Annotated in this window: 53 protein-coding genes (1 of these 53 only partly in view); 28 read left to right on the forward strand and 25 right to left on the reverse strand. The window is 71.5% G+C overall.

Features of this window, described 5'->3' with window-relative positions; translation table 11 throughout:
- The 4 genes from AWQ71_RS37045 to AWQ71_RS37060 all read right to left on the reverse strand — a co-directional run.
- Positions 1 to 201: hypothetical protein (locus AWQ71_RS37045; RefSeq protein WP_157570806.1), on the reverse strand; the 201-nt coding region annotated here is incomplete at its 3' end.
- A 248-nt stretch (positions 202 to 449) separates the two neighbouring features.
- The gene (locus AWQ71_RS37050) at positions 450 to 728 is read right to left on the reverse strand and encodes a hypothetical protein (protein ID WP_067143186.1); all 279 of its coding nucleotides are present in this window, start codon (positions 726 to 728) and stop codon (positions 450 to 452) included.
- A gap of 1,384 nt (positions 729 to 2,112) precedes the next feature.
- The gene (locus AWQ71_RS37055) at positions 2,113 to 4,398 is read right to left on the reverse strand and encodes a hypothetical protein (protein ID WP_067143189.1); all 2,286 of its coding nucleotides are present in this window, start codon (positions 4,396 to 4,398) and stop codon (positions 2,113 to 2,115) included.
- Positions 4,399 to 4,575: 177 nt separating this feature from the next.
- Positions 4,576 to 5,979, reverse strand: coding sequence for a cellulase family glycosylhydrolase (locus tag AWQ71_RS37060; RefSeq protein WP_067143193.1), 1,404 nt, complete (start codon positions 5,977 to 5,979; stop codon positions 4,576 to 4,578).
- A 52-nt stretch (positions 5,980 to 6,031) separates the two neighbouring features.
- On the opposite strand from AWQ71_RS37060, the gene AWQ71_RS37065 reads away from it, so the two are divergent.
- Positions 6,032 to 6,538, forward strand: coding sequence for a hypothetical protein (locus AWQ71_RS37065; RefSeq protein ID WP_157570807.1), 507 nt, complete (start codon positions 6,032 to 6,034; stop codon positions 6,536 to 6,538).
- A 90-nt stretch (positions 6,539 to 6,628) separates the two neighbouring features.
- Here AWQ71_RS37065 and AWQ71_RS37070 read toward each other — a convergent pair whose 3' ends face one another.
- A complete protein-coding gene (locus AWQ71_RS37070) occupies positions 6,629 to 7,288 on the reverse strand; it encodes a response regulator transcription factor (RefSeq protein ID WP_067143198.1) in 660 nt (219 codons plus the stop codon).
- Complete coding sequence (locus AWQ71_RS37075; RefSeq protein WP_067143202.1) at positions 7,273 to 8,532, reverse strand: sensor histidine kinase; 1,260 nt, start codon at positions 8,530 to 8,532, stop codon at positions 7,273 to 7,275. Before AWQ71_RS37075 ends, AWQ71_RS37070 begins: the two co-directional genes overlap by 16 nt.
- A 330-nt stretch (positions 8,533 to 8,862) precedes the next feature.
- Here AWQ71_RS37075 and AWQ71_RS37080 point away from each other — a divergent pair, with 330 nt between their 5' ends.
- Positions 8,863 to 9,387, forward strand: coding sequence for an RNA polymerase sigma factor (locus tag AWQ71_RS37080; protein WP_067143210.1), 525 nt, complete (start codon positions 8,863 to 8,865; stop codon positions 9,385 to 9,387).
- Entirely contained in the window at positions 9,384 to 9,866 is a 483-nt protein-coding gene (locus tag AWQ71_RS37085; RefSeq protein ID WP_067143213.1) for a hypothetical protein, read from the forward strand. Before AWQ71_RS37080 ends, AWQ71_RS37085 begins: the two co-directional genes overlap by 4 nt.
- 63 nt (positions 9,867 to 9,929) lie before the next feature.
- Here the strand turns inward: AWQ71_RS37085 and cuyB are convergent, their stop codons facing one another.
- Positions 9,930 to 10,622, reverse strand: a complete 693-nt coding sequence (gene cuyB, locus AWQ71_RS37090) for a cysteate racemase (RefSeq protein ID WP_067143216.1) — start codon at positions 10,620 to 10,622, stop codon at positions 9,930 to 9,932.
- 330 nt (positions 10,623 to 10,952) lie between these two features.
- On the opposite strand from cuyB, the gene AWQ71_RS37095 reads away from it, so the two are divergent.
- Complete coding sequence (locus AWQ71_RS37095; RefSeq protein WP_084259716.1) at positions 10,953 to 11,993, forward strand: Lrp/AsnC family transcriptional regulator; 1,041 nt, start codon at positions 10,953 to 10,955, stop codon at positions 11,991 to 11,993.
- On the opposite strand, the gene AWQ71_RS37100 is transcribed toward AWQ71_RS37095, so the two are convergent.
- Positions 11,994 to 12,434, reverse strand: coding sequence for a MarR family winged helix-turn-helix transcriptional regulator (locus AWQ71_RS37100; protein ID WP_067143218.1), 441 nt, complete (start codon positions 12,432 to 12,434; stop codon positions 11,994 to 11,996).
- A gap of 59 nt (positions 12,435 to 12,493) precedes the next feature.
- Here AWQ71_RS37100 and AWQ71_RS37105 point away from each other — a divergent pair, with 59 nt between their 5' ends.
- On the forward strand, positions 12,494 to 13,036 hold the full coding sequence (locus tag AWQ71_RS37105; RefSeq protein WP_218002124.1) for an isochorismatase family protein: 543 nt from the start codon (positions 12,494 to 12,496) through the stop codon (positions 13,034 to 13,036).
- 24 nt (positions 13,037 to 13,060) lie between these two features.
- Here the strand turns inward: AWQ71_RS37105 and AWQ71_RS37110 are convergent, their stop codons facing one another.
- Entirely contained in the window at positions 13,061 to 13,591 is a 531-nt protein-coding gene (locus AWQ71_RS37110) for a TetR/AcrR family transcriptional regulator (protein WP_067143221.1), read from the reverse strand.
- A gap of 96 nt (positions 13,592 to 13,687) precedes the next feature.
- On the opposite strand from AWQ71_RS37110, the gene AWQ71_RS37115 reads away from it, so the two are divergent.
- Entirely contained in the window at positions 13,688 to 14,395 is a 708-nt protein-coding gene (locus AWQ71_RS37115; protein ID WP_067143225.1) for an MBL fold metallo-hydrolase, read from the forward strand.
- A 38-nt stretch (positions 14,396 to 14,433) separates the two neighbouring features.
- Here AWQ71_RS37115 and AWQ71_RS37120 read toward each other — a convergent pair whose 3' ends face one another.
- Complete coding sequence (locus tag AWQ71_RS37120) at positions 14,434 to 15,657, reverse strand: amidase (protein WP_067143232.1); 1,224 nt, start codon at positions 15,655 to 15,657, stop codon at positions 14,434 to 14,436.
- 135 nt (positions 15,658 to 15,792) lie between these two features.
- Complete coding sequence (locus AWQ71_RS37125) at positions 15,793 to 16,668, reverse strand: LysR family transcriptional regulator (protein ID WP_067143235.1); 876 nt, start codon at positions 16,666 to 16,668, stop codon at positions 15,793 to 15,795.
- A 111-nt stretch (positions 16,669 to 16,779) separates the two neighbouring features.
- On the opposite strand from AWQ71_RS37125, the gene AWQ71_RS37130 reads away from it, so the two are divergent.
- From AWQ71_RS37130 to AWQ71_RS37145, 4 genes are all read left to right on the forward strand, one after another.
- Complete coding sequence (locus tag AWQ71_RS37130; protein ID WP_067143238.1) at positions 16,780 to 18,348, forward strand: amidohydrolase; 1,569 nt, start codon at positions 16,780 to 16,782, stop codon at positions 18,346 to 18,348.
- Positions 18,349 to 18,363: 15 nt separating this feature from the next.
- The gene (locus AWQ71_RS37135) at positions 18,364 to 19,317 is read left to right on the forward strand and encodes an ABC transporter substrate-binding protein (RefSeq protein WP_067143242.1); all 954 of its coding nucleotides are present in this window, start codon (positions 18,364 to 18,366) and stop codon (positions 19,315 to 19,317) included.
- A gap of 1 nt (position 19,318) precedes the next feature.
- Entirely contained in the window at positions 19,319 to 20,227 is a 909-nt protein-coding gene (locus AWQ71_RS37140) for an amino acid ABC transporter permease (RefSeq protein WP_067143245.1), read from the forward strand.
- An 83-nt stretch (positions 20,228 to 20,310) separates the two neighbouring features.
- Positions 20,311 to 21,060, forward strand: a complete 750-nt coding sequence (locus AWQ71_RS37145; protein ID WP_067143361.1) for an amino acid ABC transporter ATP-binding protein — start codon at positions 20,311 to 20,313, stop codon at positions 21,058 to 21,060.
- A gap of 121 nt (positions 21,061 to 21,181) precedes the next feature.
- Here AWQ71_RS37145 and AWQ71_RS37150 read toward each other — a convergent pair whose 3' ends face one another.
- A complete protein-coding gene (locus AWQ71_RS37150; RefSeq protein WP_067143247.1) occupies positions 21,182 to 21,577 on the reverse strand; it encodes a RidA family protein in 396 nt (131 codons plus the stop codon).
- A gap of 136 nt (positions 21,578 to 21,713) precedes the next feature.
- On the opposite strand from AWQ71_RS37150, the gene AWQ71_RS37155 reads away from it, so the two are divergent.
- The 6 genes from AWQ71_RS37155 to AWQ71_RS37180 all read left to right on the forward strand — a co-directional run bounded on the left by AWQ71_RS37155 (position 21,714) and on the right by AWQ71_RS37180 (position 27,712).
- Positions 21,714 to 22,688, forward strand: a complete 975-nt coding sequence (locus AWQ71_RS37155; protein ID WP_067143253.1) for a helix-turn-helix transcriptional regulator — start codon at positions 21,714 to 21,716, stop codon at positions 22,686 to 22,688.
- A gap of 158 nt (positions 22,689 to 22,846) precedes the next feature.
- Positions 22,847 to 23,725: a TIGR03619 family F420-dependent LLM class oxidoreductase gene (locus AWQ71_RS37160; protein WP_067143255.1), complete on the forward strand. Its 879-nt coding sequence runs from the start codon at positions 22,847 to 22,849 to the stop codon at positions 23,723 to 23,725.
- Positions 23,726 to 23,757: 32 nt separating this feature from the next.
- A complete protein-coding gene (locus AWQ71_RS37165) occupies positions 23,758 to 24,213 on the forward strand; it encodes a nuclear transport factor 2 family protein (RefSeq protein ID WP_067143258.1) in 456 nt (151 codons plus the stop codon).
- Between the two features lie 187 nt (positions 24,214 to 24,400).
- Positions 24,401 to 25,480: an NAD(P)H-dependent amine dehydrogenase family protein gene (locus AWQ71_RS37170; protein ID WP_067143261.1), complete on the forward strand. Its 1,080-nt coding sequence runs from the start codon at positions 24,401 to 24,403 to the stop codon at positions 25,478 to 25,480.
- On the forward strand, positions 25,477 to 25,980 hold the full coding sequence (locus AWQ71_RS37175; protein WP_067143262.1) for a carboxymuconolactone decarboxylase family protein: 504 nt from the start codon (positions 25,477 to 25,479) through the stop codon (positions 25,978 to 25,980). Before AWQ71_RS37170 ends, AWQ71_RS37175 begins: the two co-directional genes overlap by 4 nt.
- Before the next feature lie 91 nt (positions 25,981 to 26,071).
- Complete coding sequence (locus AWQ71_RS37180) at positions 26,072 to 27,712, forward strand: GMC oxidoreductase (RefSeq protein ID WP_067143265.1); 1,641 nt, start codon at positions 26,072 to 26,074, stop codon at positions 27,710 to 27,712.
- A 104-nt stretch (positions 27,713 to 27,816) separates the two neighbouring features.
- Here AWQ71_RS37180 and AWQ71_RS37185 read toward each other — a convergent pair whose 3' ends face one another.
- The 4 genes from AWQ71_RS37185 to AWQ71_RS37200 all read right to left on the reverse strand — a co-directional run bounded on the left by AWQ71_RS37185 (position 27,817) and on the right by AWQ71_RS37200 (position 31,937).
- A complete protein-coding gene (locus tag AWQ71_RS37185) occupies positions 27,817 to 29,307 on the reverse strand; it encodes a nitrilase-related carbon-nitrogen hydrolase (RefSeq protein WP_067143268.1) in 1,491 nt (496 codons plus the stop codon).
- A gap of 80 nt (positions 29,308 to 29,387) precedes the next feature.
- Entirely contained in the window at positions 29,388 to 30,053 is a 666-nt protein-coding gene (locus tag AWQ71_RS37190; protein WP_169806721.1) for a response regulator, read from the reverse strand.
- A complete protein-coding gene (locus tag AWQ71_RS37195; protein WP_067143271.1) occupies positions 30,053 to 31,222 on the reverse strand; it encodes a sensor histidine kinase in 1,170 nt (389 codons plus the stop codon). Before AWQ71_RS37195 ends, AWQ71_RS37190 begins: the two co-directional genes overlap by 1 nt.
- 121 nt (positions 31,223 to 31,343) lie before the next feature.
- Entirely contained in the window at positions 31,344 to 31,937 is a 594-nt protein-coding gene (locus AWQ71_RS37200; RefSeq protein ID WP_067143273.1) for a TetR/AcrR family transcriptional regulator, read from the reverse strand.
- A 152-nt stretch (positions 31,938 to 32,089) separates the two neighbouring features.
- Here AWQ71_RS37200 and AWQ71_RS37205 point away from each other — a divergent pair, with 152 nt between their 5' ends.
- The 4 genes from AWQ71_RS37205 to AWQ71_RS37220 all read left to right on the forward strand — a co-directional run bounded on the left by AWQ71_RS37205 (position 32,090) and on the right by AWQ71_RS37220 (position 36,946).
- Complete coding sequence (locus AWQ71_RS37205; RefSeq protein WP_067143275.1) at positions 32,090 to 33,745, forward strand: TlrC/CarA/OleB/SrmB family ABC-F type ribosomal protection protein; 1,656 nt, start codon at positions 32,090 to 32,092, stop codon at positions 33,743 to 33,745.
- 122 nt (positions 33,746 to 33,867) lie between these two features.
- Positions 33,868 to 34,752 carry a DUF2268 domain-containing putative Zn-dependent protease gene (locus AWQ71_RS37210; RefSeq protein WP_067143277.1) on the forward strand — a complete coding sequence of 295 codons (885 nt, stop codon included), beginning with the start codon at positions 33,868 to 33,870 and terminating at the stop codon, positions 34,750 to 34,752.
- Between the two features lie 10 nt (positions 34,753 to 34,762).
- The gene (locus AWQ71_RS37215; RefSeq protein WP_067143279.1) at positions 34,763 to 35,521 is read left to right on the forward strand and encodes a MerR family transcriptional regulator; all 759 of its coding nucleotides are present in this window, start codon (positions 34,763 to 34,765) and stop codon (positions 35,519 to 35,521) included.
- A gap of 255 nt (positions 35,522 to 35,776) precedes the next feature.
- Positions 35,777 to 36,946: an alpha/beta hydrolase gene (locus tag AWQ71_RS37220; protein WP_067143289.1), complete on the forward strand. Its 1,170-nt coding sequence runs from the start codon at positions 35,777 to 35,779 to the stop codon at positions 36,944 to 36,946.
- A 175-nt stretch (positions 36,947 to 37,121) separates the two neighbouring features.
- Here the strand turns inward: AWQ71_RS37220 and AWQ71_RS37225 are convergent, their stop codons facing one another.
- Together AWQ71_RS37225 and AWQ71_RS37230 are read right to left on the reverse strand one after the other, a co-directional pair.
- On the reverse strand, positions 37,122 to 37,694 hold the full coding sequence (locus AWQ71_RS37225) for a hypothetical protein (protein WP_067143292.1): 573 nt from the start codon (positions 37,692 to 37,694) through the stop codon (positions 37,122 to 37,124).
- A 166-nt stretch (positions 37,695 to 37,860) separates the two neighbouring features.
- A complete protein-coding gene (locus tag AWQ71_RS37230) occupies positions 37,861 to 39,171 on the reverse strand; it encodes an MFS transporter (RefSeq protein ID WP_067143295.1) in 1,311 nt (436 codons plus the stop codon).
- A 713-nt stretch (positions 39,172 to 39,884) separates the two neighbouring features.
- Between AWQ71_RS37230 and AWQ71_RS37235 the strand changes: the two genes are divergently transcribed.
- The gene (locus tag AWQ71_RS37235; RefSeq protein ID WP_067143298.1) at positions 39,885 to 40,409 is read left to right on the forward strand and encodes a GNAT family N-acetyltransferase; all 525 of its coding nucleotides are present in this window, start codon (positions 39,885 to 39,887) and stop codon (positions 40,407 to 40,409) included.
- 83 nt (positions 40,410 to 40,492) lie between these two features.
- On the opposite strand, the gene AWQ71_RS37240 is transcribed toward AWQ71_RS37235, so the two are convergent.
- Entirely contained in the window at positions 40,493 to 42,643 is a 2,151-nt protein-coding gene (locus tag AWQ71_RS37240; protein ID WP_084259721.1) for an amylo-alpha-1,6-glucosidase, read from the reverse strand.
- Between the two features lie 145 nt (positions 42,644 to 42,788).
- On the opposite strand from AWQ71_RS37240, the gene AWQ71_RS37245 reads away from it, so the two are divergent.
- From AWQ71_RS37245 to AWQ71_RS37260, 4 genes are all read left to right on the forward strand, one after another.
- A complete protein-coding gene (locus tag AWQ71_RS37245) occupies positions 42,789 to 43,838 on the forward strand; it encodes a LacI family DNA-binding transcriptional regulator (protein WP_067143300.1) in 1,050 nt (349 codons plus the stop codon).
- Positions 43,839 to 43,888: 50 nt separating this feature from the next.
- Positions 43,889 to 45,139 carry a sugar ABC transporter substrate-binding protein gene (locus tag AWQ71_RS37250; RefSeq protein WP_067143303.1) on the forward strand — a complete coding sequence of 417 codons (1,251 nt, stop codon included), beginning with the start codon at positions 43,889 to 43,891 and terminating at the stop codon, positions 45,137 to 45,139.
- A gap of 120 nt (positions 45,140 to 45,259) precedes the next feature.
- Positions 45,260 to 46,366 (forward strand): carbohydrate ABC transporter permease, encoded by a 1,107-nt coding sequence (locus AWQ71_RS37255; RefSeq protein WP_084259725.1) that lies wholly within the window; start codon positions 45,260 to 45,262, stop codon positions 46,364 to 46,366.
- Between the two features lies 1 nt (position 46,367).
- Positions 46,368 to 47,267, forward strand: a complete 900-nt coding sequence (locus tag AWQ71_RS37260) for a carbohydrate ABC transporter permease (protein WP_067143305.1) — start codon at positions 46,368 to 46,370, stop codon at positions 47,265 to 47,267.
- A 2-nt stretch (positions 47,268 to 47,269) separates the two neighbouring features.
- Here the strand turns inward: AWQ71_RS37260 and AWQ71_RS37265 are convergent, their stop codons facing one another.
- From AWQ71_RS37265 to AWQ71_RS37280, 4 genes are all read right to left on the reverse strand, one after another.
- Positions 47,270 to 48,232 (reverse strand): cytochrome d ubiquinol oxidase subunit II, encoded by a 963-nt coding sequence (locus tag AWQ71_RS37265; protein ID WP_067143309.1) that lies wholly within the window; start codon positions 48,230 to 48,232, stop codon positions 47,270 to 47,272.
- Between the two features lie 15 nt (positions 48,233 to 48,247).
- A complete protein-coding gene (locus AWQ71_RS37270) occupies positions 48,248 to 49,504 on the reverse strand; it encodes a cytochrome ubiquinol oxidase subunit I (protein ID WP_067143310.1) in 1,257 nt (418 codons plus the stop codon).
- A gap of 228 nt (positions 49,505 to 49,732) precedes the next feature.
- The gene (locus tag AWQ71_RS37275) at positions 49,733 to 50,398 is read right to left on the reverse strand and encodes a response regulator (protein ID WP_067143317.1); all 666 of its coding nucleotides are present in this window, start codon (positions 50,396 to 50,398) and stop codon (positions 49,733 to 49,735) included.
- Positions 50,395 to 51,555: a sensor histidine kinase gene (locus tag AWQ71_RS37280; RefSeq protein ID WP_245658911.1), complete on the reverse strand. Its 1,161-nt coding sequence runs from the start codon at positions 51,553 to 51,555 to the stop codon at positions 50,395 to 50,397. Before AWQ71_RS37280 ends, AWQ71_RS37275 begins: the two co-directional genes overlap by 4 nt.
- A 589-nt stretch (positions 51,556 to 52,144) precedes the next feature.
- Here AWQ71_RS37280 and AWQ71_RS37285 point away from each other — a divergent pair.
- The 3 genes from AWQ71_RS37285 (at position 52,145) to AWQ71_RS37295 (ending at position 55,239) form a co-directional block, all read left to right on the forward strand.
- A complete protein-coding gene (locus AWQ71_RS37285; RefSeq protein WP_067143319.1) occupies positions 52,145 to 53,059 on the forward strand; it encodes a hypothetical protein in 915 nt (304 codons plus the stop codon).
- Between the two features lie 144 nt (positions 53,060 to 53,203).
- On the forward strand, positions 53,204 to 53,929 hold the full coding sequence (locus AWQ71_RS37290; RefSeq protein WP_067143376.1) for an ABC transporter ATP-binding protein: 726 nt from the start codon (positions 53,204 to 53,206) through the stop codon (positions 53,927 to 53,929).
- Positions 53,926 to 55,239: an FtsX-like permease family protein gene (locus tag AWQ71_RS37295; protein ID WP_157570809.1), complete on the forward strand. Its 1,314-nt coding sequence runs from the start codon at positions 53,926 to 53,928 to the stop codon at positions 55,237 to 55,239. The genes AWQ71_RS37290 and AWQ71_RS37295 overlap by 4 nt, the downstream gene beginning before the upstream one ends.
- A 118-nt stretch (positions 55,240 to 55,357) precedes the next feature.
- On the opposite strand, the gene AWQ71_RS37300 is transcribed toward AWQ71_RS37295, so the two are convergent.
- Both AWQ71_RS37300 and AWQ71_RS37305 read right to left on the reverse strand, forming a co-directional pair.
- Positions 55,358 to 55,936 (reverse strand): hypothetical protein, encoded by a 579-nt coding sequence (locus AWQ71_RS37300; protein WP_157570810.1) that lies wholly within the window; start codon positions 55,934 to 55,936, stop codon positions 55,358 to 55,360.
- Positions 55,936 to 56,823, reverse strand: partial view of a hypothetical protein gene (locus AWQ71_RS37305; RefSeq protein WP_157570811.1) — the 3' portion only. The gene runs 1,260 nt beyond the window's last position; the window shows 888 of its 2,148 coding nt (coding positions 1,261–2,148); its start codon lies beyond the right edge, outside the window — the gene reads right to left on this strand; the stop codon is at positions 55,936 to 55,938. The genes AWQ71_RS37300 and AWQ71_RS37305 overlap by 1 nt, the downstream gene beginning before the upstream one ends.

The raw sequence follows: 56,823 nt of genomic DNA on the forward strand, positions 1-56,823 counted from the left end.
CAGGCGCGGAAGTTGCCGGGAGAGTGTGACGCGTTCTCCGGCGCGGGCGGTGCGGGACCCGGTGGCGGATGCCAGCCATGCTCCGATCGACCGCCGCCCGAACAGGTGGTGGCCTTTACCCGCTTCGGCTATCGGGAGGCGAGCGGCGATCGCGGCTTCGGCCAGATCGATCGCCCGGGCCAGGGCGACGATCTCCGCCATCGCCACCTCAACCTCGGCACCGGCCTCAACCCCGGCACCGGAACCGACCCCTGCACCAGTCTCGGTCCCAGCCCCTGCCCCAGCACCGGCGTTAACACCGGCCCCAGCGCCAGCCCCGGTCTCAGCCTCGACTCCAACCCCGGTCTCGGTTCGGCCCGGCACCTTCCCCGCAGCCGCGGCCAGCCGCTCGGCACGTGCGAGCAACTCGATGACATCGCGTCCAGCCAGGTTCAGGTCGGGCCACTCCGCTACCCGGCTATCACCACCAGCAGCATCCGGGCCTGTGGCGTTCTGGCCGTCACTGACAGCACTGCCTGCACCAGTGTCTCGGCGGTCGGTGGCAGCGTCCCGGCCAGCTGTGTCCTGGCCACCCTGACCAGCGCTCCGGCGGTCACGACCAGCGGCCGGGCCATCACCTTCGAAGCTCTGGCCAGCGCCCCGGTCATCAGTGCCCCGGCCATCGGCGGCGGCCCACCGGTCACCGCCACGCCGACCCACGTTCTGCTGCCGATCGTCCCGACCGGCACGCTGGGATCCGTTCGACGATGGCTCGTGGAGGGTGGAGTGGCGGCCTTGCCAGATCCCATCCCAGGCCGACAGGTCACCACGGTCAAACCCGGACTGCGGCTCGTCTCGACCGGAAAGAGCACCGCCATCGCTCCCGAGGCGCTGCGGCTTGCCCCCGCCGTCGGACTCTTCCCTTGGGGCGGCAGGCTTCGCGCGGGACCGGGTGGGTTCAGCGGGAGCGGGCGCGATCGGCGATCGCGCCGGACCCAAAGATTGGCCTCCGCCGTCAGGCTTCTGGTCTACTGACGCGTCCGGGAGGCCGAGCAGCCGACGGGCCCAGGAGTGCGTCGTCTCCGGCTCGCTTCCTCGCCCGCCTCGCCCGTCAGAGCGCGCCGTGGCGGCCGGCTGACCGCGTCGCACGGCTCGCCCCTCGAGGCGCGCCGGGTCGTGCGGGGCGGGAGGAGCGGCGCCTTCTCGGCCGCCGGAGCTGCGACCGTCATCGAGGAGCCCAACACTGCGAGCACGGTCGAGAAGCACCGCCCCATAAGAGTCACCGGAGAAACGGTCCGATCCGATGAACGGCGTATGCCGCCTGGACCCGCGCCGCCGGGGGGACGTGGAAGGCGCGTCGGATGAGCGGGACGGAGATGCGTCCTCCGGTCGGTGCGACAGCAGCACACCACCCGAAAGCATCATCTCTTCGCACCTCCCCTCCCGGTCTGACGGTCGACCCTCTGCGAGGATATCGCTCACGCGTTCGATAGGCAACTCTAAGTAGTCACGCTTGCACTATTTGTGAGCACTGCGGACGGCATTCCGATTGGTGGGCATTCGTGAGCCGCAAGATCACAGTGGATCGTCACCGGAGGCCGGCTTCCCTGTCGTCGACGCCATCACTGGCGTCCCGGAACCAGGCGACCTACAGCTACGGCCGGCAACGTTGATGCCGCCCAGTTTGCCCGGCTTGCGCCCACGCGCCAGCCCGCCGCCCGCGTGGCGCACTGGGCGGGGCGCTCGGGCGGGACGGACTGAGATCACCAAGCCCTGTTCATCCTGAGTAGCGGTCGCCTCCGATGGCGTGCCGGACGAGCATGGCCTGCGTGATCGCATCAGCGCGCCAGCGGACGGGGCGCCGTCCTGGCGGGCATGGCGCGCCACGACGCCCCGCGAACCGCGCACCACGCACCGCGCACCGGCAGCCGGAACGCGGCCTCCGCGCATCAGCACGGCCCACCGCCGCCCCACGAACGCACTGCGGCATGGCGCGCCACGAAGCGCCACGATCCGCGCATCGGCATGGCGTACCTCTCGCGCCACGAACCGCGCACCGGCACGGCCCACCGCGCGCCACCGAACCGACTCCGTTCCGCCGACACGCGACATCGAGCACTCCGGCGCGGCTGGTCAGGGTTTGCCGGGCTTCCGGTAGACGACGGGACGGTCTCCCCGACCCGGATACGACACGATGAGCAGCCGTTGCCGGACGGCCCCGCCGTCCTTCGACGTGTCCCATGAGTAGTGGACCCGGATGCGGTAGTGGCCCTTGCCCCGGACCGCGAGGTCGGGTAGCGAGTCGTCGCCCAACGGGTGGGCGAACCTGATCTCGCCGCTGACGCTGACGTAGCCGACCTCGACCACGCGCTGCCATCCCCTGGTCTCCACGGGCGGGCGCCGGTCGTACGTCTCGGTCGTGACGCAGAGCGGGACATCCTGGTGGACGGCGAGGTCGAGGAACCCCGGCCCGACGGCAAGCAGGTCGTCCGAGTAGGACGGATCGTTCGCCTCGAAGTCCTCCCCGGCGATGTCAGGTTCGTACGCCGCCAGGGCACCGTAGTCCACCATCATCACCGGGTCCCGCTGGACGACCCTGGCCACCGGTCTGATCCGGGGCCGGTGGCGGCGCCCGGTGGCGCAGACGCGCCGCCGCTCCTCCTCCCACTCCCGGAACTCACGCTCCTCCTGCTCGGCGTCCGCCGCGACGTCGGCGGCGGCGCTCGGGCAGATGTCCGCGAGGACATGGCTGAGATCCCTGACCTGGACGCCGTCCGTACGATGAACGCGGGCGAGCTCCGCCGGGTCGTTTCGAGTATGGACGGCACACAGCCGGCGGCCGTAGGAGACCAGGAACCGGTCCGGGAGGTCCGGCGCGACCTTCAGCATGCCGGAGGAGCCCCGCACGGAGGAGCCCCGCACCGCGCAGACGAAGGCCTTCTCACCGGTCGGGGCGGACCGCTCGGCACCGCTCTCCCACCGTCCCGCGCACTCCTGGGCGGCGGTGACCGGGCCGCTTCCGTGGTCGGCCGCCGGAAGGAAGCCCAGCAGGGCGGCCGCCGCTGCGCCCGTCGCCGCGATCCGGAACCGCGAGTGCGGCCGGCCGACGGAACCCGGCACCGCCACCACGAGCAGGAGAGCCGCCACGGCGAAGGCGCCGCCGCACCACAGCCGCAAGTCGCCGGAGGGATAGCCGCCCGGCATGGAATCTGCCAGTTCGGAGTCGCCCCAGACCTGGAGGCCAGACCCGAGGCCGTCGCCCGGGACGGCGGCGGTGAGCGCGATGACGACCTCGGCCGCGGCGGCGGCGAGCAGGACGAGCACCGTCGCCCGCACCAGGCCGAGCGTCCTCCGCAGGACCGAGGCGAGGACCAGCACGGACAGGACGCCCACCCCGGCGACGGCGTCGACCAGCGACACGAGCACGGCCGGCATGAGGTCGGGGAAGCCGTCCGGCGCGTAGGAGGTCCAGCCGAACGAGATCTCCGCCCCAGGCCACGGCGGCGCGCCACCGAGGAGGCCGACTGCCAGTGGGAGCAGGGGCAGCGCGACCGCCACCACGGCGAGTGTCCGCGAGCGGAGTGACGCCGGCCCCGGCCGGGCCGCCCGCGCATCGGGCTCCGCCTGAGGGCCGGCGAGCTCGTGGGCGGAACGCGCCTGCCACACCGCCGCCAGCAGGGCGGTCGCGGTGGCCAGGCCTGACATCACAGGCCCGACGCCGCCGTCCGCCCAGGCGAAGGCGAACCTGATGGAGAACGGGAACAGCAGGTACGGCACCGCCACGGAGCAGAACCCCGCCCACACGGTGGCCCGCCTCCACCTGCCGTCCGCCGCCTGGGCGATCAGAAGCAGCGCCGTACCCAGGATCCAGGGCAGCCCGTACAGCCGGGCGATGCCGAAGATCCGCTCGGCGACCGGGATGTCGAGAAGCTCGGCCACCTCCGCGCCGATCCGGCTCACCTCGCCCAGCGCCACGGCCGCAGCGGCGAAGGCCGCCGTCACCCGCGCGGTCCCGCGCATCACGACGAGGAACAGCACAACGAGGACGAGCCACCCAAGGACGGCGGCGGATTCGGCCCACCACGGGATGTCCACCGGTGCCAATTCGAGCAGGCCGAAGGCCACGTGGACGTACAGCGCCACCCGAAGCAGGCGCACGGCGCGGCCGGCCGCCGGAACCGGCCCGGCCTGGCGCCCACGCAGGATCTGCCATAGCGCCCACCCGTGGAACGCGGCGATCAGGACGAGGAGCGGCACCGGCCATCCGGCGGATGCCCCTCCCGCCTGCCCGAACGTGAGCAGCCGGGCGAGGAGACCGCCGTCACCGGTGACCAGCGCGATGACACCGAACAGGACGGCCGCGGCCGTGTAGGCGGCGGCGACCGAGGCGGCGAACCACCCGAAACGATAACGACGCACGTGCTGTTTCCCGGGGGGTGAAGGGCTGGAGACGCCCTGCGGAGGGTGCTCGACAAACTAGCCGCTCCCACCGACAAACTCCGTACGCGCGTACGACGCGCCGCTCGGCGGGGACCCGGCGGAGAGAGTGGCCCGCCGCGGCCGCCCCCCTGTCACCGACGTCCGTGGCCAGTACGACTAGGCGGGCGTGATCGTGAGGGTGACCCGGCCGGAGGTTTTGGTCCGGACGGTCAGGACCCGCCGCGCCGCGTCCCAGGTCGCCTCGCCTTCCGAGGCACGACCGCCGTCCGGGAAGCCGGCGGCGGGCAGGTAGATCTCCGTCGGGCCCGTCCCGTTGGCGTCGAAGGTCACCGTCAGCGAGCGCGCCTCGGAGCGGATGTCCACGGGGACGCCGCCGATCGCCCTCGGGTACGGCCTGGCATAGGCGGCGACCAGTGGGGTGGCCTTGCCCTTCTCGTCGTACGGCCCCCATGAGCCCGGGTCCCGGGACCAGTACGCCATGCCCGCGCCCATCCCCTCCCCGAGCCGTACGACCCGGTCCACGAGGTCGGCGGCGCCCGGCCTGGTCATGTCGAGGCCGAACTCGCCGAGCAGGACCGGGGCGCCGAGCCGGTCCGCGGTGCGCAGCACGTTGTCACGCCACCAGCCGATCGTGCGGTCGGTCCACTCCTTGGAGCCCGCCGTGTAGTCGTCGCCCAGGTCGAGCGGCAGCGGGTAGAGGTGCGGGGCGTAGGCGATGCGCGGCGCGCCGTCCCGGGGGTCGTCGAAGTGCGGGAGCGCCGAGGGCAGCCCCCAGTTCACGCCCACCGCCTGCGGCTCCAGGAAGATCCAGCCATCCGGATCCACGGACCGGATCTCCGCGATGGTCGCCCGGTAGAGCGCGGCGAGGGGTCCGGCCTCGAAGCGCGGGCCCTGAACGGAGCCGCCCCAGGGCTCGTTCATCAGGTCGTAGCCGAGGACCGCGGGGTCGTCCTTGAATCTGGCGGCGACCGCCTTCCACGCCTTGGCGTAGTGGTCCATCAGCTCCGGGTGTTCGCCGGTGGTGTCCCAGAAATGGTCGAAGGCCCGGATGACGCCCGGCTCCAGGTAGTACGTCTCCCAGGTGGGCTGGTCGGTGTCGACGGGAAGCCCGTCGAGGTGGGTCGCCCACGCGGGGGCGCCGTTGCCCGCGACGCCGGTCGGGGTGATGGCGTTGCCCCACAGGTCCTGGTGCATGTCGAGCATGACGTGGTAGCCGCGCTCGCCGTACCAGCGGACCCACTCCGCCACCTTGTCCAGATATTTCGTGTCATAGATGCCGGGCTGGGGCTCCACCGCACGCCACATGATGAGGAACCGGACGAAGTTTGTCCCCATATCGCGGTATTCGCGGTCGATGTCCGCCTTGGTGAGCTCGGGCAGGGTGTCCGGGGCGCCCTTGGTACTGCCCGCCGTGTTGAAGCCGCGCAGGATGAGCGTCCTGCCTTGCTCATCCGTGATGACGCGGCCGCCCGGCTCGGGGGCACCCCTGGTCGCCGCGGCCACTCCCCCGGCGAGTACGACCAGCGCGGCGAGGGACATGATCCACCGGGCTCTCTTCATCCGATCTCCGAGGGCTTCCGTGAGAAACGTGGACGCCGCTAGCATGCCGAACATGAGCATTGCTCGCAACAGTCTTCCGACGGCCGTCACGCTGGTACTCGTCATCGCGTCCGGCCTCTTCGGCGGCGCGCTGGTCACCCGGGTGGGCTATCTGGCGGTGCCCGCCGCGCTCGGCCTCCCCCTCGGGCCGCCCGGGCTGCGGCTCGTCCCGATCGGGGAGACGACCTGGACGGTGACGCTCGCCGACAGCGTGGCGGCTCTGGTGCTCGTCGCCGTGGTCGGGCTCGCGCGCGGCGGCTTCTGGCGCGCATGGGGCGCCTTCCTCGCGGGCGCCGTGCTCGCCGACCTGCTGCGGGCCGTCGTGCTCGCGCAGACGGCGTCCGCTGGCCTCGGCGCGTACGCCGGATATCTGGCGGGCGCGCTCGTGACCGGGCTGATATGGGGCGTCGCGCTCGGCTGGCTCCCCGGCCTGGCCGCCCTGCCACGCGGGAAGGAGCGCGCGCGGACCGCCCGGCACACCGCCCGGTCCTCTCGCGAGGCCGCCCAGGAAGGCGTTTGAGCGGCCCTCGTCACTCGGAGACGGTGCCGCGGGCGGCATCCGGCGATCACCACCGCGGCGCGCCGCCGCGAGCGCGACGGCCGCCCGCGTTCACGTCTTGTTCAGGGTCTTGTTCAGGTAGGTGAGGACGGCGAGGACACGGCGGTTGCTGCTCTCGTCATCGCTGATCCCGAGCTTGCCGAACATGGAGGTCGTGTACTTGCTGATGGCGCTCTCACTGAGGAAGAGCCGCTGGCCGATGGCCTGGTTGGACAGTCCTTCGGCCATGAGGCCGAGCACGGCGTGTTCGCGTTCGGTGAGCTGTTCAAGCCGTCGGCTGGAGGATCCACTGGACAGCAATTTGGTGATGACGGCCGGGTCCATGGCGGTCCCGCCGCCGGCGACGCGTTCCAGGGCATCGATGAACTGATCGGCGTCGAACACGCTGTCTTTGAGGAAGTACCCGACGCCGCCGGCGCCGTCGGCCAGGAGTTCGCGGGCATACAGCTGTTCGACGTGCTGGGAAAGGATCAGGACCGGCAGTCCGGGCAGTTCCCGGCGGGCGGCAAGGGCCGCCTGCAGGCCCTCATCCGACTGGGTCGGCGGCATGCGGACGTCGACGACGGACACGTCCGGCCGCCATGTCCGCAGCGCGTCGAGCGTCTCGGGTCCGGTGGTCGCCGTCGCCACCACCTGGTGTCCGTACGCCTCCAGGAGGCGGACCATCCCGTCGCGCAGGAGGTAGAGGTCTTCGGCTACAACGATTCGCATGGCAGCATCATCCTCACTCGGGTCGGGCCGCCCGCCGGGCTGGTGACCTCCACGGTGCCGTCGAAGACCGCGAGGCGGCGGCGTAGCCCATCGAGTCCACCCCCGGGTCGCACGTCGGCCCCGCCCCGGCCGTCGTCCTCCACATCGACGACGATGCCGGTGCCGTCCCGGGCGATGGAGATCCGCGCCCGGGACGCGTGGGCGTGCTTGACCGCGTTGGTCAGCAGTTCGGCGACTCCGAAGTACAGGGCGGCCTCGATCGGCGGGTCGAGGCGGAGCTGAACGTCGGCGCTGACCGCCGCTTCGAGCGGGCTGTCCAAGGCGAGGGCGCGGACGGCGTCGACGAGCCCTCGCTCGTTCAGCACCGGCGGGCTGATGCCCCTGACCAGGTCGCGAAGCTCGGTCAGCGACGTGGCGGCGCCGGCCCGCGCGTCCCGCAGCAGCGCCCTGGCCTGGTCGAGGTCGGTTTCCATCAGCTTCTCCGCGGTCGCCAAGGAGAGCCCGAGCGCGACCAGGCGTGCCTGCGCTCCGTCGTGCAGGTCCCGCTCGATCCGGCGGATCTCGGCGGCCTGCGCGACCGTGGCGTCCGCGCGCTGGGCCGTCAGCTCGGCCACCCGGTCCTGCAGTGCCATCGCGGGCGACGCGCGCAGGAAGCGAACGGCTACCGGCTCGATGGACCGCCAGGCGTACGGCGCGCCGGCGATGGCCACCACCGCGCCGAGCGCCCCGGCAAGGACCGCGGGGAACCCCGGGTGGCCGAACCCGAGGACCGCCGCCACGACTCCGGCCGGCGGGATCGCGCAGATCACTCCCATGGTGATCGGTGCGATCGCCGTGAACCGCAGGTCACGCCAGGTGGCGGGATCGCGCCACCGGGTCCGCCACTGCTGATCCATGCGGGCGTCCCGGCTGGTGCGCTCGTAGGAGTATCCGTTCCACCAGTACCCGGTCGCCATCTGCGTCACCGGCCCGGGCTGCCGATATCCGCCGGGGATGACGGTGCCCGTCCACTTCGCGACGAGGGAGCGGACCATTCGGCACACGGGGCGGGACAGGGCGAGCGTGCCGATACACGCCCACAGGAACGGCACTATCCCGGACCACGGGTCTCCATCCCACCACCAGATCCACAGCACCGCGGCAGCGGCCCACACGGCGGGGACCAGCATGCTGACGACCACCACGGCGCACGCTCGCACGAACCCCGCGCAAGCGCTCGCCGACCACGACACCAGCTGCCTCATGAACCGTCCTTCTCATTCCATGACCCCGACCGTGGCATCCGCGCGTCCTGAAATGCGGCGATCTGACCGATACGGCGTGGTGTCTACTGTGCACCGTGCCGGAGCATGATCCGCCCGAGTGGGCCCGGAAGTGGGTCTGGCCCCACCCAGCCGTACGTCCAGGCCGATCCGCGCCATCCACGCACTCCCTGACGTCGGCACCACGCCAGGCAACACGAGGGAAGATTCCCCAGGTCAGACCGATGCGGTGACCGTGCTTCGCACGCTGATTCGGGAACCGTGAACCCGCCCCGCCTCTCCCCCGACTGTCCTCATTGACGGGAGGACGACATGACCGATGAGCTGCTGGTGGTCCGCGCTCAATTGGGCGAGCGGGCGGCACTGGCCGAGTTGCTGGCTCGGTGGCGGGTGCCGGTGTGGACATACGTACGGCGCATGCTGGACGCCGAGCGGGCCGACGACGTGACCCAGGAGATCTGGCTGGCCGTGGTCCGCGGCCTTCCCCGGCTGCGAGAACCCGGCCGGTTCGCGCCGTGGCTGTTCACGATCGCCCGGCGGTCGGTGACCGATCGTCTGCGCGGCGAGTACGCCTGGGCCAAGGAAGCTCCCGTGGTGGACGACGTGGTCGCCGAAGATCCGGCAGAGGCCATGGTGGATCGCGCCGCGCTGGTGAGCTTCCTGGCGGACCTCCCGGTGCTGGAGCGGGAGATTCTCGTCCTGTTCTATCTGGAGGATCTGCCGGTGGAGGAATGTGCGGACATCTGCCGGATCCCGATCGGAACGGTTAAGTCGCGGCTCAACCGCGCCCGTCGTCTGCTGCGTGAGCACCTGGAAGAGAAGGGATACAGGCCATGACCGAAGAGCCGCGCCTTTCGGAGCAGGAGATCATCGAGCGGCTGGCGCCGACGCTGTCGCGCACAACGCGGATCAGGGCGGTGGCGGCGCTGCTGGCCGGGATGACCGGCACGGTGTTGGTGAGCACGTTGTGGTGGTCGGAGCCCGGCCCGCTGCCCGGCCACACTCACCTGGCGTTCGCGTTGTTCACCGTGTTCTGCCTGCTCTGGACCGGGTACGGCGGGTGGCTGCTGACCCGCAGGGCTCCGCTGTTCGCCACCGATCAAGTGATCGCCGCCTGGATCAGCCTGGCCGCCGCGCTCGCCACCACGGGCGTCGTCGCCGTGGTGGCCGTTCAGCGCGGCACCGGGACAGGGCCTGCCCTTGCGGTCGGGGGCCTGTTCATCGCGGGGACGCTGGCGCTGACCGTACGCGCCCACGCCCGGCGGGCCGCGCTGCTGCGCCGCATGCGCGAACTGACCGGCCGGGAGCACCGGTGAACGCGCGACGACGCCACGCCCCGGCCGCGACGCGCGAGCGCCGGGTCAGGTGATCGGAACGGGTCAGCCGAGCGCCAGCTCGGCGACCCGGCGGGCCAGCAGGCGGGCGGGATCGACGACCGGGACGGGGACGCGGGCGGCGTCCAGGGCCAGGACGATCTCGGTGCACGCGGCGACGACCCGCTCGGCGCCGCGATCCACGAGGGAGCGGGAGACCTCCTCAAGCGCCCGCCGGTGGTCCGGGCCGGCGGCGCCGCTCTTGACCGCGCCGATGGCCGCCATGACCCGCCGCTGGCCGGGCTCGTCCGGCTCGATCACCGCGACGCCGCGACGCCGCAGCGCCTCGGCGTACAGGCCGGCGCGCAGGGTGCCTGTTGTGGCGAGCACGCCCGCGGCGCGCACGCCGTCGGCGGCGAGGGCGTCGGCGGTGACCTCGATGATGCTGGCCAGCTCCAGCCCGGCCTCGTCGGCGAGGCGGGGGACGAACGCGTGGGCGGTGTTGCACGGCACCGCGAGCACCTGGCACCCGGCCTGCTTCAGGCCCTCGATGCCGCGTCGCAGGTACGGGGTCGGGTCCTCGCCGTCGCCGATCAGGCTCTTGGAGCGGTCGGGGACGCGGGGGTCTCCCCAGATGACGACGGGCACGTGCCCCTGGTCGCTGGTCGCCGGCGTCTCCTCCACGAGCTTGCCGTAGAAGTCGACCGTGGCCGCCGGTCCCATGCCGCCCAGGACGCCGACCAGACGGGGTCCGCTCACCGGCCGCCTCCGGCCAGGCCGCGGACCCGCCGGGTGCCGCCGAACCGAGTCATCGAGATTCGTCCTCTCCCTGGGGGATCACCGGTTCCCCGCGTGGTCCCGGAAGTTTCCGCACCGTGCCGGGGGCTCGCCGTGTGGTCCCTCGCGCCGTCGTGAGCCGTCGTGAAAGGTCCGCCCGGACCCGGAAGCCCCTCCGCGTGATGCCGTAAGTCACGTGCCGGAGGCACGACGGCGTACGGCGGGGCCGGGGCAGGCCGGACAGGCGCCCGCACAAGGATCACCGGATAAGGTGATTCCGGCCGCCAAACGCAGCAAAGCGTCACTGAAGGGATGATCGTGCAGGATTCCGGCATCAAGCCGCCGCGGCTGCTGTCGGAGGCCGACCTCGAACTCATCGACGCCCTCCAGATCAACCCCCGCGCGAGCTGGGTGGACGTCGGGGCGGCGATCGGCGCGGATCCGGTGACGGCGGCGCGGCGCTGGCAGCGGCTGAACACGTCCGGCGAGGCGTGGACGACCGTCGCCCTGGGACGGCGGCAGATGCACGCGATGAGCGTGGCGTTCCTGGAGATCGACTGCGCGGCCGGAGCGGCGGTCGAGGTGGCCGACCGGCTGTCCGCGGCCGGGCACCTCATCACCGTGCAGCACGTCGCCGCGGACCACGACCTGTTCGTGATCGCCGTGGCGGCCTCGATGCCCGCGCTGGCGGACTACCTGCTCGCGGACCTGCCGCGGGTGCCCGGGGTGGCGAAGGTGCGCACCCATGTGGCCACGCGGGTCTTCGACGCCTCGCGCCGCTGGCGGCTGCGCATGCTGTCCCCTGGCGCCGCGCGCGCCCTGGCCCGGCGGCACGCCGCGCCGGAGCCGACCGGGCGGATGGACGCGCTCGACCGCCGGCTGTTCGCCGCCCTGCTCGCCGACGGGCGCGCGGGATACTCCGAGCTGGCCCGCGCGGTCGGCGCGTCCGAGCGCACGGTGCAGCGCCGGTTGTCCCGCCTGGTCGGGTCCGGCGACGTCGACTTCCGCTGCGACCTCGCCCGCGCGCACGCGGGCTGGCACTCCTCGGCCGTGCTGTGGCTGCGGATGCCGGACGCCCTGCTGGAGGAGACGGGCCGGGCGCTGCTCGACTGGCCGGAGACCCGGACGTGCGCGGCGCTCGCCGGCGCCCGCAACATGCTCCTCACCGTGGGCCTGCACGCCGCGGGTGACCTGCACCCGCTGGTGGTACGGCTGGAGGAGCGCTTCCCCCACGTCGTCATCGCCGACCGCCAGATCGTCCTGCGGCAGGCCAAGCTCTACGGCCGGCGCCTCGACCGGTTCGGCCGCTGCACCGGCGTCGTCCCGGTGGACCCGTGGAGCCTGGAAGGCTAGCTAGTCGGCGGGCAGGCCGCTGCGTTCGGCCATCGTGCCGAGAACGCCGCGCAGCGCCTTCACCTCTTCGGGCTTGAGACCGTCGGTCAGCTCCGCGTCGAGTTCGGCCGCCGCGGCGGTGCACGCGGCCAGCAGCTCCCGGCCCTCCGCCGTGAGTGCGAGCGTCTGCCTGCGCCGGTCGGCGGGATCGCGTTCTCGCCGCACGGCGCCGAGCTCCTCGAGTCGGTCGGCGAGCGAGACCACGAGGCTGGGCGCCACGTTCATGAGTTTGGCGATGTCGAGCTGAGAGGTCGCCGTTCCGGCCTCCAGGATCGCCAGCAGCCCCACGTGTTTGGGCTTGAGGCCGTCGGCCGCCAGTCGCGCCGAGAAGCGCTCCGTCACCACGGCCCCCAGCGTGCCGAGCCGGAAGGCGAGCGTGGAAGTCAGCTTGACATCGTTCACACCCAGAATGCTACCGTCTCAATATCGTTCACGACTCGAATGATTGAGAGAGAGAACAAATGTTGAACCCCGCCTCCGTTCAGCTGGTGTTCGCCGACCTGCAGGACAGCATCGTCGAAGCCTCCGCCACCAACCCGGCCTCTTCCATCCGCCGCTCGGTCAAGGTCCTGAACGGACTCGTCGCGGCCCTCGACCTACCGTTCACCGTCTCGGCCGCGCCCCGCCCGGGCGGTCCCGGGACGATCGAGGAGGTGCCCGAGGGCGAGCCGTACGTGCGCACCGGCCCGTCCTGCTGGGACGACACCGCCTGGCGCGCGGCCGTCCTGTCCATGTCCCGCCCCACCCTGGTGATCTGTGGGGTCACCACGGAGATGGTGGTGCTTCGCACCGCCCTCGACGCGCTCGAGGGCGGCATGGCTGTCCAGGTCCTGGTGGACGCCTGCGGCGGCATCACCCGTCGCACCGAAGAGGCCGCCCTACGGCAGATCGAGGCGGCGGGCGGCGCGGTGACCTCCGTGGCGGGCTTCGCCACCGACATGGTGCGCGACTTCACCACGCCCACCGGCCGTCAGGTCATCGCCGCCCTGCACCAGTTGATCTGACTCGAGCACCCGGTTTCCGAAGCTCTAGTGATCACCCGCCAGTGCCCGGCGTATGCCGACCAGGCCGTACTCGAAGGCACGGTCGACATCGCCCCCGAGCCGGAAGGCGCCGGCGAGTTCCATCTTGATGAAGCCGGCGGCCCAAGCCGTCACCAGGCGGGCGGCTTCAAGCGCGTCTCGTTCGCCCACGAGTTGCCTTGAGGCGTGCAGCACCGGGGCGGCCACACGGGCGAGGGCCTCGGGCGGTGCGCCCGCGGAGAACATCAGCCGGAACCCCTCTGGCCAGGCCTGGGCGAACTGCCGGTAGCCGCGCGCCAACCCCTCGATCGACCCGTCGGTCGACTCCAGCCGGGCGACCAGGTCGTCGACGGTGGCCTCGGCGACGGCGGCCAGCAGGGCCGCGCGGTTGCCGACGTGCTTGTACAGGGACGGGGCGCGCACTCCCACCCGTTCGGCGACGTTCTGCATCGTCAGTCCCTGCTGGCCGCCCGCCTCCAGCAAATCGCGTCCCGCGGCGACGATCCTGCTGAACGAGGTCTTCTCAGGCGTCGGCATCGGTCGTCCTCCCGGAATGAAAGCTATTGACGTTAGCCATCGTAGCTAATTATGTTAGCTATCGACGGTCTCCGTCCAGCCCACGAAGGAAGCCCAATGAAACTCGCACCCCATCTGCACCGGCTCGGTAACGATCTCGTGGCGTGCTACCTCGTCGACACCGCCGAGGGCATCACGCTCATCGACGCGGGGCTGCCCGGCCACTGGCGGGATCTGCAGCGCGAACTCCACTCCCTGGGCAAGTCCGTCGACGACATCCGCGGACTCGTGCTGACCCACGGCGACTCCGACCACATCGGCTTCGCCGAACGCCTACGAAGCGCACACGGCGTACCGGTGTTCGTGCACGCCGCCGACGCCGTCCGCACCCGCACGGGAGAAAAGCCCAAGGTCGCGTTCGGCCCCATGCGTCTCGGCCCGACGCTCGGATTCTTCGGTTACTCCATCCGCAAGAACGGCCTGCGCACCCGCTATGTCGGCGAAGTAACCGAGATCGGTGACGGCGACGTCCTGGACCTGCCCGGGAATCCGGTGATCGTGGGCATGCCGGGGCACTCTCCGGGAAGCGTGGCGGTGCACGTCCCGCTCGCCGACGCCGTCTTCGTCGGCGACGCCCTGACCACGCGGCACGTCCTCACCGGGCGCGGAGGCCCGCAGCCCGCGCCCTTCACCGACGACCCGGCCGAAGCACTCTCCTCCCTCGACCGGATCGCCGGACTGTCGGCGTCCTGGGTGCTCCCCGGTCACGGCGCCCCCTGGCGGACCTCACCGGCCCAGGTGAGCGAGGCGGTCAGGAAGGGCTGAGACGCCCCTGAGCCAGGTACGGGCCTGACGGCCGGAGGTCAGCGGGGCTCGGGGATCCCGCCGCCGCACGCCTCCCGGCACAGGCCGGCCCGCAGGACGTCCGCCTCGCGGCGGCCCACCATCTGCAGGTCGCCGACGGCCAGCGCGGGCAGGCCGAGCGCGGACACGACCGACGTGAAGCGGCCGACCTCTCCGCGTACGGCGGCCTCGTCGCACCCAACCCGGGGCGCGGGTCCGCCGAGCGTCGGCGTGATCAGGAGGTCGACGCCGGACATCTCCTCCGCGAACCGGGCCCGGACGGCCGCGAGTTCCTCGACGGCCCGGCGGTACTCCCGGTGGCCGATCCCGCCGGCGGCGTCCAGCTTGCGCCGCACGCCCTCGCTGTAACTCGCCGCGGCCCTCGGGTACGTGGCCTCGTGGGTGCGCCGGGCCTGCGCGCCGACGATCGTCCAGTACGGGGTGAGAATGTCGTACGGCAGGGCGATCTCGCGGATCTCGGCGCCCAGCTCGGCGAACTCCTCGGCCTGCGCGCACCCCTCGGCGACCCCGACGACCCGTCCCGACAGGGAGGGCGGCGGCTCGACCGCCTCGCCGGTGAGCGCCCGCCACACCTGCGCGCAGTCGGCCACCGACGTGGCCATCGGCCCCACGACGTCGAACATCGGGGCGAGCGGCGCGACGCCTTCGGCGGATACGGCGCCGGCCCGCGGGCGCAGCCCCACCACGCCGCAGCAGGAGGCCGGGATCCGGACCGAGCCTCCGGTGTCGGTGCCGAGGCCGACCCGGGCGATGCCGGCGGCGAGCGCCGCCGCGGTGCCGCCGCTTGACCCGCCGGGCGACAGGTGCGGGTGCCGCGGGTTGCGCACGTCGCCCCAGTGCGGGTTCTCACTCGTGATGCCCCAGGCGAACTCGTGCTGGTTCGCCTTGCCGACCAGCAGTCCTCCCGCGCGTTCGAGCAACTCGACGCAGGGCGCGGTGGTCAGCGCTTCCTCGCCGCCGTACAGGGCGGAGCCGCGGGTCGTGGGGAGCCCGGCGACGTCGATCATGTCCTTCGCCACGAACGTCCAGGCCCACAGTTCGGCCGGGGCGGCGGGCGCCGGGACGGCGTGACGGGCGAGCCGGTCGATCAACGGCTCGGAGCCGGTCTCGATGAGGATGTTGTGCCCGTCATGGAGGCGTATCGCCTCGGCGGACTGCGCGATCGCCGCCTCGCGCTCCGCCATCACCTGGGCGGACCCGGCCTGCGCCGTCTCGCGTTCCATGGTCGGGGACCTCCTCGCACCGCCGGACGGCGCGGCCGGTGCGACGGGGTCGCCCGTCCGGCCGCGCTCATGAACCGGCAAATGGTGACATATCCCCCGGTTCGCGTCGAGCCCTCCGCGCACCGCCGTACGCGGTCAGACCGCGAGCGCGTCGAGCAACGCGCGCAGGCGGGCGGTCTCGCGCTCGGGGCGGGCGAGGGCGAAGATGCTGCGGCTGGTGTTCAGCCACGGCACGTCGGCGACCACGACCTCGGGGCCGTGCCCGCGCAGCGCGAGGTCGGGGACGAGCGCCGCGCCCACCCCGGCCCCGATCATCGCCATCGTGATCTTGAAGTCGTCGGAGTGGCCCGCGACACGGGGGCGCAGGCCCCACCGGGCGAACACGCTGTCGAAGAACAAGGCGTCGCTGCTACCCGGGTGGTGCATGATCCACGACAGGTCCGCGAGCTGCTCGGCCCGATGGGGCGCCAGGTCGGGCCAGCATCTCGGGAGCACGACCTTGTAGCGGTCCTCCGCGATCCAGCGGCGACCGAGCGCCGACGGCCACGACAGGCCGGAGTTCCCCACCTGGTAGACGATCGCGGCGTCCATCTCGCCGCCGGCGTTCAGGCGCGGGATGAGCTGGGACGACTCGGCCACGGTGACCCTGATGCCGGCCCGGTCGCGCGGCTCCATCCTCCGCAGGACGCCGGTCAGCACGTCGGCGAAGCTGGGGAAGATGCCGAGGTGGAGCTGCCGCTCGCTGTTCCGGTGCACCGCCCGGACGGTCGCGACCATCCGCTCCAGGTCGGCGAGGACGGTCTGCGCGTGCCTGGCCAGCACCTCCGCGGCGCTGGTGGGCAGCACGCTGTGCGCGGAGCGCTCGAACAGCTTCACGCCGATCTGCCGCTCCAGCGCGGCCATCTGCTGCGAGACGGCCGACGGGGTGTACCCGAGCCGGTTCGCCGCCGCGGCGAACGAACCGAGCTGGACCACTTCACGGAGAGTGCGCAGGTGCTCCGGCTTGAGCATTAGCACTCCTTACTCTCAGGGCTGCCAAATGTCGTGTTTATAGCGCTTCCGCCTTCTTTTCGCCACTCCTAAGGTGATGGCCACCGTTCCTCGAACCCGTTTGAGAGTCACATGAGCATTCGCGTGTACCGCAACGCCGCCATCCGCACCGGAGAGGCCGGCGCCCCGCCGGCCCAGGCAATGGCCGTGGACGGCGAAATGCTGATCGCCGTCGGCACCGAGGCGGAGGTGCGCGCGGCCGCGGGCCCGAGCGCGGAGCTGATCGACCTGGACGGCGCCGCGGTGCTCCCCGGCCTGTACGACGCGCACATCCACACCGCGCAGTACGCCCAGAGCCTCGGTGCGGTGGACCTGCGCGACGTGCGCTCGCTGGACGAGGCCCTCGCCATGGTGGCCGCGCACGCGGCCCGGCTGCGGCCGGGCGCCTGGCTGTTCGGCGGCCGGTGGAACAGCAACACGTGGAACCCCCCGGCCCAGCCGGACCGGTACGCGCTGGACTCGGTCTGCCCGGACCTGCCGGTCGCGCTGCCCAGCGTGGACGGCCACACGGTGTGGGCCAACTCGGCCGCGCTGCGGCTGGCCGGCATCGACGTGAGCACGCCCGACCCGGTGGGCGGCGAGATCGTCAGGGATGCCAACGGGGAGCCCACCGGCATCCTGCGCGAGTCGGCCTCGTACCCGCTGCGCAACCTGATGGTCTCCGCCGACCTGCGCGACCTGCTGCGCACCGCGCAGGACGAGCTGCTCGGACTCGGCCTGACCAGCGTCCACGACATCGACGGCGAGGACTGCCGGGACGCCTACCTGGCACTGCGCGACGCCGGCGAGCTGAAGCTGCGCGTCCACAAGGCGATCCCGATGATCCACCTGGAGAAGGCCATCGCCGAGGGCCGCCGCACCGGGCAGGGTGACGACTGGGTCCGCACCGGACCGGTGAAGATCTTCAGCGACGGTGCCCTCGGCTCGCACTCCTGCCACATGAGCGAGTCCTTCGCCGACGATCACGGCAACACCGGCATCGCGGTCACGCCGTACGAGGAACTGGTCGCGCTGTTCTCCCGGGCGGCGGGGGCCGGCATCGCGGTGGCCACGCACGCCATCGGCGACCAGGCCAACCACCTGGTCCTCGATGCCTACGAGGCGCTGGGCGCCACACCGGGGCTGCGGCACCGCATCGAGCACGCCCAGCACCTGCGGCCGGACGACCTGTCCAGGATGGCGCGGCTGGGCGTCGTCGCCTCGATGCAGCCGGTCCACTGCACCAGCGACATCGACCTGGTCGACTCACTGCTGGCCGGCCACGAGCTGGCCTCCTACGCCTGGCGCGGGATGCTGAACGTCGGCGTCGCGCTGGCCTTCGGCTCCGACGCGCCCGTCGAGCACCCCAACCCCTTCGCCGCGCTGTACGCCGCGGTGACCCGCACCCGGACCGACGGCACCCCCGTCGGCGGGTGGCAGCCGGAACAGCGGCTGAGCATGGCCGAGGCCGTCACCGCCCACACCCTGGGCGCGGCCTACGCCGCGGGCGAGGAGGACCGCAAGGGCCTCCTCACACCCGGCAGACTCGCCGATTTCATCGCGGTGGACACCGACCCTTACCTGGAGTCGCCCGAGGCGGTGCTGCGCACCAAGGTCCTGACCACCGTCGTCGGCGGCGATGTCCGCTGGCAGCTCATCTGAAGGAGCACTTCCCTTTTGAACACCCGGATCCTCACCACGCTCGCCGTCGGCGGGCTGCTGGCCGCGACCGCCGCCTGTGGCGCTCAGTCCCTCGACGGCGGAGACTCCGACGCGGCGGCCTCGGCGCCGGCCGTCGTCCTCGACCAGGCCCCCGCCGAGGAGAAGGCGGCCGATGTCATCAACGCCATCAACCCGGACGAGGAACTCGCGGCGAAGGCGCCGGCGAGCCTGAAGTCCGGCGGCCTGAAGGTCGTCTCCTCGATCGGCTACCCGCCGATGGAGCTGTACGCGAGCGACGGCAAGACGGCGATCGGCTTCGACCCCGCCCTGGCGCGCGCCATCGCGAGGAAGCTCGGCGTCAAGGTGACCATCACCGACGAGGAGTTCAACTCGCAGATCCCCGGCGTCCTCACCGGCCGGTACGACTTCGTCATCTCGTCCATGAGCGACACCCCCGAGCGGCAGGGCCAGGTCACGTTCGTCGACTACGTGCAGGCCGGCGCCGCGCTGCTGGTCAAGAAGGGCAACCCGGCGGGCATCAACGGGCCGAAGGATCTGTGCGGCAAGACGGTCTCCGTCGTCGACAACGGCTCCTCGATGGAGTTGGCCGAGAGCTACGACGCCGACTGCAAGAAGGACGGCAAGCCCGCCGTGGACATCCTGAAGTTCCCCGGCGACACGGAGGCCATGCTCCAGGTGGGCAACGGCCGCGCCCAGGCCACCGTCACCGACTACGTGGTCGCCGCGTACAAGACGGCCGATCCCCAGCTCGGAATGGAGGCGATCGCCCTCGACGGCACCGCGGCCCCCTGGGGGATCGGGATGAAGCCGGACAACACCCAGCTCATCGACTCCGTCAAGGGCGCGCTCGACTCCCTCATCAAGAGCGGCGAGTACGGCAACCTGCTCAAGGCGTGGAACCTGGACGCGCTGGCCGTCGAGTCGGCCGTGGTCAACGGCGGTAAGTGACGTGCGCACCGAACCGATCGCCGGCCCGTCCGGCCCTCCGGTGCCCGTCGCCCGTACCTTGCACTGGGGCCGCTGGGTGTCCGCGGCGGTCGCTCTGGCCGTCGCGGGCTGGCTGGTCTACCTGGTCGTGGTCAATCCGCACCTCGACTGGGGCAAGGTCGCCGAGTATCTGTTCAACGACCGGATCCTGGCCGGAGTCTGGGTCACCATCGAGATCTCCGTGCTGGCGACGGCCCTCGGGCTGGTGCTCGGCGTCCTGGTCGCGGTCATGCGGCTGGCGCACAACCCCGTGCTGAGCGCGCTGGCCTCGGGCTACATCTGGTTCTTCCGCGGCACGCCGGTGCTGGTGCAGCTCATCTTCTGGTACAACCTGGCGTTCCTCTTCCCCGAGCTGGTGCTCAAGATCCCGTTCACCATGATCGGCCTCAAGTGGGACACCAACCAGGTGATGACCGGCTTCACCTCGGCGATGCTGGGGCTGGGGCTGAACCTGGCGGCCTACTTCGCCGAGACCGTACGCGCCGGGATCCAGGCGGTGGACCGCGGCCAGACCGAGGCGGCGTACGCGCTGGGCATGACACCGGCCAAGCGGATGCGGGTCATCGTGCTGCCGCAGGCGCTGCGCATCATCATCCCGCCGACCGGAAACGAGTTCATCTCGATGCTGAAGACCACGTCGCTGGTCTACGTGGTCGCCGGGCACGACCTGATGACCAACGCCAGCCAGATCTACAAGGCGAACAACCGGATCATGGAGCTGCTGATCGTGGCGAGCGTCTGGTACATGCTCATGACGGCCGTGGCGACCTTCCTTCAGGGGCGGCTGGAGCGCCGTTTCGGCTCTGACGCCGTACGGCTGGTGCGCGGCGGCGGCGCGGCGGCCCGGGTCCTGCCGAAGGTGGCCGCGTGAACCCCGGCGTGAAGTCCGCAGAGTCCGCGGAGTCCGGCGTGGAATCCGGGGTGGAGCCGGTCGTGCTGGCCTCGGGTGTCCGGATGGGCTACGGCGGCGTGCAGGTGCTCAACGGGGTGGACTTCGCCGTCGCCCCCGGCGAGGTGAGCTGCATCATCGGCCCGTCGGGGTCCGGCAAGTCCACGTTCCTGCGGTGCCTCAACGGGCTGGAGCCGGTGCTCGGCGGCAGCCTGCGGGTCCTCGGGGAGGAGGTCGGCCACACGCTGCGTGACGGCAGATACCACCCTTGGACGCCCAAGGAGTTCGCCGCCTTCCGCAAGAACATCGGCATGGTGTTCCAGCGCTTCAACCTCTTCGCGCACCAGAGCGCGCTGGAGAACGTCGCCTGCGGCCCGGTCCACGTGCTGGACACGCCGCAGGACCGGGCGCGGACGCTGGCGATGGAGCACCTGGACCGGGTCGGCCTGGCCGACCACGCGCACAAGCGGCCGCACCAGCTCTCCGGCGGGCAGCAGCAGCGGGTCGCCATCGCCAGGGCGCTCGCGATGAGCCCGACGCTGATGCTGTTCGACGAGCCGACCTCCGCGCTCGACCCGGAGCTGGTCGACGAGGTCCTCGAGGTCATGAAGGGCCTGGCCGCCGAGGGCATGACGATGGTCGTGGTGACCCACGAGATCGCCTTCGCCCGGGAGGTCGGCGACCGGCTGACCTTCTTCGCCGACGGCGTAGTGGTCGAGCAGGGCGGGCCGCGCGAGCTCCTCGCCGCCCCGGCCCACGAGCGCACCCGGGCGTTCCTGTCCAGCGTGCTCGGCTCCGAGGACGGGCGTTCGTAGTCGATCGAGGATGGCCGGGGGTGGTCACGCCGCCCCCGGCCTTTCTCATGCCGGACAGTTTTACAAACCTGCCTACTACTCGTGCCGCCTCCGGCAGCCTGCCGGAGGCGGCACGGTCGCGTCACGCGACGGCGGTCCCCTCAAGCTCGACCATCAGGTCGGGGATCGCCAGCCGTGTCACCCCGAGCATCGTGGTGGACGGTGCCACCCCGGCGGCGCCCAACCGCGACACCAGCACGCCGTAGTGCTCGAAGACCCGATCGACGTCGGTGGTGTAGACGTTGATCCGGACGAGGTTCGCGAGGGACATGCCGGCCTCGCCGAGCACGGCCTCCAGGTTGTCGAGGCTGAGCGCCAACTGCGCCGCCATGTCACCGGCATGCTGGGGCTTGCCTTCGCCGCTCATCGCGGTCTGCCCGGAGATGTACAGGGTCCGGGTCTGCCCGGAGACGATCTCACCCTGGTTGTACCCCAGCTCCGTCGACCACGCCCACGGGTTGACCGCCGTTCGCTCCATAGCCACATCAGCTCCATTCGATTCATCGTGAGTACGTACGTCCATCGGCTCGGCAGCCGACATCTGCTTGGTTGCGTTGATGAGCCTCCCAACAAATCACGACATCTTTTGTCACGTATTTCGATAGTGTTTTCGTGTGCGTGCCGACCGGTTGGTCTCGCTGGTGCTGCTGCTGCGGCAGCAGGGCCGGCTGTCCGCGACCGCGCTGGCCCGCGAGCTGGAGGTATCCACCCGCACCGTGCTGCGCGACATCGAGGCGCTGTCCGCAGCCGGCGTCCCGGTCTACGCCGAACGCGGCCGGCACGGCGGTTTCGAGTTGCTGCCGGGTTTCCGGACCGAGCTCACCGGACTGAACCCCGACGAGGCCCTTGCCCTGCTGGTCGCCGGATCGCGGCGCGGCGCGCAGGCATTCGGCCTCGGCTCAGCGCTCGCTTCGGCGATGCTCAAAGTGGTCGACGCGCTACCCGAGAGCTATCGGGACACCGCGGCCGGCGCGGCCGAGCGATTGCTCATCGACCCGGAGACCGACCTCCTCTCGCGTCGGCTGGTCGATGAGGAGGTGCCTGACGCCATAGCGGCCGAGGTCCTGCGCGCGGTGTTCGCCGGACACAAGCTGCGGATCCACTACGCGGCTGTGGACCAGACCCCGATGTGGCGCACGGTGGACCCGATCGGCCTGGTCACCATTCGCGACCGGGGCTACTTGCTGGCCACGAAGTCCGGCGCGGACCGCACCTACCGGCTGTCCCGGATCTTGGCCGCCAAGGAGCTCCCCGAACCCGCACAGCGTCCGGACCGGGTCGATCTGGACCGGGCCTGGCAGGAACGCAGCACGCGGTTTCGGACCGGCGGCGACCAAGTCACCGTGCTGGTACGGGTGAACCCGGGGCGGCGGGAGGACCTGCTGGGCACCGCGCTGGCGGTCCGCGCCGAGGAACCCGACGCGGACGGCTGGCTGCGGATGGAGGTGTCCTTCCAAGATTCACGACACGCCAAATGGGCACTGTGGCAGCTCAGCATGGACGCGGAAGCCCTGGCCCCGCAGTGGTTGCGCGACTTCCTGCGCGACCGCGCCACCGCGATCGCCACCCGCTACGGAGTGTCGTCCTGAGAGCTGTCGCCTGCTGCGGGCCGAAGGGGACTTGCTCGATCACCTCGAACGGCCGCACCGGCTTCCCGGCCGCGGGCTCCTCGGTCGCCGGCGGAGGTACGTCGCGCGGACAAGCGCGCCCTTCTAAAGTGAAACAGGTTCTATTACGCTCTGTTTCCATGCGGTTCACCTACGCCGAGGCCATGACCGACCCGTCGTACTATCTCCCGCTCGCCCAGGCCGCCGAAGCGGCGGGCTACGCGAGCTTCACCGTGGCGGACTCCCTCGTCTATCCGAAGGAGTCCACCACGAGCTATCCCTACACCTCCGACGGCGACCGGCAGTTCCTGGAGGACAAGAGCTTCATCGAGACGTTCATCCTGGTGGCGACACTGGGAGCGGCGACCTCGACGATCCGGTTCACCCCGTTCGTACTCAAGCTGCCGGTCCGCCCGCCGGTGCTGGTCGCCAAGCAGGCGAGCTCGATCGCGTACCTGACCGGCAACCGGCTGACCCTCGGCGTCGGGCTCAGCCCGTGGCCGGAGGACTTCGCGGTGATGGGCGTGCCGTGGGCGCGCCGCGGCAAGCGGATGGACGAGGCCATCGAGGTGGTACGCGGCCTGACGAGCGGCGACTACTTCGAGTACCACGGCGAGTTCTACGACCTGCCGCCGGTGAAGATGTCCCCGGCCCCCACCGAACCGATCCCGATCCTGGTCGGCGGGCACAGCGACGCGGCGCTGCGCCGGGCCGCCCGCCTCGGCGACGGCTGGATGCACGGCGGAGGCGACGCCGAGGAGCTGGACGCGCTGCTGGCCAGGCTGGCCGCGCTGCGCGCCGAGGAGGGCACGGCCGACCGCCCCTTCGAGATCCATGCGATCTCCTACGACGCGTACCACGCGGACGGGGTGAAGCGGCTGGCCGACAAGGGCGTCACCGACCTGATCGTCGGCTTCCGGTCGCCGTACATCAAGGGGCCGGACACCGAACCCCTGGCCAGGAAGATCGAGCACCTTGAGCGCTTCGCGGAGTCGGTGATCGCCAAAGTCACCCCTTAACCCGGAAACGAGAACACGTTACAGTCGCGGATATGACCGATTCCACGGCAGTCACCTGGGAAGCGCCGGACCCTGACCACGCCGACCACCCCGCGCGCCGGGCCGCGCGGTCGTCCATGGCCGCGGTCACCGCGGGACACAGGGGCGAATGGCTGGGACTGTTCGCCCCCGACGCCCTCGTGGAGGATCCCGTCGGCCCCTCGCCGCTCGATCCCGAAGGCAGGGGCCACCGCGGCCACGACGAGATCGGGAGGTTCTGGGACGCCTATGTCGGCTCGGTGCGCGAATACCGCTTCCATGTCAGGGACTCCTTCGCCAACGGGCCCTGCTGCGCCAACGTCGCCTCCATCGTCATGACGCTGGACGGCGGCGCGACCATGACGGTCGACTGCGTGATCATCTATACCGTCGACGAATCCGGGGCGATCACGTCGCTCCGCGCCCACTGGGAACCGGACCGCGCGATGGCCACCCTGACCACCCCCTGAAACACCGCCCCGGCCGCCGGGAAGCGGTGGCGGCGGGACGCGGGGCGAGGTAACACCGCCGGAGAACGGCCGGGTCGGAGGGCGGGCACACCATGCCCTTTTCCCGGCCTGACCACGGGATTCACCGTCCGAACATCGGGGCGCGGGGGCCCTATGCACTAAACCAAGCGCTTGCTACGCTCCGCCCATGGTGTCCACAATCGTCTGGGGTACCGGCAATGTGGGCCGAGCGGCCATCCGCGCCGTCGAGGCCCATCCGGCACTGGAACTCACGGCAGTGCTCGTCCACACTCCCGGCAAGGTCGGCCGCGACGCGGGTGAACTCGGCGGGCTCGACCACCGGCTCGGTGTCACGGCGACCGACGACGTCGACGCGGTGCTGGCCGCCCGGCCCCGCGTCGTCGTGTACGCGGCCTCCGGGGACATCCGCCGCGACGACGCCCTCGCCGACATCGTCCGGGCGATCCGGGCCGGGGCCGTGGTCGTCACGCCCTCGCTGTACGCGCTCTACGACCAGCGCAACGCCCCGCCCGAGCTGCGGGAACCGATCCTGGCCGCGGTCGCCGAGGGCGGCGGCTCCCTGTTCGTCTCCGGCGTCGACCCCGGCTGGGGCAACGACGTGCTCCCCCTGCTGATCAGCGGTCTCGGCTCGACGGTGGACGTGATCCGCTGCCAGGAGATCTTCGACTACACCACCTACGACCAGCCCGACTCGGTCCGCTACATCGTCGGCATGGGCCAGCCGATGGACTACGAGCCGCCGATGATCGCGCCGACGGTCCCGACCATGGTGTGGGGCGGGCAGGTGCGGCTGATGGCCCGCGCCCTCGGCGTCGAACTCGACGAGATCCGCGAGACCCTGGAGCGGCGCCCGCTCGACTCCACGGTCAGCACCAGGTCGATGGGCGACTTCGAGGCCGGCACCCAGGGCGCGGTCCGGTTCGAGGTGCAGGGCATCGTCGAGGGCGAGCCCCGCATCGTGATCGAGCACATCACCCGCATCCACCCGTCCTGCGCGCCGGACTGGCCGTCACCGCCCGACGGCGAAGGAGCGCACCGGGTGATCATCGAGGGCCGCCCGCGCATCGAGGTCACGATCGAGGCCTCCGACGAGGGCGGCAACCGGTCCGCGGGCGGGAACGCCACCGCGGTCGGCAGGCTGGTGAACGCCGTCGAATGGCTCGTGGAGGCGGAGCCGGGACTCTACGACGCGCTCGACGTCCCGCTGCGCCCCGCGGTCGGCAGGCTCGGAAGGAAGCGATCATGAGAGTCGACGTCCCGGACGGGAAGGACCCGATCCAGTACGTGTGGGGCGAGATGGTCCCCGGCATCGGACCCGCCGCCTCGAACTTCTCCCTCGCGGTGTACGCGCACACGACCCTCGGGCTGCGCGAGTTCGAGGCCGCGCGGCTGCGGATCGCGCAGATCAACGGGTGCCTCTTCTGCCTCGACTGGCGGACGGAACGCGACGGGCGGAAGGTCGAGGAGGAGTTCGCCGACGCGGTGACCCACTGGCGCACCACCGACGCCTTCGACGACCGCACCCGGCTGGCCGCCGAATACGCCGAGCGGTACGCGCTCGATCACCACGGCCTCGACGACGAGTTCTGGAACCGGATGTCCGCGCACTACAGCCAGCCCGAGATCGTGGAACTCACCATGTGCATCGGCTCCTGGCTGACGTTCGGCCGGCTCAACCGGGTGCTGGGCCTCGACGCCGTATGCGTGCTGCCCGGCGGCGGCCACTCCCCCTCCGGCACGCCGTAGCCGGCCCCATGACACTGCGGACACCCGCCTGGACACCCACCCCCGTCTCGCACGACGCGAACCCCCCATCGGTCGAAAGTGAGGACCACACATGAGTGACAGCACGCCGGTCGGTTCGGCTTCCTCGGGCTTCTCCCGACGCGGATTCATCGCCGGGGCCGGTTCCCTCCTGGGAGTCATGGCCCTCGGTGGCCGCACCCCCGCCTGGGCGCAGACCGTCGCCGCGACCACTCCGATCGCCAGTGGGGCTCACGTGCCGGCCCTGGTGATCGGCACCGGATACGGCGGCTCGGTCGCCGCGCTGCGCCTCGCCCAGGCGGGCGTCGACGTCCACATGGTCGAGATGGGCATGGCCTGGGACACCCCCGGCTCCGACGGCAAGATCTTCTGCAACACGCTCTCGCCGGACAACCGGTCGTACTGGCTGCGCACCCGGACGAAGGCGCCGCTCAACTACTTCCTCGGCTTCCCGATCGACCGGGACATCTCCCGTTACACCGGGATCCTGGACGCCGAGGAGTTCAGCGGCATCACGGTCTACCAGGGCCGCGGCGTCGGCGGCGGCTCCCTCGTCAACGGCGGCATGGCGGTCACGCCCAAGCGGGAGAACTTCGGCGCCATCCTCCCGACGGTCAACCCCGACGAGATGTACAACACCTACTACCCGCGCGCCAACGCCGGGCTCGGGGTCGGCACCGTCGACCCGGCCTGGTTCGACTCCACCGACTGCTACCAGTACGCCCGGGTCGGCCGGAAGCACGCCCAGCGCTCCGGGTTCCCGTTCGTCTTCGTGCCCGACGTGTACGACTGGGACTACATGAAGCAGGAGGCGGCCGGCACCGTCACCAAGTCGGCGCTGGCCGGCGAGATCCTCTACGGCAACAACAACGGCAAGAAGTCGCTGCAGAAGACGTACCTCGCCCAGGCCGCGGCCACCGGGCGGGTCACCGTCTCGGCGCTGCACAAGGTCGTCTCGGTCGCCCCGGCGTCCGGCGGCGGCTACACGGTCGTCATCGACCAGATCAACACCAGCGGCGAGACCACGACCACCAAGACCGTGACCGCGGACCGGGTGTTCTTCGCCGCCGGCAGCGTCGGCACCAGCAAGCTGCTGGTCAAGCTGAAGGCCACCGGCATGCTGCCCAACCTGAACAACGAGGTCGGCAAGGGCTGGGGCGACAACGGCAACGTCATGTGCGGCCGCGCCAACCACCTGTGGGACCCGACCGGGGCCCTGCAGTCGTCCATCCCCTGCGGCGGCATCGACAACTGGGCCGCGGGCGGCGCGTTCGCCGAGGTGGCGCCGCTGCCCACCGGGATCGAGACCTTCGCCTCGTTCTATCTGTCGATCACCAAGAACCCGAACCGCGCCGAGTTCTCCTGGAACCCGGCCACGGGCAAGGTCGACCTGAACTGGCAGCAGTCCTGGAAGCAGCCCGCCATCGACATGGCCAAGACGATCTTCGACAAGATCAACTCCAAGGAGGGGACGATCTACCGGACCGACCTCTTCGGCATCTACAAGATCTGGGGCGACCACCTCACGTACCACCCGCTGGGCGGCGCGGTCCTGGGCAAGGCCACCGACAACTACGGCCGCCTCGCCGGCTACCCCGGTCTGTACGTCATCGACGGCGCGCTGATCCCCGGCAACACCAGCGTCAACCCGTTCGTCACCATCACGGCGCTCGCCGAGCGCAACATCGAGAAGATCATCGCCACCGACCTCTAGGTCGTGTCTGACAAATCAAGCCCCGCTGCGCGCGCAGCATTTGTCAGACACTCCCTAGGGCCGTCCGCGGCGGGCCGGCCACGCATGACCGGCCCGCCGCCCGGTCACTCCGCTCTCCGACGCCGGAGGACCGCCGACGCGGGAAGCAGAACGGCCAGAGCCAGGCACAGCCAGGCGAGCCAGTCGCCGGCCCAGGTGTAGAGCGTGCGGGCGGCGCCCGTGCCGACGGTCGCGGTGAGCACCGTCGGCGCGAGACCCGTGGTCGCGGTCTCGGCGCGGACCCGGCCGTACGGATCGCTCACCGTCAGGTTCCCGTTCGCCGCGCTGCGCACGGCCCAGAACCCGTTCTCGACGCCGCGCAACACGGTCGTCCGCGCGTGCTGCCATCCGTCGAGGTCGAAGTCCCAGGCGGGCAGCAGCATGACCCGCGCGCCCGCGCGGCGGTACGCGCGGGCCAGCTCGGGGAAGTCCAGATCCTTGCAGATCGCCACGCCGGTCCCGGAGCGGAGGAACATCCGGTCGCCGGGCACGTACGGCTCCACCCCGGGCACCATGTGCTGCTTGCGGTAGACGCCCGGCTCACCTCCCCCGGCCGGGAAGAACATCGCGGTATTGCGGTTGGTGTCGGTCACGATCACGCCCGCGACCACGTCCATACGCCGCTCGCGGGCCAGCGCCGCGAGCGGGCGGGAGATCAGGGGAAGGTCCGCCGCCGTCGTCACGAACCCGCCTTCCGGCAGGACCACGGCGTCGGTCCCCGGCGGCAGCGCCCGCACCCGTGCCAGCACTTCCCGGAGACGTTCCCGGCCGCGCGGCGTGTCGATGGGCGCCCAGTCGTCCTGCTGCCGGGAGGCCAGCAGCGCGACCTTCCTTTCCGGGCCGTCCGGCTCGGCCAGGGCGAGCCGGACGGCTCCCCCGGCCGCGGTGAGGAGCGCCAGCGTCAATGCGGTCGCCGCGACCCGCCAGGGCCGCTCCCCCGCCCGCCGCCGGGGCGCGGCGGAGACGGCCAGCGCCGCCGGGACGGCCGTCAGCAGGAACGAGATCCCCCACCCGCCGGTCAGCGCGGCGAGCTGGACCACCGGCGGGACCCCGGCCTGCGTGTGCGCCAGGCTCCAGATCGCGCCGTACGGCGTGAAGGTCGCGACGAGGTACTCGGCGCTCACCCAGACGGCGGGCACGACCGCCGCCGCCGACCACAGGCGGCCGCGCCGTACCAGTGCCCGGAAGAGCAGGACGGCCACGGCCGCGACCAGCGCGGGCAGGACGACGGTGAGCAGCGCGACCGGAATCGGCACCTCCATCCGGTCGCGCTGGAGCTCCCACATGTTCGCCCCGCCCACCGCCCATGCCGCCATCGCCGCGAGGCACGCGCGGACGGCGGTCGTCCGCGGCGCGATCACCAGCACCGGCAGAGGAGCCGCCCAGGTGAGCCACGCGACCGGATGCAGACCCGTGCCGAAGTAGAGCAGCCCCGCCGAGAGCGCCGCGCACGCGACGAGCACGCCCAGCTCGCCGGCCCGGCCCATGCCGCGCGGCCCGCGCGGACGGCTGATATCTGGGCGGGTGGCATCTGGACGGGTGGAATCTGGATACATGCGACGACCTCCTCGCGATCGCCGTCGATGTTGCCCGCGAAGGGGTGCCGCGCGGATCGCCGCCGCGAGTGAATCCCGGTTCACTCCTGCGATGGAGACCCCGGGACGGCCAGCCCCGACTCGTACGCGAAGACGACGGCCTGGGCGCGGTCGCGCAGGCCGAGTTTGGTCAGCAGGTTGCTCACGTGGGTCTTCACCGTGTGCTCGCTGACCACCAGCTCGGCGGCGATCTCGGCGTTCGACAGGCCGCGCGCGACCTGCGTCAGCGTCTCGCGCTCGCGGACGGTCAGCTCGTCGAGCCTGGCCTTCAGGCGGGGTACGGCGTGGCCACCCTGCGCCAGCGTCTCGATCAGCCGCCGGGTCACCGTCGGCGCGAGCAACCCCTCCCCCGCGGCGACCACCCGGACCGCGCGGACCAGCTCGTCGCGATGCGCGTCCTTGAGCAGGAACCCGCTCGCGCCCGCGCCCAGCGCCGCGTACACGTACTCGTCCAGGTCGAACATGGTCAGCACGAGCACCCGGGCGGACGTGGCGGCGCGGATCCGCCGCGTCGCCTCGACGCCGTCCATGGTGGGCATCCGGATGTCCATCAGCACGACGTCCGGCTGGAGTTCGGCCGCCGCGCGAACCGCTTCGACGCCGTCGGACGCCTCGCCGACCACGGTGATGTCCGGCTGCGCGTCAAGGATCATGGAGAAGCCGCCGCGGAACAGGTCCTGGTCGTCGGCGACGAGGACGCGCAGCATCAGCCGGCCGCCTCTCCGGACGGCTTCCGGACCGGGAGCGCCGCCTCGACGGTGAACCCGCCGGCCCGCCCCGGCCCCGCCCGGAAGGTGCCGCCGCACGCGGCGACCCGCTCCCGCATCCCGATCAGCCCGTGCCCTCCGCCCGGATCGGGTCCGTCCCCGCGGTCGCCGGGGCCGCGGCCGTCGTCGGCCACCTCGATCCGCAGCGCGTCCGGCGACCAGTCGAGCACGACCTCGGCCGTGGAAGCCTCCGCGTGGCGCAGCGTGTTGGTGAGCGCCTCCTGCACCAGCCGGTACGCCGCCACCTCGGCCTCCGGGGGAAGCGGGCGCGGCGTGCCGCGCGTCTCGACGGTCACCGCCGGACCCACCCGCCCGACCCGCTCCGCGAGATGTCCCAGCGCGTCGAGTCCGGGCGGCGGTTCGGTGGAGTCGGGAACGGTGGCGCGGAGCACGCCGAAGATGTGCCGGAGCTGGCCGATCGCCTCCCGGCCGGTCCGGCCGATCGCCTCGAACGCCGTCTCGGCCCGCTCCGGCCGGGTGCGGACCATCAGCGCACCCGCCTCCGCCTGGACGACCATCATGCCGACGGAGTGGGTCAGGATGTCGTGCATGTCGCGAACGATCCGGGTCCGCTCCCGTGCGGCGGCGGCCACGCTCTCCTCCTCCAGCCTGCGGGCCCGTTCGCGCAGCGCGGTGATCTCGGCCGAGCGGGCCCGCGTCCCCATGCCCAGCGCGTACGCGGTGGCGAACGCCATCCCGAGGTAACCGAAGGACTCCGGCGGCTCTCCGGGGACGATCAGGGACACCACCAGGGATCCGGCCCAGCAGGCGACGGCCGGGAGCTGCCAGCGCAGCGGGCTGCGCGCCGCGACCGTGTACGTCGCCACCAGCGCTCCGTACGGCAGCGGCGGCATGGCCTGTTCCAGCGACAGCGCGGTCGTCGCCACACCCACCAGGAAAGCGACGGACACCGGCGCGCGCCGCCTCCACAGCAGCGGCGCGGAGGCGGCGACGGCCGACACCGTGCCGAGCCACCCGGCGGACGCCCAGGTCAACTGGGGCCACAGCGTGGCGGCCAGCACCAGCGCGGCGATCCCGGCGTCGATCGCGTGCGGTCCCGGGCGGCGCGGTCCGGTCCGCCCGTGCGGAAGCGGAAAAATCAGTGACACGTGCCTCCCTGAACGTTCTCGCTCCCGAGTATCGATCACCGCCCACCGTCCGGGAACGCCGATCCGGCCCGAAGGGCGGGTGTTCAGGACCTCAGCCTGTTGAGGGCGAGCATGCGCGCGTTCAGGGGGCGAACGCGCGGAGGGTGATCTCCACCAGCGCGTCGGCGTACTGCGGGGTGAGCGGCCCGGAGCGGTGCACCCAACGCTGGTAGAGCGGGGCGTACAGCACCTCGAGCACCAGGTCGAGGTCGGCGTCCGCGGCGAGCTGGCCGGCCCGCTGGGCGCTGCGCAGCCGCTCCTTCTTGGCCTCGTCGACGGGGCCGGCCAGCTTCTCGCGGTACTGGGCGGCGAGGGCGGGATCGCCGATGATCTCCGTGTTGAGCGCCCTGATGGGCGCCTCGAACGCCGGGTCGGCGAACTCGGCGACGGTCGCCCGCATGACGATCTTGAGGTCGGCCTCGAGGTCGCCGGTGTCGGGGAGGCTCATGCCTTCCTCGCTCTCGCTGAGCGCGAGGAAGGAGTCGAAGATCACCGCACCCTTTGACGGCCACCAGCGGTAGATGGTCTGCTTGCCCACTCCCGCCCGGGCGGCGATGGCCTCGATCGAGACCTTGGCGTATCCGAGCTCGGAGACCAGATCGCGCGCGGCGTCGAGGACGGCCTGCCGGGACCGTTCGCTGCGGCGGGCTGGGTTCGGTTTTCTGGGTTGGGACATGCCCGGAGCATACCATTCGGCGAGACGAGACGGTCCGTCTTGACATGAAGCCGGCACACCTTCACACTGTGATGCGGCGAGACGATCCGTATCGTCTCGAATTCGACCATCGCGTCCAGAATTCGTCCGCGCCGAGAAGAGGAGGTGGGCCGTTGCGTACCGCTGCCCAACTGGCACTCACCGAGGCCACCAAGCGTTACGGCACCCGCGTCGTCCTGGACCGGGTGTCACTCACCGTCAAACCCGGCGAGCGGATCGGGGTGATCGGCGACAACGGGTCCGGCAAGTCCACGCTGCTCAGGCTCATGGCGGAGACCGAGCGGCCGGACAACGGCGAACTCGTGGTCGTGGCACCCGGCGGCGTCGGATATCTGCCGCAGTCGCTCGCACTGCCTCCGCACGCGACGGTGGCCGACGCGATCGACCTGGCGCTCGCCGATCTGCGCGAGCTCGAAGCCCGGATGCGGGCGGCCGAACGGTCGCTCGTCGAGACCGGCGCGGAGGCTCGCGCCGGGCTCGACGTCTACGTCCGGCTGGCGGCGGAGTTCGAAGCACGAGACGGCTACACGGCCGACACTCGGGTGGAGGTCGCGCTGCACGCGCTCGGGCTGCCCGGACTCGACCGGAACCGTCCGCTCGGCACGCTCTCCGGCGGCGCGCGCTCCAGGCTCGCCCTGGCCGCCACGCTGGCGTCCGCCCCCGAGCTGCTGCTGCTCGACGAGCCGACCAACGACCTGGACGACCAGGCCGTGGCCTGGCTCGAACAGCGCCTGCGCGCCCACCGGGGCACCGTCGTGGCGATCACCCACGACCGGGCGTTCCTGGAGCGGGTGACCACCGCCATCCTGGAGGTCTCCGACGGGCAGGTGCGCCGCTACGGCGACGGGTACGCCGGATACCTCGCGGCCAAGGCCGCCGAACGCGCCGCCCAAGCGCGGGCCCACGAGGAATGGAAGGCCGAGCTGGACCGGCATGCCACGCTGGTGGCGGCCAACGCGGGCCGACTGGCCGTGATCCCCCGCAAGATGGCCAAGGCGGGCATGGGCACCGGAGCCTGGCGGGCACGCTCGCGCACGCACGGGGCCGCCGGACGCATCCGGCAGTCCCAGCAGCGGCTGCGGTGGCTCACCGGCCACCCGGCGCCGCCGCCGCCCGAGCCGCTGCGCTTCACCGCCGCCCTCGCCACCGCGGAGACCGCCGCCGGGGCCGAGGTGGCCGCGCTCGACAGCGTGGTGGTGGCCGGGCGGCTCCGCCTCGACTCCCTGGCCATCCGCGCCGGTGAACGGCTGCTCGTCACCGGCCCGAACGGCGCGGGCAAGACCACACTGATGCGGGTGCTCAGCGGGGAGCTGAAGCCGGACGCGGGCGCGGTACGGCGGGCCGGCCGGGTCGGGTTCTTCCGCCAGGACGAGCTGGACACCGGCGACGCCCGGCGGGCCGGACCGGCCGGGGCAGCGGACCGGACCGTGCTGCGGGCCTACGCGCAGGGGCGTCCCGGGTCCCTGGACGAGCACGCGGACGCGCTGCTGGCCCTGGGGCTGTTCCGGCCGTCCGACCTGGGGCTGCGCCTGGACGAGCTCTCCTACGGACAACGGCGGCGGATCGAGCTGGCGCGGCTGGTGAGCGAGCCCGTGGACCTGCTCCTGCTCGACGAGCCGACCAACCACCTGTCGCCGATGCTCGTGGAACAGCTGGAGGAGGCGCTGGCCTCCTACCAGGGCGCACTGGTGGTCGTGACGCACGACCGGCGCCTGCGGGCCGCGTTCACCGGCTCCCACCTGGAGCTGACGGCTGACCACGTCGCGTGAGTCCGTCGCAGCGGCGAACCGCCGGTCATGACGGGGCCGGGTGACGGCATGCCCGGCCGTACCCCGACGAGGAGCGCCGCCGGTTTGACCTTGACGCTGCGTCAACTTCTAGCATCGGGGCCATGTCGATCACTGTTCTTGACACCTACGCCGCCATGCGGCAAATCCTGCTGGCCCCGGTCGCGGACCGCGTTGACCTGCTGCGTTCGATGCTGGAGGCCAACAAGGGTATGTACCGCTACCACCCAGGCGAGCTCGACCTGGTAGCCGTACACCTCCAATCGTCCGGGTTCCCCATCGACCGCGACGAGGAACGTTGCCTGGCGGCGCTCGAAACCCTGGCAACGGCCGGGGCCTGGGAGCGGATGCAACGCGCGCTCGACCACGCTCTCGCCGTACTGCTGGAGGCGACACCGGGGCTGGAGGCCCCGGACATCACCGTGCTGTTCGTCCTCGGCGATCCGGGTGACGAACACTTCATGGGTCCCTGCAAAGGATTGACCGGGTTCGGCGGCATCTCGGGCAACATCGCCATCACGTTCTGGCCCTTCCCCGAGAACGTGGAGCGGCTGGAGGCCACCGCCGTGCACGAACTCCACCACAACCTGCGGTGGAGCCCGGGCGGGGTGGTGTGGGACCCGATGACCGTCACGGTCGGCGAGCACATCGTCGGCGAAGGCCTGGCCGACGCCTTCGCCCGCCAGCTCTACGGCGACGAACTCGGCCCCGCCCGCATCGGCGTGCCGCACCTGCACGACGACGAGGTCTTCGCCAAGGTACTCACCGGGCTCGACGTGACCGGCATGCAGAACTTCACCGCCTGGGTGCACGGCGACCCCGGCGCGGAGCACCTCGGCGTCGCCCCGGTGGGACTGCCGATGGGCGCAGGGTACGCCGCGGGAAACCGGCTGGTCGACACCTACCTGGCGGCGACCGGGCAGACGGCGGCGCAGGCCCTGCACGCCGACAGCTCGGAGATCATCGCAACCACGCTCCGCCGCGGGTGACACTGGAGCAATGGAGTGGACGATCCAGGAGCTCGCGGCGAGGGCCGGCATCACCAGTCGCACCCTGCGTCACTACGACCGCGTCGGGCTCCTGGCCCCGTCCCGGGTCGGCCCGAACGGGTACCGCTACTACGACCCCACCGCGGTCGCCCGGCTACAGCGGATCCTGCTCATGCGCCGCCTCGGCATGGGTTTGTCGGCCATCGCCGAGGTCCTGGCCGACGAGGTGGACACGTGCGACGGGCTCCGCGCTCACATCGGCGAACTGGAAGAGGAACGGGACCGCATCGAACGGCAGATCCGGTCTGTACGTCACACGCTCGAGGCCCTGCGGTCGGGGGCGGAACCGCGGATGGACGTCATGTTGGCGGGGTTCAACGACCGCTACAAGGACGAGGTGGTCTCACGCTGGGGCGAGCGCGCGTTCCAAGTGAGCAACGACTGGTGGCACGGCAAGACCCTTGACCAGCAGCAGGCCTGGAAGCAGGCCGCCGAAGACCTCGTCGCCGCCTGGGTCACCGCAGCGAAGGCCGAGGTCTCCCCGACATCGGAACACGCTCAGTCCCTGGCGGCCCGGCACGTCCGGTGGCTGAGCCAGATCCCGGGTACTCCCACGGCCGAGGGCGACCGGGAGCGCTCGATCGAGATGGTGAAATGCCTGGGGGACATGTATGTCGACGACCCCCGCTTCGCCGGCATGTACGACGACGCCGCGGGGGCGACGTTCGTCCGGGACGCACTGCACGTGTACGCGCGGACCCGGATGTAGCTCTCCCAGGAAGCGGGCGGCGCGGGCAGGTCGGGCACGACGAGTTGTGCGGTCTGGTCGAAGGCGCGAATGCGGGCGGTCTCGCGGGTGCCCGCCTTGCCGATGCGCTCATGGCGTGCCACGGCCGGGAAGTAGCGCAGCGACAGCAGATCCTTTATACCTCTACAGCTATGAATATATGTAAGAAATGGTCTTGGACGGCATATAGCGGTCCTTCCTATGATCCTCCGCGAGGATGCGATCTTTGGAGGTTCCGTGCCCTTCGGGTATCTGTTCACGGTGGCGCTCGTCGCGATCGGCACGCTGTTCGCGCTACGGCCGCTGCCGTTCTGGGGCCCGTTCGGCCGTCAGAGCTACTACTTCGGCCTGGCCGCCAACGAGCTGCCGTTCGCGGCCTTCTTCTGGTTTCTGCTGCTCCCGACGGCGCTGGCGTTCGCCGAAGGCGACATCCACTCGGCGGGCGGCTGGGCGGTCGTCGCCCTGGCCGCCGTGACCGTACCCGGGCTCGCGGTCATCGCCTACCGCGCGCTGGGCGAGCGGGCCAGGATCGAGCGCGCCATGGACTTGGGGCTGGGCGCGGGGTGGCGCGCCGCCATCGACGCCGACCTCAGCGCCGGACTGCGGCGCCGCCCCCCATGGGCCCGCATCCTGTTCCTGCCCATCTTCAAGCGCCGCCGGGACGTCCGGCGCGTGGCCAACCTCGCCTACGGCGACGCGGGCCTCCGCAACCTGCTCGACCTCTACCACCACCGCTCGCGCCCCTCCGGCGCGCCCGTCATGATCCACCTGCACGGCGGCACCTACTCCGGCGGCCACAAGAACAGCCAGTCGCTTCCCCTGCTCTACCACCTCGCCGGCCAGGGATGGGTGTGCATCAGCGCCAACTACCGGCTACGGCCGCAGGCCCAGCACCCGGACCACCTGATCGACCTCAAGAAGATCATCGCCTGGGTACGGGAACACGCCCACGAGTACGGCGCCGACCCGTCGACGCTGTTCGTCGCGGGCAGTTCGGCGGGCGGGCACATGGCGGCGCTGGCCGCGCTCACCCAGAACGACCGCGCCTTCCAGCCGGGCTTCGAGGACGCCGACACCTCCGTGACCGGCGCCATCTACCTGAACGGCTGGTACGGCACCTACTTCGGCCAGGGCCCCGAGTCCTCGCCGCTGGCCCACATCGCACCGGACGCACCGCCGTTCCTCGTGGCCCACGGCGATCTGGACCCGCAGGTGCCCGCGGCCGAGGCCCGGCACTTCGCCGAACGCCTACGCCAGACCTCGGCCGCTCCCGTCGTCTACGCCGAGCTGCGCGGCGGGAACCACGCCTTCGACCTGTACCACTCGGTCCGCTTCGAGGCGGTCGTCGACGCGATCGAGGGCTTCACCGCCTGGGTGAGATCACGGGAGAGGGTGCCTCGGCCCTAGGGATCCCGCCGGCCCCGCCGGTCACCGGTGCAGCCCGGCCTTCAGCCTGGATACACCGAGCGGGATCTGACGTGATTGCCGTGAAATGAGGGGGTGCCCTCACGAGCGAGATGTCAGTAGACGATCGGGCATGATGACCACCCAACCCGGCCCCCGGATGGCGGGGTTGGCCGGTTCACAGCTCGATGCCCTTGATGATCTTCGCCAGCTCCGGTACGAGGGGCCGGCTGGCCATCACGGTGACGACGACGCCCTTACGCTCTACCCAGCCCGCGTACCGGCCATGGCCCAGCGCGCCGTCACCCGCCTGGGTGAGCACCTGACGGCGGCCGATCTTCACGGTCTTGGTGTCACCGGAGAACGTCCCGATGTCGAACGGCGCGTTCTTGAGCTGCGTCAGCTCACTCGCTTTCGGCCAGCACACCACCCTGACCCACAGCGACCGCTGCCTGGGGTTCACGTCGGAGCGGTCATCACTCCACTGGTAGCCGTACTCGGTGATGCCATCGTGCTCGTTGACGCCGACCTGGCCGTAGGTGAAACCCTTCGGGATGTGGTTGACGCGGACTCCCTTGATGGCGGCGGCGCCCCTGGGCGGCTTGTCGGTCTTGGTATCGGACGACCGCTTCGCCTCTGCCTTGGTCGGGACGGGGCAGGCCGGGCGCTCCGCCGCCTGAGCGGGGGGCGCCATCAGAGCCGCGGCGACGGGCAGTGCGGACAGGATGGAAAGCTTTTGAATCTTGTTCATGCTTGGCTTCGATGCGACAGATGTGAGGAAAGTTCAGTAGTTTCTGAACGCGATGTTGATCGCGACGGCATGCGCAGGTGCCCGGTACCGATGTGCATTCAGGCTCAGAACACGGCCGGCTCGGACGGGGTCTACGGGTAGGCGGTGCGCTCGATCGCCCCTGGGCTTATTTGGTCTGGCTCCCCTGAACCGTTGCCGACGGGCGCGGCTCGCTCGCGCCCGGCAGGTCACGCCGGGAACGCATCGGACTGAGCGCGAGGATCAGCGAGCACGGCGCCAGCAGTCCGGCCATGATCCACATGGTGGGGCGGAGGCCGAGTAGGTCGCCGAGGAACCCGCCAAGCAGCGACCCGATCGGGATGGTGCTGTGGTTGAGCATCATCGTCGTCGCGACGACCCGCCCCAGCAGGTGGGGCGGACAGTAGCTCTGCCGGAAGCCGCCCAGCACGATATTGCAGGCGACGATCCCCGCCCCCACCGTGAACGAGCCGACGGCGAAGAGCAGCAGACCGGGGCCCGGCGTGGTCAGCGGCAGCAGGAGCGCGAAGGGTCCGGTGACCAGCTGCAGGATCAGCATTCCGCGGGCGGTCCCGAAGCGCCGGCCGACCGCGGTGGCGATCAAGGCGCCGGCGATGCCGCCGAGGCTGCCGGCCATGATCAGGCCGCCGACCGTCGCCGCGTTCGCCCCCACAGTGCGTACCAGAAAGACGATCTGGATCCCCTGGTAGCCCATCAGCGCCAGGTTGACCAGGGCGCCGTACATGACCATCGGCCGCAGGTAGCGATCGTGCATGACGAAGCGCAGGCCCGCGCCGATCTGGCGGCGCAGTGTGTCCCCCCGCGCCGGGGCGGCCGGGACCGGCTCGCGGACGCGGAGCGAGAGCAGGCACGCGGTCGAGACGACGAAGGTCACCGCGTCGATCAGCAGCCCGGAGACCGCGCCGAAGGCGTCGGCGACCAGGCCCGCCGCGCCGCGACCGATCACGCCCGTCGCCGCCTCGCTGCCCTGAAGTCTCGCGTTGCCCTCAAGCAGGTCGCGGCCGTCGAGCACCGCGGGGACGTACGCGTGGTACGCCGTGCTGAAGAACACCGTCGCGACACCGCAGACGATCGCGACGGCGAGCAGGTGGGCGAACGTGAGCGCCCCCAGCCACGCGGCGACCGGGACGCTCGCGTACATGGCGGCCGAGACGAGGTTGCCGGCGACCAGGACGGGCCGCTTCCGGAGCCGGTCCACCCACGCGCCGGCCGGCAGCCCGATGACCAGCCACGGCAGCCAGACGACGGCGGCGAGCAGGCCGACGGCGAAGGTGTCGACCCGCAGGACCACCACCGCGATCAGGGGCAACGCCACGCCGGTGATGCTGGTTCCCAGGCCGCTGGCGGTCTCACCGAGCCATAGCAGCCGGAAGTCCCGCTGTCTCAGCACGCCGAAGCGGCGGCGTCCGGTCGGCGCGGTGTCGCCCGTCGATGTCATCAGAACCTCCGAGGGGACCTCCGCCTTCTGGGCAGAGGGGGAATCGGACCTCATGCGGAGCAGTGCAGGAGCAGGGCAGGGCACGGGCGGGGCAGGAACAGGCCGGTCGCCGAAAGGCGGCCGGGCCGTGGTCACGAGTGCGGTAGGCGCCCGGCGCGCGCGGTGACCCCGCCGGGGACGGCCGTCGGCGACGGTGAACGGCCCATGGGGAGCGTTCAGCGCGTTCAGCGCGTTCAGCGCGTTCAGCGCGAGAAGGTCACCGCGGACCACATCGAACGGTCGCGACCGGCACCTCGGGTGCCGCGGCACGCGAGCCGGTGAGTGATTTCCGTGTGCGAAAGACCGCGCCACGGCGTTGTGGCCCTACGGAGCCGAGCCGTACCCGAGGCTCGGACGCCCTGGGCCCGCCTGTGTGCCGGTCAGCGAGAGAAGCCGGCTAGTCCTAGGGAGGCCACGGCCCGGCGAACGCGGGTACGCGTGATCCGGCCAACCACGAGACGGGGGAGCCGGACGAGGCCATGCGGCGGCACAACGGACATAGCGTCGAACACTAGGGCCCGCCCCGATCGAAGGCAACCGGTTCGCACCGATCTCCGGCCGGCGAGCCGCGATGACAGGCTCCTCTCGGCGGCGGCTCGCGGATCTCACGGGGTAGGGTCCAGGCCGGTGACGCGATCATGCGCGGACGAACGCATCACGAGGGAGGTGGCGCGGTGAGCGCCCTTGACATACGACTGCGGCCGGTGGCCGAGGACGACCTCGTCATGTTCCGGCGTTTCGCCACGGAGCCGGGGTTGATCGGCCTGGACTGGACGGGGTTCCGCGACGCGCAGGCTCCGGTCCGGCGCTACGCCGCCGACGGGTACCTGGGCGAGGACGACAGCCGGATCATCGTCGAGGTCGACGGCGCGGCCGCGGGCTTCATGAGCTGGTCGGCGCAGGGGTTCGGGGTCTCCCGATACTGGGAGATCGGGATCGCCCTGCTCCCCGACTGGCGGGGGCGCGGCATCGGCTGGCGCGCTCAGGCGATGCTGTGCGACTACCTGTTCGCCCACACTCCGGTCGAGCGCATCCAGGCGGCCACCCACCCCGAGAACATCGCCGAACAGAAGTCGCTGGTGAAGGCGGGTTTCACGTTGGAGGGCGTCCTGCGCGCGGTGGAGTTCCGTGCCGGACGGTGGCGCGACGGCTGGATGTACAGCAGGCTGCGCAGCGATCCGCCTCCCCCCGGCCTGTGACCGACGCGAGCTCTGCCGCGCCGCGCGAGCCCGGTGATCGGCGTCTCCCGGCGCGGTGAACGGGCCGGGAGACGCCGGGAGGCTCAGCGGGCAGGCCGGGCGAGATCCTCGACGCGCAGGTCCGCGGGCAGGCCGGTCACCTCGGCCCGGCCCGCGGCGTCCACTTCGACGCCGACCTCGTGCCCGGCGACGCGCAGGCCGTGCGCGGACACCGCGCCGAGCGGGGCGCCGGCGAGGGGACGCAGCGTGACCCGGCCCTCCGGCACGTCGGGGTACAGGCCGGTGGCCGCGTGCACGATCGTCACCGCCGCCGCGGCCGACCACGCCTGCGGCCGGCACGCGGCCGGGTACGGCAGGGGCCGCCCCACGTCGTCCCGCGCGTCTCCGCCGTACAGCTCGGGCAGGCGGTAGCCGAACGCCTCGCCGACGGCGAGCAGCCCCTCGGCGAGCCCGGCGGCCTGCCCGCCGAACCCGGCGCGGGCCAGCCCGGCGAGCACGATCGCGGTGTCGTGCGCCCAGATCGAGCCGCAGTGGTAGGACAGCGGGCTGAACCCGCCGTCGTCGGCCGACATCGTGCGCAGGCCGAAGCCGCCCGACATCGCGGGTGAGGCGAGCAGCCGGGCCACCTCCGCCTCCTCTCCCGCCGACAGCAGGCCGGTGCCGAGGAGGTGCCCGATGTTGCTGGTGAGTGAGTCGACCGGCCGCTTTGCGGCGTCGAGGGCGAGCGCCGGGTAGCGGCCCGCGGGGCCCTCCACCCAGAACCGGTCGCGGAACCGCGCGGCGAGCGCCGCCGCGTGCTCGCGCCAGCGCTCCGCGCCGGGACGGCCGAACGCCTCCAGCAGCGCGGCGGCCCCGGTCGCCGCCTGGTAGGCGTAGCCCTGCACCTCGGCGAGTGCGATCGGCGCGGTCGCCTGGCTGCCGTCCCTGAACCGGACGGCGTCGCCCGAGTCCTTCCAGCCCTGGTTGGCCAGGCCGCGGGAGCTCGTGTCGATGTACTCGACGAAGCCGTCGCCGTCCGGGTCGGCGTACTCGCCCAGCCAGCCGAGCGCGGCCTCCAGGTGGGGCAGCAGCGGGGCCACCACGCGCTCGGGCATCCCCCATCGCCAGGCGTCGTGCAGGAGGGCGATCCACAGCGGGGTGGCGTCGATGGTGCCGTAGTAGGTCGCGGGGAGGCGCAGCCCGTTGCCCTCGACGGTGAACTCGTGGCGGCGCAGCTCGTGCATGATCTTTCCGGGCGCCTCCCCGGAGGCGGGGTCGGTCCGTACGCCCTGGCGGCGGGCGAGCACCCGCAGCGTGCCCGCGGCGAGTTCGGTGCCGAGCGGGAGGAGCATCCGCGCGGCCCAGATGCTGTCCCGGCCGAACAGCGTCAGGAACCACGGCACGCCCGCGCCGAGGAAGGTGTCGCCGGGGGCGTCCGGCTCGATGAGCCGGAGCGACCGCAGGTCGTCCAGGGACCGGTCGAGCAGCCGCTCCAGCCGCCGGTCGGCCGCGGCGACCCGGGGGCGGTTCCACTCGACGGGGCCGGACGGCGAGATCACGACCGCGTCCGGGTCGGTGACGGCGGCCTCCCAGCGCAGCGTGACGCGCTCGCGCGGCCGCACCGTGACCGGCCAGGCCAGCCGCGCCGGGGCGACCTGTCCGGGGGCGTCCGCGATCTCGGCCCGCGCGTCGATCCCGGTCACGACGACCCGGGAGCGCCGCGACCGCCAGACCAGCGTGCCGGGCTCGTCGACCGTGGCCGCGACGGGCGTGGTGTCGCCGCCCGACTTCACGACCTCGATCGGGGCGAAGTCGCCGGCCAGCTCGATCGTGACGGTGGCGGTGACGGGCGCCGACGCCGTGGAGACGATCTCCACCTGCTCGCTCATGCCGTACGGCGTCACCTGGCGGGTGCGCTCGATCCGCACGGTGGGATCGGGGTGGGGATCGCCGAGCTGGCGGGCGAGGGAGACGAACCGGTCGTGCCCGGGGCCGACCGGCAGGTAGGCGATGGCCTCCGGCTCGTGTCCGTCGATCAGCAGCCTGGCCAGCGAGAGCGCGCGGGTGTCGGCGTGGAACAGCCCCTGGACGCCGGAGGCGCGGATCTGCCCGTCGGCTCCGCTCAACGCGCTGGTGGGGGCCAGGACGGTGCTGACGAGGTCGTGCAGCAGCGGCTGCAGGCGATATCCCGCCGGGGGGCCGGTCTCCTGGGCCGCGAGAGCGGCTCCCGGTTCCGGCGTGGCTCCGACCAGCACGTAACGACTCCTTGGTTCGGATCAGGCGGGGCGCGACCTTGACAGATCCGCTCCGTGGGTGCACATTGCCAACACTTCCTTTACTTGAACGATCCAATGATGCCTTACTTCTCTTTGAACGTTCAAACCCACGGAAAGGGACTCTATGCCTGAAAAGGTGACGATCGCCGACGTCGCTCGTCACGCCGGCGTCTCCCGCCAGACGGTTTCGAACGTGCTCAACACACCTGAGGTCGTCCGCGAGGAGACCCGGCGGCGGGTGCTCGACGCGGTGGAGGAGCTCGGCTACCGCGTCAACCAGGCCGCCCGCCAGATGCGTACCGGCAGGTCGCGGCTCATCGCCACCCGCATCGAGCCGGACCGCGACGGCATCAACGGCTCGGTCCTCGACCGCTTCCTGCACGGCCTCACCGAGAGCGCCGCGCGCGCGGGCTACCGGGTGCTGCTCTACACCGCCGACGACGACACCGCCGAGATCGCGACCTTCGCGGACCTGCTCGGCGCGTACGAGCCGGACGCCTTCGTGCTGACCGGCACCCACCACGGCGACATCCGCACCTCGTGGCTGCTCGACCGGAGCATGCCGTTCGTCACCTTCGGCCGCCCGTGGGGCGTGCCGGACGGTACGCCGCACGCGTGGGTGGACGTGGACGGCGCCGCCGGCACCGCCGCCGCCACCCGCCACCTGCTCGACGCCGGCCACCGCCGGATCGGCTTCCTCGGCTGGCCCGCCGGGTCGGGCGTCGGCGACGACCGGCGGGAGGGCTGGGCCCGCACGCTGCGCGCCGCCGGCGTGGACCCGGCGGGGCTCGACCGGGCGACCAGCGACGGCGTCGACGACGGTGAGGCGGCCGCCCGCGAGCTGCTCGAATCCGGCGACCCGGCGACCGCGCTCGTCTGCGTGAGCGACTCGCTCGCGCTCGGCGCGCTGCACACCGTGCGCTCCCCCGGCGCCGCCACGCCGGCCGAGCACCGGGCGGGACCGCCGGTCGCCGTGATCGGGTTCGACGACACACCGGTGGCGAAAGCCGTCGGCATCACCAGTCTCAGCCAGCCGCTCGCGGAGGCGGCGGCGAGCTGCGTCACGCTGCTCACCCGCCTCCTCGACGGCGACAGCCGCCCATCCGGGTCCTCGGGGGACCCGCACCCGCACGTGCTGCTCCAGCCCTCGCTGGTCGTTCGGCGTTCGGGTTGACCCGTGGCAGTTCCCCACTCCCCAGAGAACCAAGAAGATCAGGAACGCCCATGAATCGCGCAACTCTCAGGAATGCGGCGCTCGGCTCGCTGGCCTGCGCCGGCCTCCTCACCTCGGCGGCCTGCGGCAGCGGGTTCGACGACAAGCCGGCCGCACCGGCCCAGCAGAGTGCCGGCCCGGCCTCCCTGCAGATCCTCATCGGCTCCTCGGGTGACGCCGAGACGACCGCCGTACGGCAGGCCGCCGACGCCTGGGCCAAGGCCAGTGGATCGACGGCGACGGTCACCCCGGCGCAGGACCTCTCCCAGCAGCTCGGCCAGGCGTTCGCCGGCGACAACCCGCCGGACGTCTTCTACGTGGACGCGTCGCGCTTCGCCGACTACGCGAGCGTCGGGGCGCTGGAGCCGTACGGGGACCGGATCGCCAACTCCGAGGACTTCTACGAGAGCTTGCGCGCGACCTTCACCCGCGACGGCAAGCTCTACTGCGCGCCGAAGGACTTCTCCACGCTGGCGCTGATCGTGAACGACGGCCTGTGGAAGAAGGCCGGGCTGACCGACGCGGACGTGCCGACCACGTGGGAGCAGCTCACCTCGGTGAGCGAGAAGCTGTCGGCCAAGGGGATCACGCCGCTGGCCGTGGGCGACACCCGCGACCGGATCGGCGCGTTCATGGTGCAGGCGGGCGGCTGGATCACCAGCCCGGACGGCAAGCAGGCGACGGCCGACTCGCCGGAGAACGCCAAGGCGCTCGAATACGTGCAGTCCCTCCTCAAGAAGAAGTACGCGCAGTTCCCCAAGCAGCTCGACGCGGGCTGGGGCGGCGAGGCCTTCGGCAAGGAGAAGGCCGCCATGACGATCGAGGGCAACTGGATCAAGGGCGCGCTCACGGCCGACTTCCCCGACGTGAAGTACTCGGTGCACGAGCTGCCCGCCGGGCCGAAGGGCAAGGGCACTCTCTCCTTCACCACCTGCTGGGGCGTCTCCGCCAAGAGCAAGTACAAGGAGCAGGCGATCGACTTCGTCCAGGCGATGACCACGGCCGACCAGCAGATGGCCTTCGCCCGGGCGTTCGGCGTGATGCCGTCGCGCCAGTCCGCCAAGGACGCCTACACCACGGAGTTCCCGGGCGACACCCCGTTCGTCAACGGCGCCGAGTACGCCCAGGGCCCCGTCAACGCGCCGAAGATGGAGAGCGTGCTGGCCGACTTCGACACCGGCATCCAGAAGCTCACGTCCACCTCCCCCGCCTCCGTCCTGGAGCGGCTGCAGAAGAACACGCAGGCGGCCCTCGGGAACTGACCCCCGGACATCCGTCCCGGGGCGCCCGCCCCGGGACCCGGCCCCCGGCCCCGCCACACCGCGACGGCCGGGGCCGGCGAGTGACCTGCGAGACGGTGGAAGGAGGTCGGCGTGGCCGACATGACCGCCCCGGCCGGCGGACCTGTGCCGGAAGCGCGGAGGCCCCGGCGCTCCGCCGCCGCCCGGGAGGGCATCGCGGGCTGGCTCTTCGTGGCCCCGGTCGTGGTGATCCTGGGCCTGTTCATGCTGCTGCCGATCCTGATGGCCCTGTGGGTGAGCCTCACCGAGTGGAACGGCCAGGGCAGCCCGTTCCGGGCGGGCGTGCCGTTCGTCGGGCTGGACAACTACACGCGGCTGTTCACGGAGGAGGGCCTGGCCCGCCAGGACTTCATGACGAGCATCCGCAACAACTTCTACTTCGTGCTGATCGTGGTGCCGGCGCAGACCGTGCTGGCGCTCGGGCTGGCTGTGATCGTCAACAGCCGGCTGCTCAAGGGCCGGACGTTCTTCCGCGTGGCGTTCTTCTTCCCGTCGGTGACCAGCTCGGTGGCGATCAGCGTCGTCTTCCTCTTCATCTTCGCCAACTCGGGAGCGGTGAGCCGCCTGCTGGAGCTGGTCGGCATCAACGGGCCGCAGTGGTTCTCCGACCCGCGCGGCACGCTGCACCTGCTGCTCGGCGCGCTCGGCCTGGTCGATCCGGACGCGCCGCCGGCCGCGCTCACCGGTGGCGGGCCGTTCGGCCTGTCCTGGTGGGAGTGGCTGTCCGGGCCGAGCGTGGCGATGGTCACCATCATCGTGCTGGTCGTCTGGACGACCTCGGGGACGTTCATGCTGATGTTCCTGGCCGCGTTGCAGGACATCCCGGTGACGCTGGAGGAGGCGAGCCGGCTGGACGGCGCCGGACGCCGGCAGACGTTCCGGTACGTGACCCTGCCGCTGCTGAAGCCGACGCTCTTCCTGGTGCTGACGCTCGGCACGATCGCCACCTGGCAGGTCTTCGACCAGGTCTACGTGATGAGCCAGGGCGACCCGGCGAAGACCACGCTCACCCCGGCGTACCTGTCGTACAAGACGGCGTTCCGCAACTTCGACTACGGCCCCGGCACGGCGATCTCGTTCGTGCTCTTCGTGATCATCGTGGTGCTGGCGCTGGTCCAGCGCTGGGTCCTGCGGGACCGGGACGCCGTACCGCGCCCCGGCCGCCGGGCCAGGAAGGGGAAGGCGTGACATGGCGGTGAGCACCGACGCCGCCCGGCGCTCGACGCGGGAGGGACGGCGGACCGGCGACTCGGAGGGCGCGCGGAGGCTCGCCTCCACGTTCGCGGGTTACTTCATCCTGATCTTCTTCGCGCTCGTCTTCCTCTATCCGTTCGTGATCCAGATCGCGAACTCGTTCAAGACCGAGCCGGACGCGGCCGCAAACCCACTGTCGCCCATCCCCGACCCCGTCACGCTCAACGCGTACGAGAAGGTCTTCCTGAACACCGACCTGCCGCTGTGGCTCGGCAACTCGCTGCTGGTGACGATCATCATCACCGTGGGGCGGGTCTTCCTGGACTCGCTCGCCGGGTACGCCCTGGCCCGGCTGCGCTTCCCCGGGCGCGGCGCGCTGTTCTCCGCGATCGTCGCCGTGATCGCCGTGCCCGGCGTGGTGCTGTTCATCCCGAAGTTCCTGGTGCTCAACCAGCTCGGCCTGTACAACAGCTACACCGCGCTGATCCTCCCGGTGATCGCCGACGCCGCCGGCGTCTTCATCATGAAGCAGTTCTTCGAGTCGATCCCGGTCAGCGTCGAGGAGGCCGCGCGGATCGACGGCGCGGGAGTGTTCCGCACGTTCTGGTCGGTGGTGCTCCCGATGGCCAGACCGGCGCTGCTCACGCTGACCATCATCTCGTTCCAGGGCACCTGGAACGAGTTCGCGCACACCCTGGTGGCGGTGCAGAGCCCCGAGCTCTTCACGCTCCCCCGCGGTCTCGCGGACCTGGTGAGCGGCTCGCTCGGCAAGGGCAACCAATATCCGCTCAAGCTCGGCGCGGCCGTACTCGCCACGATCCCGGTCGCGGTCATCTTCGTCGTCTTCCAGCGCTACTTCGTCCGCGGCGCCAACGAGGGAGCCGAGAAGGGCTGACGCTAGAAGAAGACGACGGTCCCCGCGTCCACCCGCCGCCGGAAGGCCCACCACATCCACGCCTGCGCCGCGGCGAGCAGCGGCAGCGCGACGAGGGCGAAACCGCCGAGCGTGCTCAGAGTGGCGTCGTCCGCCGCCGCGTCCGGCAGGTCCCAGGCGAGCCGGATGAGCAGCACGGCGACGGGGGACGCGGCGGCGAGGGAGGTGAGCGTGAGCGCCCGGCCGTGCCTCCCTCGCCGCACCGCCGCGCTCGCGGCCCACAGGGCGGCCGCGCCCAGGCCACCGATCAGGACGGCGGGGAGCAGGACCTCCCACCGCTTCGGCAGCACGAGGACGGCCCCGGCCGACACAGCGAGCGCGAGCAGGCCCGCGGCCGGGCGCAGCAGCCGCACCGCCGTCGCCTCGGCCCGCTTCACCAGATCTCCCGACAGCCGGGCCGCGAGGAAGACGGCCCCGTGCGCGGCGAACAGCGCGACCAGCGCCACCGCCCACAGCAGCGGGTACGGCCCGGCCAACCGCGCCGCCCCCGCCGTCGTGCCCGCCGGGGGGAGGCCGGCGAGCGCGGCCCCGGTGAACAGGCCCCAGAAGGCGGCGAACGCGGCGCTGGTCACGACGAGCATCCGGTCCCAGCCCGCCCGCCAGCCGAGCGACGCGCGCCGGCTGCGGAACCAGACGGACACGTCGCGCAGCACCCAGGCGAGCAGACCCACCACGACCAGCGGGTACATTCCGCCCTGCGCCCGGTCCTCGACCAGTGGGAACGCGCCGGCGAGCACGCCGCCGACGGCCACCAGCCACACCTCGTTGCCGAGGAAGAACGGGCCGATCGCGGTGAGGAGCGCCCGCCGCTCCCCCTCCGTGCGGCCGACCCGGCGCAGCAGCAGACCGGTGCCGATGTCGAAGCCGTCCACCATGAAGTAGCCGCAGAACAGCAGCCCCAGCAGGACCGCCCATACGAGATCCACCGTTTCCTCCTGTGTTCAGTAGGCCGTCAGACGGTCCCTGGCGGGTTCGGCGAGTGTCGTCCCGAACAGCGTGTGGCGGGGTCCCCTGCGGGCGTAGGTGGCGATCAGCCAGTAGTCGAGGACCACGAGCAGCCCGAGTACCAGGGTGAAGCCGACGTAGGAGGCGAGCACGAGTCCGGGAGGGACGTCCGACACCGCCTGCTCGGTGGTCAGCAGGCCGTACACCGCCCAGGGCTGCCGGCCCACCTCCCGCACCAGCCAGCCCGTGATCATCAATATGAACGGCACCGGCAGCATCACGACCAGCGCGTAGAGCGGCACGCGCAGCCGTATCAGCCAGTTCCGGAACAGCAGCACGAGGCAGGCCAGGGTGGCGAGGGCGAGGACGAAGGCGCCGTTCATCATGATCTGGTAGAGAATCGCGATCCACGAGGGCGGCGCGAAGTCGCCGGGGCCGAACCGCTGCAGCATCAGCTGCCGGGCGGCCTCCAGCCGGGCCGGCTCCTGGTATATGACGGCGAGCTTCATCGGCTGGTACCGCTCGATCGCGACCTCCTGCAGGAAGCCGAAGTGGATGATCGAGAACGCGCCGACGGGGGCGGCGACGACGCCCCACCGCAGCGAGCGGCGGAAGACCTCCACCTCGTCCGTCCGCCGGATGAAGTGCCAGGCGCTGATCCCGGCCACGAACAGCCCTCCGGCCAGCAGCGCCGCCGACACCACGTGCGGCAGCGAGTCGGTCAGGCTGTCGTTCCGCAGCAGCGCGCCGAAGTCGGTCAGGTACGCCCGGCCGTCACGCATCTCATGGCCGACGGGGTTCTGCAGGAAGGCGTTGGCCGCCAGGACCCACAGCGCCGAGGCGTACGCGGCGACCGCGACCAGCCAGATCAGCGCCAGGTGGATCCACTTGGGCAGCCGGTTCCAGCCGAAGATCCACATGCCGAGGAACGTCGCCTCGACGAAGAAAGCGATCAGCGTCTCCAGCGCCAGCGGCGCCCCGAAGACGTTGCCGGCGACCTCCGACAACCCGCCCCAGTTCAGCCCGAACTGGAACTCCATCACCAGGCCCGTGACGATGCCCAGGGCGTAGTTGATGACGTACAGCGTGCCCCAGAACTTCGTCATGCGGGCGTAGACGGCCTTGCCGGAGACCGCGTAGGCGGTCTGCATGCCGGCGACGAACACGACCAGCCCGAGCGAGAGGGTCACGAAGAGGAAGTGGAAGGAGGTCGTGGTCGCGAACTGCAGCCGTGCCAGGAGAAGGGTGTCCATATCGCTCCGAGTGCTTCCGTCACCGGACAGGCCTGATCACGGTGATCAAGCCTGTCACGGCGTGGCGGAGGAGGTCATCGGACCGAGGGCGGCTTGCCCGGCTGCTCCCGGCGGAGCAGTCCCCGAGGCCGGCTACTCCTGGCGGAGTACCGAAGCCGGCATCCCGGTGGCCGCGGCCGCGGACGCGGCCGGTTGCGCCGGGACGCTCAGGGGTCACGGAACCCGCGGTCAGGGACGCGGGCGCGGGTGCACCAGGCCGGAGTCGAAAGCGAACACCACGAGCTGGGCGCGGTCGCGCGCCGACAGCTTCGTCATGGCCCGGCTGACGTGCGTCTTGGCCGTCGCCGGGCTGACGACCATGCGCTCGGCGATCTCCTGGTTGGACAGCCCGGCGGCGACGAGCGCCACGACCTCGCGCTCCCGCTCGGTGAGCACGTCCAGCTCCGGCGTCGCGGGCGCGTCCACGACACGGCCGGCGTACTCGGCGATCAGACGCCGGGTCACGCCGGGGCTGAGCAGCGCGTCCCCGGCCGCGACCACCCGGACGGCCTGCAGGAGCTGGGCGGGGTCGCTGTCCTTGACGAGGAAGCCGCTGGCCCCGGCCCGCAGCCCCTGGAACACGTACTCGTCCAGCTCGAACATGGTGAGGATGACGACCCGTACCGTGGCGAGGCGGGGGTCGCCGACGATCCGCCGGGTGGCCTCGATGCCGTCGAGGACCGGCATCCTGACGTCCATCATCACGACGTCGGGGAGGAGGTCGGCGGCCATCTCGACGGCCTCGCCGCCGTCGGCCGCCTCGCCAACGACCTCGATGTCCGGTTCCGAGCCGAGCAGGGCACGCAGCCCCATCCTGATCAGCGGCTGATCGTCGGCCAGCAGCACCCTGATCATGCCGCCGCGCTCCGCACCGGTAGCCTCGCCCGCACCAGGAACCCCTTCCCCTCCACCGGTCCGGCGGTGAACTCGCCGCCGACGGCCATGACCCGCTCCCGCATCCCCACCAGTCCGTTGCCCTCGTAGAGCGGCCCGCCGCCCGGCACCCCTACACCGTCGTCCGCGACCTCGACGAACACGTCCCGGCCGGTGAGGCGGACGGTCACCTCCGCGTGGCCCGCCCCCGAGTGGCGGATGACGTTCGTGAGCGACTCCTGAACGATGCGGTAGACGGCCAAATCCACCATGCCGGGCAGCTCGGACCTCGCCTCAGGCAGCGTGACGGACACCTTCAACCGCGCCTCTCGCGCGCGTTCGACCAGTTCGCGCAGGCGGTCCATCCCGGGGGCCGGGGCGAGGGGACGCCCGTCGTCGTCCACGGCGCGCAGGACGCCGAGCATACTGCGCAGCTCGACGAGTGCGTCCTTGCTCGCCTGGCGGATGGCGCCGAGAGCGGCGCGGGCCTGCCTCGGGTCGCGGTCGATCAGATGCTCCGAGACACCGGCCTGGAGGTTGATCACCGAGATGCTGTGCGCGAGGACATCGTGCAGCTCCCTGGCGATGCGCAGCCGCTCCTCGGTGACCCGGTGCCTGGCCTCCTCCTCGCGGGCCCGTTCGGCCTGCGCCGCCTTCTCCCGCTCAGCGCGCAGGCGCTCGCGGCGGCCGCGCGCGACCTCGCCCGCTACAAGGATGACCGCGAGCCAGGTCGCCAACCACACCACGCCCTGCGTATCGGGGGCGTGGTCCCACATCGCGCCGAGCAGGTACGTGGCGAGGGCCCACACCGGCGTCGCGACGACGGCGACGATCCGGCGTCCGGCACCTGCGGCGTTGAAGATCGCGACGGCGGGCGCGATGGTGAACGCCCCGCCCGGGAGGTCGAAAGCCTGGTAGCACAGCGCGCCGGCCATCACCGCGACCAGCGTGCGCGCGGGAGCCGTCCGCCGGGCGGCGAGCGGCGCCGCCGTCCCGGCCAGGATCAGATATCCGGCCCACTCGGGCAGCAGGCCGGGCTCGGACGTCCGGGCGATGACGGCCGTCGCGCCCATCGTGACGACGGCGACCACCACCGCCGCCAGGAGGTCGCTCGCGGTCTGGCCCCCATCACGTCTCACGTCCCCGGCCTCCTGTCGGATCTCCCGCCTCCGGCCCCCGGCGCGACCTGTGTCTTCGGGCCCGCCCGCCCGGCGGTCACACCGGGCTTTCCCGCCCGATTTCCGCGATTTCCATCGGCCCCGCCCGATTCGACGACACATTGTTTTCGACGAATTGATATCTCACCTCGGGAATCGACGGAACAGGAACCGATATTTCATCGCCGATCCGCGACGCCGTCGGCCGAGTATGGTGGCGTCCAGATCCGTCTCGCGACCATGGTGAGGGAGCGAATGCACGCCGCCAGTTCCTGATCATCGCCGTCCCCGGACACCTTCCGCCCACGGGTGACGGCACTCGGCCTTGTGCGCGCGCCGCGCGTCCGCCCCGGCTGCCGGCGCGCTGCCGGGGTGCTCCGGCTCGCGACGCTCGCCGTCGGCATGGTCTGATAGCGGACATAACGTCAGATCGCGCGCGGGCCCGAGTCCCTGGGCCGGACCCGGCACGCGGCACGGCAACAGGAGGTGCGATGCCGTACCAGATGCCGACCTCACGGCAGGTCAGGAGAGATCTCGGCCGGGGCGGTCGCCGACCGGTGCGGAGGTCGTCGTGACCGGACTGCTGGACGCCCTGGTCGACGACGCCGGGCTCTTCCCGCCGACGTCCCTCGACATGCCCTCGGCCGTACGGCGGCACCGGGCGGACCTCGCCGCCGCCGAGCCGATGCTGGCGCACCGGTTCCTCTGCCCCGCCGCGCGGATCGGCGAGTTCCTCGCCGAGCTCGCCCCCGAGGACCGGGTACGGATCATCCTCATCGGCGGCGCCGACCCCGCGCAGACGCGGGAGGCGATCCGCACGGTGATCGACGCCCCGGCGCTCACACTCGCCGGGATCGAGTGGGCGCTCGCGCCGCTCGCCCCCGCCACGTCCGGCACCGAGCCGATGGCCGCCGCTCTCGACGTCGCGCTGCGGGCGCTCGCCGAGGGAGGCGCGGGCCCGGACGTCATCCTGTTCGCCGAACCCGCGGACGTCACCGGGGCGGCGGCCCTGACGGCCGCGCTCGCCGCGCGCCGGGAGTCGGCCGGGCGGCCGCTCGGGTTGAAGCTGCGGTGCGGCGGCGTCCAGCCGGAGCTGTTCCCGCCCGCCGCCGACCTGGCCACGGCGCTCGTCGCCGCCGCGGGCACCGGAATCCCGGTGAAGGCCACCGCCGGCCTGCACCACGCGGTACGCCACACCGACCCGGCCACGGGGTTCACCCACTTCGGGTACCTCAACGTGCTGCTCGCCTCGGCGCAGGCCGTACGCGGCCGGAGCGCGGACGAGGTCGCCTCCGTCCTGCTGGACACGGACGCGGGACGGCTCGCGGACCTGGCCCGTTCGCTCACCCCGGAGGAGGTGCGCCGGGTCCGGGCAGGCTTCGCCTCCTACGGCTCGTGCAGCACGTCCGTCCCGGTGCGCGAGGCCGCCGACCTGGGGCTGTCCGAGCGCGCCGCCTCCCCCGCCGGGGGCCGTTCGCCCAGGTGATCAGGGGATTCGGCTGGGGCCGGCCCGCATGATCTCCGATAACCGCCGCGGGGTGGGGCGTCAGGGGCGTGCGGCGAGCCTCAGGGGGCCGATCAGGGAAATGCCGGATGGGTGAGGCACACGCCTTCCGGTACGTTGCTGATCATGGTTGATCATGCGGTCCTCCTTGAGGAAGTGACCAGGACATATGGAAAGGGCGCAACCGAAGTAGCCGCGCTCCGGCGGGTCAGCATCGGATTCCCGCGCGGCAGTTTCACCGCGGTGATGGGCCCGTCGGGGTCAGGCAAGAGCACGCTGCTGCAGTGCGCGTCGGGGTTGGACCGGCCGGACTCGGGGGCGGTTCGCATCGCCGGGCAGGACATCACCCGGTTCGGGGAGAACGAACTGGCGGTGCTGCGCCGCGACCAAGTCGGCGTCATCTTCCAGGCGTTCAACCTGGTGCCGTCGCTGACCGCCTGGCAGAACGTGATCCTGCCCAGCAGCCTGGCCAGGCGGCGGCCCGACCCCTCACGCGTGCGCGAACTGCTGCACCGGGTCGGTCTCGCCGGTCGGGAAGGGCATCGACCGGCGCAACTGTCCGGCGGCCAGCAGCAGCGCGTGGCGATCGCCCGCGCCCTGCTCGGCAGGCCGGAGGTGCTGTTCGCCGACGAGCCGACGGGGGCGCTGGACCGCCGCACCGGGCACGAGGTGCTGGCGCTGCTGCGGGAGGCGGTCGACGCGTTCGGCCAGACGGTGGTCATGGTCACGCACGATCCGGAGGCGGCGGCCCAGGCGGACAGAGTGCTGTTGCTGACCGACGGGCGGATCGTCGAGGTTTTGGACAGGCCCTCGGCCGACCAGATCGGCATGCGGTTGGGCGGCCGCCGGTGACGCTCGTACTGGCCTGGAACAACGTACGAACCAATCGGATGGGCTTCGCCGCTTCGTTCGCGGCGGTGGTCTTGGCTGTGATGCTGGTCGGCGGTAGCGGTCTGGTGGTCGTCGGCGCGGCCACACGTGCCGAGTTGAACGGCATCATGGGGTTGCTGGTGCTGTCGGCCGTGGTGTCGGGGTTCGTGTCGATCTTCGTGGTCGCGGGCATTCTGAGCCTGCACGTGCTGCGGCAACGCAGGACATGGGCGCTGCTGCGGTCGGTCGGCATGACGCCGCGGCAGGTGAGCAGGCTCATCACGGCGGAGGCGCTGGTGGTGGCCGTGCTGGCGAACGTGGCAGGCTGCGTGCTGGCCGTCCCGTACGCCGCACTGATGGCGGCGTTCATGCAAATGACCGGGCTGGCGCCAGGCGGCGTCCCGGTCAAGGTCACGACGGGGCCGTTCATCGTGGCGCTGGTGGTCGGGCTGGCGGTGACGCTGTTGGCGGCCCGGGTCGCGGCGCGCAAGGCGGTAGGCGTGGGCCCGCTGGAGGTGCTGCGGGACAGCGCGGTGCAGCGGCGACTGCTGCCCTGGCCCAGGGCGGTAGCCGGAGGGGCGGCGCTGGCCGGCGGTGCCGTGCTGTTGTGGCTGGTGCCGCAGGTCAAGCTGAAGAGCGCGGCGCCGACCGCGCTGGGGGCGACGATGGTGCTCTGCGTGGGCGCGTCCGCGCTGGGCCCCGTCGCGGTGCGTGGGATGGGATGGCTGCTCGGAGCCGTGGCGGCCCGGCTCGATCCGGGTGCTGGGATGCTGGCCAGGTCCTCGCTGGTCGCTCAGCCGCGCCGGGCGATGTCGGCGGCGTCTCCGGTGATGTTGACCGTGGCGCTGGCGTGCACCTTCTTGTTCGCCGTGGAGACCACCGACGCGGCGGCGGGTGTCACCCGTACCGGGCCGTCGGTGTGGGTAGCCCCGATGTTGGTGGGGTCTGCGGTGGTCTACACCGTGATCTCGGTGCTGAACTCGACGGCCATGACGATGGCCGAGCGGGCCGGGGAGATCCGGTTACTGCGCACGGTGGGGACCAAGCCACAGCAGCTCGCAAGAGCGGTGTGCTGGGAGACGTTGATCGTGACCTGCGCCGGGACCCTGCTCGGAACGGGCATCGCCGCCGCCTCACTCGCCATGCTCGGCAAGGCCGAAACCGGCGAGCTGCGGTTCGCCTACTCACTGCCGCAGTACGCCGGGCTGGTGCTGATCTGCACGCTGAGCGGCCTGGCCGGAGGACTGGCCGCCACGCGGCGGGCACGGCACGGGGCGCTTCTGCCCGATTGAGCTTGAAGGCGCGCCGATGCACCCTGCCCGCTCACGGCAACCTGGGGGCCGCGGTCGCCAAGCTCCCATCGGCCCTTCCCCGAGCCGAGCGGCCCATCGGGCCGCGCTCGGGGTCCGGTCACTTCCCCTTGGGAGAGGCCGACGCGCTGGGAGACGATGCGCTGGCGGAGGTGATGAGCTTGGGCGCGATCAGCTTCATCAACGCCAGCACATCCGCGGCGTTGTCCCGCCCCTTCACCCCGTACACCAACTGGACACTGAGCTCCGCCTTGCCACGGGCGAGCACTGCCTGCGCGGCGTACTTGTCCTCGTGTGGATCTTTGAAGTAGTACCCGATGGAGCCGGGGACGATCTCCGGCAACAGCGTGGCTCCTTCGAGCTCCTCCTCCACCTCGCCCGGAACTCTGGCCGGCGTGAGGATGACCTGCAAGACCTTAGGCCGATCACCGTCTCGCCGATAGACCGCACAGCTCCCATCCCCAAAGTCCGCCGAAAGATCGAAGAAGCCGCGTACCAAGGGATTGCGCACCCCGGTCATCAGCTCCACCGCCTTCAGCGGGATCTGGTCACAGATGTAGGGCGGGGCCGCCACCGTCGGCAGCGGAGTGAGGTCTGCCGTCGTCTGTTCGTTCTCGCATGCCGTCGACAAGGCCAGGACACAGGCGAGCGCGGCCGTTATGGCGATTCGTGTCCTCATCATGAGTACTGGGCGAAACCGTCGGAGAAACTCTGGTTAAGGCGAAGCTCGACGTCGCGCCAGAGATCTCCCGAGGGCCCCTCGTATAGCCATCGATCGTAGGCGTCCAGTCGGCGGGTCTTCTCGGTGCTGTTGTTCGTCGTCTTGTCGATCATCTCCTCCTTTGTCATGAGGGTCCGGCCGTCATCTTTCAGGAAGTTGTTGGGATTGTCTCTGGGATCGCCTCCGTCGCGCAGGCCTTCAAGAGAGGCCCACGGATGTGTGGGGGCGGGAGGATCAGCCGACCCGAACAGCCCGTGGTTGAGCATCGCCTGGGCGGTGAGGTCGTGCACGAGGGTCCGCGTCTGCTCGACGGCGGCGTTGGCCTGGCGGCGGGCCTTGGTCTCCGCGCCGCCGTCACTCTTGAAGGCGTCCTCGATCAGGCCGGTCCAGGCTCCGGCGCTTCCAGCGATGATCGGCCACTTTCCTGACTGTGGGATGGCCAGCGCGGTGTTGACCACTCCGGTGAACACCTTCATCTTCAACTGCTGCACTTCATCCAGCGCCTTGCCTTCATCGATCTTGGCCAGGCCGGCCGCATCGGTGATCAGGCCGAAGCCGGCGCCCACTCGTTGCGCATTGGTTTTGAGCATGCCGTCGCCCTGCCCTGCGGCTATTTGGGTAGCTGCGTGGTCGAGCAGCCGTCCGGTGAAGACGGTCTGCGCCATGAGGACAGGTGTGAAGGCGTCGACATCCGCGAACGCTTCACGCGCCACCCACCGGACCTCCTGCTGGTCGAACTTCGCCCCCCACGGATCAGGCCCCGGTGCGCCGGGATTATCTGCGCCCGCGGCACCGGGCACGGCCCGGTCGGATTTCTGAGCAGCACGGTCGATGTCGGCGATGTA

Source organism: Microtetraspora malaysiensis (assembly GCF_001528665.1).
Classification (GTDB): Bacteria; Actinomycetota; Actinomycetes; order Streptosporangiales; family Streptosporangiaceae; genus Microtetraspora_A; species Microtetraspora_A malaysiensis.

Coding starts and splice junctions, on each gene's coding strand:
- AWQ71_RS37255 (WP_084259725.1), top strand. CDS start 45,260: ATGACCGCCCCGGCCGGCGGACCTGTGCCGGAAGCGCGGAGGCCCCGG.
- AWQ71_RS37230 (WP_067143295.1), bottom strand. CDS start 39,171: ATGACATCGACGGGCGACACCGCGCCGACCGGACGCCGCCGCTTCGGC.
- AWQ71_RS37145 (WP_067143361.1), top strand. CDS start 20,311: ATGGGCTACGGCGGCGTGCAGGTGCTCAACGGGGTGGACTTCGCCGTC.
- AWQ71_RS37200 (WP_067143273.1), bottom strand. CDS start 31,937: ATGTCCCAACCCAGAAAACCGAACCCAGCCCGCCGCAGCGAACGGTCC.
- AWQ71_RS37180 (WP_067143265.1), top strand. CDS start 26,072: ATGAGTGACAGCACGCCGGTCGGTTCGGCTTCCTCGGGCTTCTCCCGA.
- AWQ71_RS37115 (WP_067143225.1), top strand. CDS start 13,688: ATGAAACTCGCACCCCATCTGCACCGGCTCGGTAACGATCTCGTGGCG.
- AWQ71_RS37060 (WP_067143193.1), bottom strand. CDS start 5,979: ATGAAGAGAGCCCGGTGGATCATGTCCCTCGCCGCGCTGGTCGTACTC.
- AWQ71_RS37170 (WP_067143261.1), top strand. CDS start 24,401: ATGGTGTCCACAATCGTCTGGGGTACCGGCAATGTGGGCCGAGCGGCC.
- AWQ71_RS37095 (WP_084259716.1), top strand. CDS start 10,953: ATGATCGTGCAGGATTCCGGCATCAAGCCGCCGCGGCTGCTGTCGGAG.
- AWQ71_RS37070 (WP_067143198.1), bottom strand. CDS start 7,288: ATGCGAATCGTTGTAGCCGAAGACCTCTACCTCCTGCGCGACGGGATG.
- AWQ71_RS37165 (WP_067143258.1), top strand. CDS start 23,758: ATGACCGATTCCACGGCAGTCACCTGGGAAGCGCCGGACCCTGACCAC.
- AWQ71_RS37065 (WP_157570807.1), top strand. CDS start 6,032: ATGAGCATTGCTCGCAACAGTCTTCCGACGGCCGTCACGCTGGTACTC.
- AWQ71_RS37300 (WP_157570810.1), bottom strand. CDS start 55,936: ATGAGGACACGAATCGCCATAACGGCCGCGCTCGCCTGTGTCCTGGCC.
- AWQ71_RS37290 (WP_067143376.1), top strand. CDS start 53,204: ATGGTTGATCATGCGGTCCTCCTTGAGGAAGTGACCAGGACATATGGA.
- AWQ71_RS37130 (WP_067143238.1), top strand. CDS start 16,780: ATGAGCATTCGCGTGTACCGCAACGCCGCCATCCGCACCGGAGAGGCC.
- AWQ71_RS37260 (WP_067143305.1), top strand. CDS start 46,368: ATGGCGGTGAGCACCGACGCCGCCCGGCGCTCGACGCGGGAGGGACGG.
- AWQ71_RS37110 (WP_067143221.1), bottom strand. CDS start 13,591: ATGCCGACGCCTGAGAAGACCTCGTTCAGCAGGATCGTCGCCGCGGGA.
- AWQ71_RS37085 (WP_067143213.1), top strand. CDS start 9,384: ATGACCGAAGAGCCGCGCCTTTCGGAGCAGGAGATCATCGAGCGGCTG.
- AWQ71_RS37150 (WP_067143247.1), bottom strand. CDS start 21,577: ATGGAGCGAACGGCGGTCAACCCGTGGGCGTGGTCGACGGAGCTGGGG.
- AWQ71_RS37225 (WP_067143292.1), bottom strand. CDS start 37,694: ATGAACAAGATTCAAAAGCTTTCCATCCTGTCCGCACTGCCCGTCGCC.
- AWQ71_RS37160 (WP_067143255.1), top strand. CDS start 22,847: ATGCGGTTCACCTACGCCGAGGCCATGACCGACCCGTCGTACTATCTC.
- AWQ71_RS37250 (WP_067143303.1), top strand. CDS start 43,889: ATGAATCGCGCAACTCTCAGGAATGCGGCGCTCGGCTCGCTGGCCTGC.
- AWQ71_RS37275 (WP_067143317.1), bottom strand. CDS start 50,398: ATGATCAGGGTGCTGCTGGCCGACGATCAGCCGCTGATCAGGATGGGG.
- AWQ71_RS37215 (WP_067143279.1), top strand. CDS start 34,763: ATGGAGTGGACGATCCAGGAGCTCGCGGCGAGGGCCGGCATCACCAGT.
- AWQ71_RS37080 (WP_067143210.1), top strand. CDS start 8,863: ATGACCGATGAGCTGCTGGTGGTCCGCGCTCAATTGGGCGAGCGGGCG.
- AWQ71_RS37270 (WP_067143310.1), bottom strand. CDS start 49,504: ATGGACACCCTTCTCCTGGCACGGCTGCAGTTCGCGACCACGACCTCC.
- AWQ71_RS37125 (WP_067143235.1), bottom strand. CDS start 16,668: ATGCTCAAGCCGGAGCACCTGCGCACTCTCCGTGAAGTGGTCCAGCTC.
- AWQ71_RS37105 (WP_218002124.1), top strand. CDS start 12,494: ATGTTGAACCCCGCCTCCGTTCAGCTGGTGTTCGCCGACCTGCAGGAC.
- AWQ71_RS37210 (WP_067143277.1), top strand. CDS start 33,868: ATGTCGATCACTGTTCTTGACACCTACGCCGCCATGCGGCAAATCCTG.
- AWQ71_RS37120 (WP_067143232.1), bottom strand. CDS start 15,657: ATGGAACGCGAGACGGCGCAGGCCGGGTCCGCCCAGGTGATGGCGGAG.
- AWQ71_RS37075 (WP_067143202.1), bottom strand. CDS start 8,532: ATGAGGCAGCTGGTGTCGTGGTCGGCGAGCGCTTGCGCGGGGTTCGTG.
- AWQ71_RS37185 (WP_067143268.1), bottom strand. CDS start 29,307: ATGTATCCAGATTCCACCCGTCCAGATGCCACCCGCCCAGATATCAGC.
- AWQ71_RS37175 (WP_067143262.1), top strand. CDS start 25,477: ATGAGAGTCGACGTCCCGGACGGGAAGGACCCGATCCAGTACGTGTGG.
- AWQ71_RS37190 (WP_169806721.1), bottom strand. CDS start 30,053: ATGCTGCGCGTCCTCGTCGCCGACGACCAGGACCTGTTCCGCGGCGGC.
- AWQ71_RS37245 (WP_067143300.1), top strand. CDS start 42,789: ATGCCTGAAAAGGTGACGATCGCCGACGTCGCTCGTCACGCCGGCGTC.